The following is a 57,221-nucleotide window of genomic DNA, read 5'->3' as shown; positions in this document are numbered from 1 at the left end:
CAGAATCCGGGCGGGCGAAATAGACATATTCGAACAGGCACAGACGTTCCGGCTGCGGGTTTTCCGCCTTGATGGACTGGGTGGTGATCGAGCCGTCCTGCTGGATTTCGCAGACGATCACTTCGCCATTTTCAACGTCGCGAATGTATTTCGCGCCGATGATGTCGAGGGCGCAGGTTTCCGAGCAGAAGATCGGCTTGCCATCCAGTTCGCCCATGACGAGCGGACGAATGCCGATGCTATCGCGCGCGGCGATCAGCTTGGTGCGGGTCAGTGCCAGCATGGCGTAGCCGCCTTCGACCTGACGGATCGCATCCACGAAACGGTCGGAAGACGAGGCAAAACGCGAACGGGCGATCATATGCAAAACGACTTCCGTGTCGGAAGTCGCCTGGAAGATCGCGCCTGAGGCGATGAGCTGTTTGCGCAGCGAGATGCCGTTGGTGAAATTGCCGTTATGGGCAATCGCAATGCCGCCGACTTCCAGTTCTGCGAAAAGCGGCTGCACATTGCGCAGGATCGTTTCGCCGGTCGTGGAATAGCGCACATGGCCGATGGCGCGGTCGCCGGGCAGGCGGTTCAGCGTGGCGGCGTCGGTGAAATGGTCCCCGACGAGGCCCATATGGCGTTCGGAATGGAAGCGGCGATTGTGGTACGAGACGATACCGGCGGCTTCCTGCCCGCGATGCTGAAGGGCGTGCAGACCCAGCGCTGTCAGCGCTGCGGCGTCCTCATGACCCAAAATGCCGAATACACCACACTCTTCATGCAGGGTGTCGTCATCCAGCATAAAGGAAGTCTCATCATGCGATTGTTGGAACATTGTCCGCAAGACCTTTCGATTGCGGGTTGTTAAAAACAACATTTACATGAAAGGACGCTGTTTTGAAAGCGATCCCTTGAACCCGCGTCAGTTAAGCCGATCATATAGGCCTTTATTGGGGCCAAAAACAGATGAAACCGGCACGAGCCGGTTTCAATTTTTTAAATCAGGTGCTGATTATTGCTGCGCTGGCGCGTCATCCGGAACAGGCGCTTCTTCCTGTTCGCCAGTGGCTGGTGCATTGCGCTGCGGCTTGAACTTGTCGACCATCGATTCCGGGTCGGCAGGCAGAAGATTGCGCAGCTGTTCGCCGAAGGAATCGAGCATCGGCTTCGATTTCGCATTGGTGATCCAGGCAGGCTGGTTATCCGGCACCGCCCAGTTGAAGAACAGCATGGCGACGACCATCAGCAGAACACCGCGTGCCGCGCCGAACAGGAAGCCCAGCGTGCGATCGAGCGCGCCGATGCGGCTGTCGATGATGAAATCCGCGATCTTCATGGTGATCAGCGAAACGATGATCAGCACCACGAGGAAAACCGCAGCCATGGCGGCGATCATCGCAAGGGTTTCGTTGTTGATATAGGGCTTTATGTAGGGCAGCACCGGCTTATAGAATAGGAAAGCGGCAGCTGCTGCCGCAGCCCAGGATACGAGCGACAGTACTTCGCGGGAAAAACCGCGCACCATCGCCAGAACCGCTGATACCAGCGTTATCCCGAGTAGAATTCCATCAAGCATGGTTATGGGCATTCTGGCCTGTCCTTAGTTTTTCGCGCAAGCGTTCCGGTGCGCAGGGCAGTCAAAGACGCGGAAGCTTACCACTGGAAGGTTGACAGAATCTTCCAGCTTCACATTCCCGATTTCTACTTCTTTCCGGCACCCGCCGCGGCAATGCGTGCAACGAGGTCGGGCAGGGCGGCTGTTTCCATAAGACGGAAGCTGCGATCTTTCCAGAGTTCGCCGCTACCGCTTGGCACTTCCGCCTGCCGGAAGCCGAGTTTCTCTGCTTCCTTCAATCTCTGTACTGCATGCGTCACCGCACGAACAGCACCGGAAAGGCTGATTTCGCCGAAATAAACACAATCTGGCGGAAGGGCAATACCGGCCATCGAGGAAACAAGCGCCGATGCAACGGCAATATCGGCCGCCGGTTCGCTGATCCGATAGCCGCCCGCAACATTCAGATAGACGTCATGCTGGCCGAAACGCACCCCGCAATGCGATTCCAGCACGGCGAGGATCATGGCGAGACGCCCGCCATCCCAGCCCACGACGGCACGGCGCGGCGTGCCGAGAGAGGAGGGGGCAACAAGGGCCTGAATTTCCACCAGAACCGGGCGCGTGCCTTCCATACCGGCGAAAACCGCAGCTCCGGGCGCTTTTTCGTTGCGTTCGCCGAGAAAAAGCTCGGACGGATTGGACACTTCGCGCAAGCCGCCATCGGACATTTCGAAAACGCCGATTTCATCGGTGGGGCCGAAGCGGTTCTTCACCGTGCGCAGGATGCGGTAATGATGCCCGCCTTCGCCTTCGAAATAGAGAACGCCATCGACCATATGCTCGACCACGCGCGGGCCGGCAATCTGGCCGTCCTTGGTGACATGGCCGACCAGCACCACCGCAGCGCCTGTCTGCTTGGCATAACGGATCATCGCCTGCGCCGAGGAACGCACCTGCGTAACCGTGCCGGGGGCCGAATCCGCCATATCGGTCCACAAGGTCTGGATCGAATCGATAATCACCAGATCAGGGCGTTTGCCATCGGAGATGGTGGCGATGATGTCTTCGACATTGGTTTCGGCGGCAAGTTCCACCGGCGACGTGGCGACGCCGAGACGCTGCGCACGCAGGCGGATCTGCGCGACGGCTTCTTCGCCCGAAACATAGACGATGCGGTGGCCGCGATTGGCAAGGGCTGCTGCGGCCTGCGTCAGAAGCGTGGATTTGCCGATGCCGGGATCGCCGCCGATCAGCAGTGCAGACCCACGCACGAAACCGCCGCCGGTTACCCGGTCGAGTTCGCTGATGCCGGAAATGATGCGCGGGGCATCTTCTATATCGCCGGAAAGCGAGGTCAGCGCCACGGCGCGACCCTTGCGCTTCGACAACATGGCGCCTGGACCGGAACCGATGCCGCTATTGGTGCCTTCCTCGACGAGCGTGTTCCACTCGCCACAGGAATCGCACTTGCCCGCCCAGCGCGTATGCACTGTGCCGCAATTCTGGCAGATGAACTGAATGCGCGCCTTGGCCATCAGAGACGCGCCTTTTTCGAAGAAATACTATTCATACTGCTCCGGGAGATAGGAACCCTCGGCCAGATCTGCAAATCGCGTGAATTCGGACTGGAAGGCGAGCTTGACCGTTCCGGTCGGTCCGTGACGCTGCTTGGCGATGATGACATCGGCAGTGCCGCGCACTTTTTCGAAATGCTGCTTCCATTCTTCGTATTTCGGGTCGAATTCGTCGCGCGGCTCAAGGTTCTTGACGTAATATTCCTCGCGGAACACGAACAGCACCACGTCGGCGTCCTGCTCGATCGAGCCTGATTCACGAAGATCGGAGAGCTGCGGGCGCTTGTCGTCGCGGCTTTCCACCTGACGCGAGAGCTGGGAAAGCGCGATGATCGGAACGTTCAGTTCCTTGCCGAGCGCCTTCAGGCCGGTGGTGATTTCGGTGATTTCCTGCACGCGGTTCTGTGCCGAGGCCTTCGACGAGCCGGTCATCAGCTGAACGTAGTCGATCACCAGAACATCAAGGCCGCGCTGGCGCTTGAGACGACGGGCGCGGGCGGCAAGCTGCGCGATGGAAATACCACCGGTCTGGTCGATATAAAGCGGGATTTTCTGCATCACCTGCGAGCAGGCGACCAGCTTTTCGAAATCGGTCTCGGTGATATCGCCACGGCGGATTTTCGAGGACGACACTTCCGTCTGCTCGGAAATGATACGGGTTGCAAGCTGTTCCGCCGACATTTCGAGCGAGAAAAAGCCGACGACGCCGCCATTCTTGGCTTTCACCGTTCCATCGGCCTGCTGGTCCGGCTCATAGGAATTGGCGATGTTGAAGGCGATGTTGGTGGCGAGCGAGGTCTTGCCCATGCCCGGACGTCCGGCGAGAATGATCAAGTCGGAAGGCTGCAAGCCGCCCATCTTGCCGTCCAGCGTATGAATGCCGGTCGAAACACCGGACAGGTGGCCATCGCGCATGAAAGCGGCATTGGCCATGTCCACGGCGGTGGTCACGGCATCCTTGAACGGCAGGAAGCCGCCATCGTAACGGCCGGTTTCGGCCAGTTCGAACAGGCGGCGCTCGGCGTCCTCGATCTGTTCCTGTGGCGCGTTGTCGACCGGCGCATCATAGGCGACATTGACCATGTCCTCGCCGATCCCGATCAGCGCACGGCGGGTCGCCAGATCATAGATCGCGCGGCCATAATCCGCAGCATTGATGATGGTCACGGCCTCGGTGGCAAGGCGCGTGACATATTGGAATATCGAAAGATCGCCCACCTTGCCGTCAGGCAGGAAGGTCTTCATGGTGACCGGATTGGCCATCTTGCCGACGCGGATGAGATCGGTGGTGATCTCATAGATACGGCGGTGTAGCGGTTCGAAGAAATGGGTCGGCTTCAGAAAGTCCGATATGCGGTAAAAGGCGTCGTTGTTGATCAGGATTGCGCCCAGCAATGCCTGTTCCGCTTCGATATTGTGTGGTGCTTCCCGATAGAGTGCGTCTTTCTGATCGCGCACATCCTCGAGTTTGCGTACCGCCGCTTCCGCCATGATTCTTGATCCTGTCCCTGATACTGCCAGCTAACCGTCATGTGATGCCAAACGCAACGCGGCTTCGGATGATTCCTGCTGGAAGGGATAAGCTATACCATGATTCACACTGATTCACAGTTTGCGCCTGCGCATGGACGCTATGTTCTTGACGGGCGTTGCCGTGATTAACGGTGGATATTACTCTGCCTTTATCTCCGAAATTCGTCTGCCCCGGATCATGCGTGATTCCGGCGACAGGCTCTTCATGCAAAGGTTCATTCATGCGGCATCGACTGATCGCAGCCGGGCTTTTTTCCTGCCTGGCTTATCTCGCTTCGTTTACGGCACAGGCTGCTGCTGCCGAACCGATCAAGGTCAAGGTTTTCATCGCGGCCATGTTCGAGATCGGGCAGAACAGCGGCGATCGCGCTGGCGAGTTTCAATGGTGGTATGAGCGCTATTGGAAAGACGCCAAGCCCATCGAAGTGAAAGGCGCGCTGAAGCCGGTCTATTGCAATGATGACGGTGTCTGCGGTTCGGTGCTGGGCATGGGCAAGGTCAATTCGTCGGCCAGTATGCAGGCCATTCTGCTCGATCCGGCCTTCGATTTCTCGAAGAGCTATTACATTCTGTCGGGCGTGGCCGGTACGCCGCCATCACGCGGCACCATCGGTGATGTGAGCTGGGCGACCTGGCTGGTCGATTACGATCTCGGCCATCGCTGGGCCCCGGAAGAAGGCAAACCCGGCGAGCCGGTTTTCATGCCGCGCAAGGGCTATGAGGATTATCGCGTCTTTAAGCTCAATCCCGATCTGGTCGCGGCTGCCATGCACCTTGGCTCGAAGGTGGAGCTGCGCGATTCGCAGGAAGCCCAGAACTATCGCATGCGGTATCCCGACAAGGCCGCACAGGCCAAGCCATCCCTGAAGACCGGCACGCATATGACCGGCGATACGTTCTTCCATGGCCCTGGCCTGTCGAAAGAGGCGCAGTACATTGCGCATCTTTACGGCGCCGATGATTATCTCGTGACTGAAATGGAAGCGGCAGCGATCACGCTGGTCATCAAGCGCCAGTTCGGCACGGATCGTATTGCCAGCCTGCGTGGCGCGGTGAATTTCGATCAGGGCAACCCGAATGAAACCACCTTGCAGCACCTAGATCCGGCTCCGGGTCAGACGGCAGGCGGTTTCGCCGAGACGGTGCAGAACATCTATCTCGTTGGTTCACCGCTGGTCGATGATATTGTCGCCCATTGGGACAAGTGGGAGGCCGGAGTGCCGAAGGCCGACTAAAACATAGACTCGTGCCGAAGGCCGAGGAAGACATAGTCTAGTGCCGAAGGTCGAGTAGGACACGGACTCGTGCTGAAGGCCGAATAACGTAAAAAAGGGCTGCCGGAGACGGCAGCCCTTCTTTGATCGTGTGAACCGGCGCTTGCCGGATCAGGCATTCATGCTTTTCTTGACGGCGCGGGCCTCGCTATTGGCCCCCTTTGGTGCACTGTCGAGCCGCTTCAGGCGCTTTTCTTCCGCTTCGATATAGTTGCGCGTCAGCGGAACGGATTCCTGCCGGTGCGCAATCTGGATGTGGAACACCATCATGTTCTGCCAGCGGAAGGCGCTTTCCGATGCGGCGAGATAAAACTCCCACATGCGGCAGAAGCGTTCGTCATAAAGCGCCTTGGCCCGCTCGCGATTGGCCATGAAGGCCTCACGCCAGGCCTTGAGCGTTTCCGCATAATGCAGCCGCAGAATTTCGATGTCTGTGACATAAAGCCCGGCCTTTTCGATATGCGGCAGCACCTCCGACAGGGCAGGGATATAGCCGCCCGGAAAGATGTATTTGCGGATGAACGGATTGGTCGCGCCCGGTCCGTCGGAACGCCCGATGGCATGCAGCAGGAACACGCCATCCGGCTTCATCAGCCGTGCCACATGCTGGAAATATTCCGCAAAATGGCCGACACCGACATGCTCGAACATGCCGACCGAAACCAGACGGTCGAACTTGTCGTCAATGTTGCGATAGTCGGTCAGCTCGAACTTGGCGCGGTCCGAAAGTCCTTCATCAAGGGCGCGCTGATTGGCGATGCCGTGCTGTTCTTCCGACAAGGTCACGCCGGTCACATTGGCCTTGAGGTGGCGGGCGAGATACAGGCCCATGCCGCCCCAGCCGCAGCCGATATCCAGCACGTTGTCGCCTTCCTTCACCAGCAGTTTCGCCGCGATATGGCGCTTCTTGGCGAGTTGCGCCTCGGCGAGCGTTGCATTTGGTGTTTCGAAATAGGCGCAGGAATACTGCTTGTCCGGATCGAGAAACAGGTCGTAAAGCTCACCGGACAGGTCGTAATGGCTTTTTATATTGTCGGACGAACGCGCAATCGTGTTCATCTGCTGGAAGCGGCGGAACAGAATGCGCAGCTTTGCAAGCGCCTTCATCCAAGGCTCAGTCGCGGCGGTTGGCCCGGTATTTTCGAATACGATCTGGAGCAACGTGTAAATATCACCGTCCAGAAAATCGATCTCGCCGTCCATGAAGCATTCGGCGAGTTTCAGTTCGGGGTCGAGCGCTACGGCGCGCTCGGCGTGCTTCGTCTTGAAGTGTATATGAACCGGCACACCGGTCTTGTCGCCATACTGCGAACGCGCACCACTAGAATCGGTGACCGTCAGGTCTCCGGTTTTAATCATATGCGAAAGAACAGTACGCATCATTCCATACATCGGCCCCATCTCCTTTTATGGATGAGGCAGGCGTAGCATCCATGCGGTTGCACGGCAGGCGGCTTGTGTATCCTCTTGTCGAGCCACACTGTCATTAGATTTTCAGGCAGTGATCCATAAGGTCTACCGGCCTTGGGAACGCTGTCTTAAGCAACGCGGACGTTTCCGTCTGCACCCTCTCCAATACATTACCAAGGAGAAGAATAGGCAGTTTTCCCGTTCTGGAAAGAGAAAATGCCCGGCGGAGGCCGCCGGGCATGATCATTTAAAGTTTACCACCATTGGAATGCCTATTACGAAAACAGGCTTTCTGGAGATAATAGGTGGCTAATTAAGCCTGGTCTTCAGCTTCTTCGTCTTCGTCGAAGACTTCTTCCGAAAGCGGGGCTTCTTCGATGCCGTAGATGGCTTCGATCGAGGTGAGGTCTTCACCCTTTGCCTGACGTTCAGCTTCTTCGTTCGAACGAGCGATGTTGACGGTCACTTCAACCTGAACTTCCGGATGCAGCGAAATCGAAACTTCGTGCAGGCCGATCGTCTTGATCGGATGGTTCAGTTCAACCTGGTTGCGGTGCAGGGTGAAGCCGTTTGCGGTGATGATGTCGGCGATGTCGCGGGTCGAAACCGAACCGTAGAGCTGACCGGTTTCACCAGCCGAACGCACAACGATGAAGCTCTGGCCGCTGAGCTTTTCAGCAACGGCGCTTGCTTCGTTCTTGCGTTCCAGGTTCTGGGCTTCGAGCTGAGCGCGCTGGCCTTCGAACTTCTTCTTGTTGGCTTCGTTGGCACGAAGAGCCTTGCCCTGCGGGAGCAGGAAGTTACGGGCATAGCCGTCCTTGACCTTGACGGTTTCGCCCATCTGGCCGAGGCGGCCAATGCGTTCCAGAAGAATGACTTCCATTGGAGTTTCCTTTCGAGTGTTTGATTCGGGTTACTGTTGTTTATCGGTGCTCTTGTCGCTGCCCGGAATTTTCGAGATCGGCGCGCCACGCGACGTATCGAAAAGGCCGACAACCATGAAGACGAAGAGCAGGAATGCGAAGAGAATGATCGCAAAATAGGCAAACCACAGCGCCACCGGGCGCCATACCTTGCCGCGTGTGCGCATATGCATGATGGCAAGACCCGCCATCATGAAGCCTGCGCCGAGTGCGCCCACCACCACGGTTGCCACCAGACCGGCGGCGCCCGAGAAGAAGGCGACAGCAAGCGCGATTGCGAAGACGATCAGCGCCGGGCGCGGCATGCGCAGCGTTGCGGGCCAATCGTCACGCGGACGGCGCAGACGGCCCGACATGGCGGTCAGGCGCAGCGCCAGATAGAGATTACCGACCAGAATGGCGAGGCAGGTGGCGGGCTGGATCGCCGGAAGGGCGAACATCAACAGCGCCGACATTGTGTCGCGCATTTCATCGCTGGCGGTGAATTGTGGGTCAGCTTCCGCAACGCGGTCGATAACCGCATTGGCCAGTTCCCGCGCCATATCCGGGCCGAAGCCGAGAATTGCGCCGATGACGATGAAGGAGACCGCCACCATCAAGGCGAGGCGGAACACGATATCCGACAGCGGATACCAGACCATCACGTCCTTCGGTCCGCCCAGTTCTTCGGCAGGACGCGCAAGGCCGGACAGATATGCGCCGATGGCGGCAGGGACATAGCTCGTCAGCGCCATCAGGAGGGCAGCCATCGGAACGGCAAAAACGCCGACTGCGATGGTTGCGACGGCTGCTGCAACGATACCGGCGGTGGAACCCCAGCCGAGTGCTGCGACGAAAATGGGAAGCGGCGTCAGGAAATACAGAACCATCGCCATGCCCGACTGGACAATGACGCCGGACGACATCAATGCCGAGGCAAGCCCCGCCAATATGCCGACACCAATAATGGTTCCATTGAATTTCATCAGTCTCGCTGTCCTGCTCCGGCTATTCCGGTTTTGCAGTTAGAGACGGCACGAGGGCTGCGTCTCAACTTGGGTTTTTAATACACTCCGTCGCGCCCATCGCAATGGAGGAAAAGGGGATCGGGAGGCAAACTCTGATGAGAATGCCTCCCGAAAATGTCTTACTTCACTCGATCTTACTTCACAACGTAAGGCAGCAGGCCGAGGAAACGAGCGCGCTTGATCGCCTTGGCGAGTTCACGCTGCTTCTTCTGGCTGACAGCCGTAATACGGGAAGGAACGATCTTGCCGCGTTCGGAAATGTAACGCTGCAGAAGCTTGATGTCCTTGTAGTCGATCTTCGGTGCGTTTGCGCCGGAGAACGGGCACGTCTTGCGACGGCGATGGAAAGGACGGCGGGTCGGGATCTGATTGATATCAACCATGATTATGCTCCTTCACCAGCTTCGTTGTCGCGTGGGCGACGTGGGCCGCGATCACCGCGATCGCCACGATCACCGCGGTCGAAACCACCTTCACGGCGGCGCGGACGGTCATCACCATCACGCTCGCGACGGTCGTCACGGCGGGTCAGCATAGCCGACTGGCCTTCTTCGTGTTCTTCAACGCGAATGGTCATGAAGCGCAGGACGTCTTCATTGATACGCATCTGACGTTCCATTTCAGCAACGGCAGCAGCCGGAGCGTCGATGTTCAGAAGCGTATAATACGCCTTACGGTTCTTGTTGATACGGTAGGTGAGGGGACGCAGACCCCAAGCTTCAACCTTACCGACCTTGCCGCCATTAGCTTCGAGGACACCCTTGTACTGTTCGACGAGAGCGTCGACCTGCTGCTGGGAAATGTCCTGGCGGGCAAGAAGCACATGTTCATAAAGAGCCATTGGCTTTGCCTTTCTTCGTTATATCACGCCGACACCAGCGGCTAAGCCCCTGCGACTTCTCTTTTGCCGGAAAACCGGTGAAGAAAGGACGCGTACTTGAGACGGTCGAGAGCGGAGACACGGGAGGCCGAAGCGCTTATGACTTCCAACGTATTTCTAACTAAATCATTAGTTAGGGACACGGCCCTCCGTTCAGCCCCCAGCTGGTGCCGAGCAATGAACGGGCGGCTATTACGTGTTTTTCCCCTTGTTTGCAAGCGCGATATCCCCGAAAAACCGACAAATGCTTGACTTTTCGCCCAAGGCTAAGGCACATCGCGCCAAATTGTGCATTAATTGCAGGGCATGTCGGCGAAAACGGATACCGGTTTCGACATCGTCATATGTATAAAACCAGAATGAGGCATCAATGGCGGTAGCATTTACCTTTCCCGGACAGGGCAGCCAGGCGGTAGGCATGGGCAAGGCCCTGGCCGAACAGTTCGCGGAAGCGCGCGCCGTCTTTGACGAAGTGGACGCAGCGCTCGGCGAAAAGCTGTCTGCCACCATGTTCGAAGGCCCGGAAGACGTTCTGACGCTCACTGCCAATGCGCAGCCTGCGCTGATGGCCGTGTCGATGGCCGTCCTGCGCGTCATGGAAGCGCGTGGCTTCTCGCTGAAGGAAAAGGTTTCCTACGTGGCCGGTCACTCGTTGGGCGAATATTCGGCGCTTTGTGCTGCTGGTACGTTCTCGCTTGCCGACACGGCGCGTCTCCTGCGCATTCGCGGCAACGCGATGCAGAAGGCCGTTCCGGTTGGTGAAGGCGCGATGGCGGCCATCATCGGTCTGGAACATGGCGACGTTGAAGCGATCTGCACGGAAGCCAAGGCTTCCGGTTCTGTTCAGATCGCCAATGACAATGGCGGCGGCCAGCTGGTGATTTCGGGTTCCAAGGCTGCGGTCGAGCTGGCGGCTTCGCTTGCGTCCGAGAAGGGCGCGAAGCGCGCCATCATGCTGCCGGTGTCCGCACCTTTCCATTCGACCCTGATGGCGCCTGCCGCCGAAGCAATGCGCGAAGCGCTGGCCAGCGTCGAAAAGCACAATCCGGTTGTGCCGCTCATCGCCAATGTGCGTGCAGCGCCGGTGACGGACGCCAACGAAATTGCCGATCTGCTGGTCGAACAGGTGACGGGTCAGGTGCGCTGGCGCGAAACCGTGGAATGGTTTGCCGCCAATGGCGTGACTTCGCTTTATGAAGTAGGTTCGGGCAAGGTTCTGACCGGTCTGGCGCGTCGCATCTCCAAGGATGTGTCGGGCGCTGCCGTTGGTTCGGCTGAAGAAATCGAAGCAGCGATAGCTGCTCTCAACGCTTAAAAGGGATTTCGCATGTTTGATCTGACTGGCCGCAAGGCTCTCGTAACCGGTGCGACCGGCGGTCTGGGTGAAGCGATTGCTCGCGCTCTCCATGCACAGGGCGCTATTGTCGGCCTGCATGGCACGCGCGAAGAAAAGCTGAAGGAACTGGCTGCCGAACTCGGCGACCGTACTTTCATCTTCCCGGCCAATCTGTCGGATCGCGAAGCCGTCAAGGCGCTCGGCCAGAAGGCGGAAGAAGAGCTGGGCGGCGTTGATATTCTCGTCAACAATGCCGGTATCACCCGCGACGGTCTATTCGTGCGCATGAGCGACGAAGACTGGGATGCTGTTCTGAACGTCAATCTCACCTCGGTCTTCAATCTGACGCGTGAGCTGACCCATCCGATGATGCGCCGCCGCAATGGCCGCATTATCAACATCACCTCCATCGTTGGCGTGACCGGCAATCCGGGTCAGGCGAATTATTGCGCATCGAAGGCGGGCCTTATCGGCTTCTCCAAGTCGCTGGCGCAGGAAATCGCAAGCCGCAATGTGACGGTGAATTGCATTGCGCCGGGCTTCATCGAATCGGCCATGACCGACAAGCTGAACGACAAGCAGAAAGAAGCGATCATGGCCAATATTCCCATGAAGCGCATGGGCGTGGGCGCCGATATCGCTGCTGCCGTGGTCTATCTGGCCAGCGAGCAGGCCGGTTACGTGACGGGCCAGACGCTGCATATCAATGGCGGCATGGCCATGATCTGATCCCCTTCACCCCCCTGAATTATGGTATAAAATACCTTAATAGCGGGGGCGTGACAGGAAAAGGCGCTTTGCCTCGCCCAAGAAGCGTGGTAATGCGCCCATCGAGAGTTGCGGTGTTTCTAATGGAAATGTCGCGATCCTGTTCCGAAAGGAATATCCACAGGATGGCTGTCCGGGCGACATCGCTTGAAGCTGACAGGCATCTTATAACTTGATTACAATCCTGCATGCCGCTAACCAAGGCAGAGCAACAAACACACAGGTCGAGGTTCCGACATGAGCGATACCGCAGAGCGCGTCAAGAAAATCGTTGTTGAACATCTGGGCGTAGATGCCGACAAGGTCACGGAAGGCGCAAGCTTCATTGATGATCTCGGCGCAGACAGCCTCGACACCGTCGAGCTGGTCATGGCTTTCGAAGAAGAATTCGGCGTTGAAATTCCTGACGACGCTGCAGAAACGATCCTCACGGTCGGCGACGCCGTGAAGTTCATCGACAAGGCTTCTGCCTAATCAGAACAGAGTTGAGGGCTGGGCTCTTCGGATCCCGGCCCTGCCTGTATTCTGAGCTATAGTCTGACATTGCCGGATGCGGCGCCTTTGAAAAGAGGCCGCTCGCGTCCGGGAATGCCAGCAGCTACAACGCACAGAACAGTCTTATGGATGTCTGTGCGTGCCGTTTTCGGCATTCAAGTGAATTTGCCGGGATGCCAAGCGTCGTCCAAGTTTCGACTGGCTCCTGCGGCAGACTCCGATTTAACGATTGGAGCATCATCCCTTATATCAGGCCCGGACGTTGCATCTGCCGGTGAAAGCCTGCGGGTTGATGCTCGTGACATAACAGTTTTAAGGGGTGGATATGAGGCGTGTCGTCATCACCGGTCTCGGTCTGGTGTCACCGCTTGCAAGCGGTGTGGAAGAGTCCTGGAAGCGGCTTCTGGCTGGCGAAAGCGGGGCTCGCCGCATCACGGAATTCGAGGTTGACGATCTGGCCTGCCAGATTGCCTGCCGCATTCCGGTAGGCGACGGTACCAACGGCACGTTCAATGCCGACCTCCATATGGAGCCCAAGGAACAGCGTAAGGTCGATCCGTTCATCGTCTATGCCGTCGGCGCTGCCGATCAGGCGCTGGATGACGCGAACTGGCATCCCGAGAGCGACGAAGATCAGGTGCGCACCGGCGTTCTGATCGGTTCCGGCATTGGCGGCATCGAAGGCATCGTCGAAGCAGGCTACACGCTGCGCGACAAGGGCCCACGCCGCATTTCCCCGTTCTTCATTCCCGGACGTCTGATCAACCTGGCTTCCGGCCATGTGTCGATCAAGCACAATCTGCGCGGCCCGAACCATTCGGTCGTCACCGCTTGTGCAACGGGCACGCACGCCATTGGCGATGCCGCACGCCTGATCGCTTTCGGCGATGCTGACGTGATGGTTGCCGGTGGTACGGAATCGCCGGTCAGCCGCATTTCGCTGGCGGGCTTTGCAGCCTGCAAGGCGCTTTCCACCAAGCGCAACGATGACCCGACCGCCGCGTCGCGTCCTTATGACGACGACCGCGACGGCTTCGTCATGGGCGAAGGTGCGGGCGTTGTGGTTCTGGAAGAACTTGAACACGCGCTGGCGCGTGGCGCGAAGATCTATGCCGAAGTGATCGGTTACGGCCTGTCGGGCGATGCCTATCACATCACGGCTCCGACCGAGAGCGGCGAAGGCGCCGAGCGCTGCATGGTTGCGGCTCTCAAGCGCGCTGAAATCACGCCGGACCAGATCGATTACATCAACGCCCATGGCACATCGACCATGGCTGATACGATCGAGCTGGGCGCTGTCGAGCGCGTGGTCGGCGATGCGGCTTCGAAGATTTCCATGTCCTCGACCAAGTCGTCCATCGGCCATCTTCTGGGTGCTGCCGGTGCTGCCGAAGCGATTTTCTCGACGCTGGCCATTCGCGACAATGTTGCGCCTGCGACGCTCAATCTCGACAATCCGGCGGTCCAGACCAAGATCGATCTGGTGCCGCATAAGGCGCGCGAACGCAAGATCGACGTGGCCCTGTCGAACTCCTTCGGATTCGGCGGAACCAACGCTTCGCTGGTGCTGCGTCGCTATTCCTGACCGGCTTTTCCAGTCGGAAAGTCAAAATCTAATAGGAATAAATAAAAACGCGGGGATTTCTCCGCGTTTTTGCCAAAATATAACCGGAAGCGATATTTAAAATCTGCAACAGCGGTTAGGGTAAGCCTGCTTTCGGTGCTTCGAAGGCATGATCTGCGGAAAGCCGCTCGGGACAGACGAGTCACGCATCGTCGTGGCGCTGTCTGTCAAGGCTACAGGACCGAGGTGATGGAGTGAATTCAGAGGTAAAGCCCGGGGAACAACCCGGAAACAACTCTGCCGAAGAGCAAGCGAAGGCTGCAAAGCCTGAAACGCCGTCGGAAACGACAGCGGCGGCAAAGCCGTTTGTTCCCAAATCCGCGTCCGAAGCCCTGCGTCCGGAACCCGGCACGCCGCCGCCGCGCAAGCGTTCGCGCCATGCGCGCAGCCAGATCGTCGTGTTCATGAATTTCATGCTGTCGCTCGTCGTGCTGGCTTTGCTCGGCGCATCGGCGCTGTTCTATTTCGGCAAGATGCAGTTCGACGGTCCGGGGCCGCTGCCAGACGCCACCACTTTTCTGGTCAAGCGCGGCGCTGGCATTTCCGAAGTGACGAACAGCCTCGAAGCCCGCGAAATCATCAGCGATGGACGTATTTTCCGGTTCGGCATGCGCGCCTATGGTCACGAAAACGACCTCAAGGCCGGTGAATATGCCATTCCGGCTGGCGCAACCATGCGCGACGTGATGAATATCCTGATCAGCGGCAAGTCGATCATGTATCCGCTGACGGTTCCTGAAGGGCTGACCGTCAAGCAGATTTTCGACCGCATTTCCGCCGACCCGATCCTTGTGGGCGATATGCCAAAGGATTTTCCGCCGGAAGGTTCGCTGTTCACCGACACGCTGCATTTCACGCGCGGCACCTCGCGCACGGAAATCATCGACCGCATGGTTGCTTCGCAAAAGAAGCTGGTTGACGATATCTGGGCGAAGCGCGGCCCGGACCTGCCGGTCAAGGATCGCAATCAATTCGTAACGCTGGCTTCCATCGTCGAGAAGGAAACGGGCATCGCATCCGAGCGTCCGCATGTTGCTTCGGTCTTCGTCAATCGTCTGAACAAGAATATGCGCCTGCAATCGGATCCGACGATCATCTACGGCCTGTTCGGCGGCGCGGGCAAACCGTCCGACCGTCCGATTTTCAAGTCGGATATCGAAAAGCCAACGCCTTACAACACCTATGTCATCAATGGCTTGCCGCCGACGCCGATTGCCAATCCGGGCAAGGCGGCACTTGAGGCGGTCGCCAATCCGCTCGACACGGAAGATCTGTATTTCGTGGCGGATGGCACCGGTGGGCACGTCTTCTCGAAGACTTTGCAGGAACACAACGCCAATGTTCGCAAGTGGCGCAATGTGGAACAGCAGAACAGTACTGGCGGTGCCGCTGGTGGCCAGAATACAAATCAGAGCAACGGCCAGAGTGCGGGGCAGTAAAAAGCTGCTGAAACGTATCTGTGCGAATTTTTCAGAGCCGGTTGCTGAATAGCGCCGGCTCTGTATGTTTGATTGAATACAGTGTTTTCGCGTGGTGAGGCGAGGCGCTTTGAGTGAGTTTCGATGCACAGGCAGGCCAGTCGCCCCTGTGCACAGTTGAGGGGAACGGACGCATGGCGCTCCAGAGCATGACCGGATTTGCGCGTTACGCCGTGCAGCATGACGGTGCCAATGGCGAGGCGCGCATCGTTTGGGAAGTGCGCTCGGTCAATGGCAAGGGGCTTGATCTGCGTCTGCGTCTGCCACAGGGGCTTGAAGCCGCCGAACATCCGGTGCGGTCCATGCTGGCGCGCCATTTCTCCCGCGGTAATTTTCAGGCGAGCCTGAGTGTCGAGCGTGCCGACGAGCAGGCCAATTTCGTCATCAACCACGCCATGCTGGCGGAGGTGCTGAAACTTGGCGCGGAATTGCAGGAAAAGCACGGTCTGGCGCCTGCGAGCGTCGATGGTGTTCTGTCGCTGCGCGGCATGATCGATCAGGCACAGGTCGCGGAAGATGACGATGCCCGCACGGGGCTGGAAGCGGCCATCGTGGCAGCCTTCGAAGGCGCGCTGAAAGCCATTGCCGAGGCGCGGGCGCAGGAAGGCAAGGCGCTTTTCACGATCCTGTCCGGCCATGTCGATACGATCGGCCGTCTGACGGAAGCGGCGCGTCAGGACCCGTCGAGGAGCACGGACGCCATCAAGGCGCGGCTGGCCGCGCAGGTTGCGCTGTTGCTCGACGGCCCGCGCGATCTGGACGAAGCCCGGCTTTATCAGGAAGCGGCCTTTCTTGCGACCAAGGCGGATATTCAGGAAGAGCTGGACCGGCTCGACACCCATGTCGCCTCCGCACACAAATTGCTCGCCGATGGCGGGCCGGTCGGGCGCAAGCTCGATTTTCTTTCACAGGAATTTAATCGTGAAGCGAATACACTGTGTTCCAAATCGAACGCGGCGTCGATCACGGCCATCGGGCTGGAACTGAAGGCGGTCGTCGATCAGTTTCGCGAACAAGTACAGAATCTGGAGTAACAGTACATGGCCATCTCTTCAGTTGAAAATGGCGTCGCGCGCAGAGGCTTGATGGTGGTGATCTCGTCGCCGTCGGGCGCTGGAAAATCCACCATTGCCCGGCTGTTGCTGGAAGACAAGAAGATGGACCTTTCGCTGTCGATCAGCGTAACGACGCGCCAGCGCCGTCCAAGCGAGATCGAAGGGGTGCATTATCACTTCAAGACTATTCGCGAGTTCGAGCGCCTGCGCGACAATGACGAACTGATCGAATGGGCGGAAGTGCACGGCAATTTCTACGGCACCTTGCGCGAAACCGCCGAGATTGCGCTGGCTGACGGGCAGGACATGCTGTTCGACATCGACTGGCAGGGGGCTGATCAGCTTCAGGCGAAGATGCCTGCCGATGTGGTGTCGATCTTCATCCTGCCGCCGACGATGCGCGAATTGCAGCAGCGCCTCAACCGCCGTGCGGAAGACACGCCGGAAGTGATCGAGACGCGCTTGCAGAACGCCCGTTTTGAAATCCAGAAATGGGTGAAATACGATTATATCGTCATCAATGAGGACCTCGACCGTTCTTTTGCGGCGATCAAGTCGATCATCGAGGCCGAGCGCCTGCGTCGTGACCGCCGCCCCGGCCTTTTCGATTTCGTGACCGGACTGCTCGAAGAAGAGCCAGGCATCTGAGTCAGAGCATTAGAGCATTTCCAGCAAAAGTGCGTAGCGCCTACGCAGGGAAATCAGTCCACTGGACTGATTTCTGATCCTGCTTCGATGCGTAGGATAATGCGTAAAAACAAATAGATAGAGCGGCTTCACGATTCCGTTTTAACCGGAACCGCTCTAGCAATAAAACCGCCCTTGAGGCGGTTTTATTTTATGCGATTGCAGGCTGCATCAGGCGAGGCTGGCTATGGCGTCCAGACGGGCCTTGTGTGCGGGGCTGATCGTCAAGGCTGCTGCGGCGATATTCTGGCGCAGATGGGTTCTGCGCGATGTGCCGGGGATCAGCAGAATATTCGGGCTGCGTTGCAGCAGCCAGGCAAGAGCCACGCTTTGCGGGCTTTCACCCATTTCTTCCGCGACCCTGTTCAGTTCATCTGTCTGCAACGGGTTGAAGCCGCCCAGCGGGAAGAAGGGGACGTAAGGGATGCCGTCTTCAGCCAGATGGTCGATCATGGCCTCATCGGTCCGGTTCACCAGATTATAGAGGTTCTGCACGCAGACAATCGGGGCAATGTCGCGCGCTGTCTGCAATTGCGCAGCGTCGATATTGCTGATGCCGATATGGCCGAGCAGGCCTTCATCCTGCATCTGCCGCATGGCCCGCATGGGCGTGGCAACGTCATCGGCAGGTCCGCCCATCCGCAGATTGACAATGGCGATCTGGTCAAGACCGAGGCGTTCGAGATTGTCTTCGACAGAACGGCGCAGGAAATCCGCATCGCGCTGCAAGATCCAGTTGCCCTGTTCGTCGCGCCGTGCACCAATCTTGGTCACCAGCGTCAGTTCGGCGGGGTAGGGGTAAAGCGCCTCGCGAATGAGCCGGTTGGTTACATAAGGACCGTAGAAGTCGCTGGTGTCGATATGGTCGATGCCGAGCGCCAAGGCTTCACGCAGCACGGCGCGGGCTTCATCGGGGTCGCGCGGTTCTCCAAAGGCATGCGACCCGGCAAGCTGCATGGCGCCATAGCCCATCCTGTTGACGGAAATCGAGGTGCCGGGAAAGGTGAAGCGACCGGCTGCGGCTGCCGGGCTGCTTTGAATGTCCGTCACAGGGGCGGCGGAAGAATGATTGCTCATCTGAAATCTCCTTTTCCCGAACTATGACTGATCGCATAAGCATTGATAATCGGGCTTGAAGCGGATAGCTTGTTTGCTATGGCGAACAATAGGCAGCTTCTTCCCCTTGATGACGTATCGGTCTTTCTGGCGGTGGCCCGTTCCGGCGGCTTTCGCAATGCAGCGCGGTGGCTCGGCGTTTCGGCCTCCATGGTCAGCGAGACGGTCTCGCGACTGGAGGCGCGGCTGGGCGTACCGCTGCTGATCCGCACCACGCGCAGCGTTCACCTGACAGAGGCGGGCAGCGCCCTCGTGGAACGGCTTGGCCCGGTGATGGCCGAAGCGCGCGCCGCCCTTGATGAAGCTGCCAGTTCGCAGAACGAGGTGCGGGGCAGGCTGAAACTGAATGTGCCCGGCGCAGTGATGTATGACATTCTGCCACCGCTGATCGACGGCTTTCTTGCCAAACATCCGGATGTGCAGATCGAGGTCATGGTGGATGATCGGTTCGTCGATTTCATTGCCATTGGCTGCGACGCTGGTATCCGCTATGGCGAGCATCTGGCGCAGGATATGATCGCGGTGCCCATCGGGCCGCGTCGGCAATGGGGTGCGCTGATGGCCGCGCCAAGCTACATAGAGAAACGCGGGATGCCGCAGCATCCAGCCGATGTGCTGGAGCATGATTGTATCCGCATGCGTTTTATCAGCGGCGCACTAACCGATTGGGAATTCGAGAAGGACGGCGAGATTGTCACGGTCGATCCGCCGGGGCGGCTGATCATCGGCACGACTGGCGTATGGGGCGCTTTCAATCTGGCAGTGGCAGGACATGGCCTGATCTACAGTTTCCGCAACTGGCTGGAACCCTATCAGCAGCGTGGCGAACTGGTGCCTGTGCTGTCCGACTGGTGGCCAGCTTTCGGCGGGCCGCATCTCTATTTTTCGAGCCGGGTCATGCCGAAGCCATTGCGTGCCTTTATCGATTATGTGCGGGCTTTGCCTGAAAAATAGTCCCTTATCGCGCCCGCATTTCGCGAGGCGGGGTGCCGTAGGCGCGGCGATAATCGCGGCTGAACTGCGTCGGGCTTTCATAGCCGACAGCAAAAGCAACCGAGGAAACCGGCACGGCGGTCTCGCTCAACTGGCGGCGCGCTTCCAGAAGCCGCAGCGCCTTTTGATATTGCAGCGGCGTGGTGGCCATGACGGATTTGAAATGCTCGTGGAAGCTGGAAGGGCTCATTCCGGCAATATCCGCCAGTTCTTCCGTGCGGATCGGGTCGTTCCAGTGCTGCTTGATATGGGTGATCGCTTTTGCGATGCGGCTTGCCGGACTGCCCGGCTGGGCAAGCTGGCGCAGCATCGCGCCATTACGGGTCAGAAGCACACGGAAATGCAGTTCCTTGCGGATCATCGGTTCGAGAACGCGGCGTTCGAGCGGCTTGTCGCGCAGATCGAGCAGCCGCGTCATGGCATCTGTCACGCCCGCATCGGCCCTGCCGGTGGCCACGGCTTCGCTGCGCGCCGCTGCAATCATATCCGGCTCAATCTCGCCCTGAAGCGCGCGCAAAATTTCCAGATCAATCCGGCAGGCAAGAGCCACATAGGGATTATCGGGGCTGGCATCGACAATTCGCGCGCCTGTAATCAATTCGTGCGAGACTATCGCCGTCATGCCCGCATCGAAGCGAACGGCGCGTTCGCCATGCAATATTTCTTTGGCACCCTGGAGGACCAGGCAAATCATCGGCTGATACATATCGGGCCGGATCTCCGATACGGCCGTTGAGCATACCACTGTCACGCCTTCGATGCCTGTCGGCGCAGGATAAGGCCCCGCCGCAGTTTCCTGGGCGATTTCGATGCAGCGGGCTGCGAGATTTGAAGCGTGTTCGGACATGGCAAAAGCATAGCAAGCCTTTATTTCCGGCGACACAGAAATCGGAGCCTTCGGAGGATTGGGCATGTTTCGCGGAGGATGAGGCAGGCCGAGCGAACGGGAAAGCGCCAATATAGGAACCAGAGTTCGTTGAACGAAAGGAAACTGACATGACGATTGCACTCATCACGGGCGGTAGCCGGGGGCTTGGCCGCAACGCAGCACTTCATCTGGCCAAGCAGGGCGTCGGCATCGTTCTGACCTATCAGAGCAATGCGAAAGCAGCAGAAGAGACAGTTTCCGAAATCGCAGCCGAGGGCGGCACCGCCATCGCCTTGCCGCTGGATACGGCGAAGGTTGCCAGTTTTGCGGATTTTGCAGAGAAGCTGCGGCAGGCGCTTCAGGATAAATGGCAGCGGACGCGCTTCGACTATCTGGTGAACAATGCCGGTTATGGCGTTCACAAGCCATTTGCCGAAACCACGGAAGAAGATTTCGACGGTCTGGTCAATGTGCATCTGAAAGGCGTTTTCTTCCTGACGCAGACCCTGCTGCCGCTGATCGAGGATGGCGGCAAAATCCTCAACGTCTCGACCGGGCTCGCCCGTTTTGCACTGCCGGGCTATTCGGCCTATGCGACCATGAAGGGTGGGATCGAGGTTCTGACGCGCTATCTGGCCCGCGAGCTTGGCCCGCGCGGCATTGCGGTGAACGCGATTGCGCCGGGCGCCATCGAAACGGATTTCGGCGGTGGCTTGGTACGCGACATGCCGGAAGTCAACAAGATGATTGCCAGCACCACTGCCATGGGTCGCGTCGGTCGTCCGGACGACATTGGCGGTGCAGTGGCTGCCATTTTGTCGGGCGGTACGGGCTGGATCACCGGCCAGCGCATCGAAGTGTCGGGTGGCCAGAATATCTAACGATCTAACACTACAGTCGCATTCTTCGTGATGCCGGTCTGCAACGAGCAATTTCCTGTGCTCCGGTGCTCGAAAATCACTCGTTTCGCCGCGGCCTGACGAATTTGCAACTGTAGTGCTAAGCTAGCCTTATCGAAATGCGGCTGGTGTCATGCACCAGCCGCCTGAAGGCTTCCAGAAAAGGCTTGCCTCCGCGCGTGCGCAATTCGCTCAACGCTTCTGTGTTTTTGAACACAAGCTCGCATTCGCCGGGCCAGCCCGGCCCCTGCCATTGCACCGCATCCCAGAAAGAATCGAGCGTATAGCCGAAGGATTGCGCATCCTGCGCCGGGACCACGGCAAGATAGCGTCGCCAGAGTTCGTCCGGCGTTGTTACACCTGCACAGTCGATTTCGTAAACGGGCACCATTAACCGAGCAGGATCAAAAGCCCGTCCACAAGCCCCAACAGCAGAATGAGCGCTCCCATCGTGATCGCCGTGATGATGAGCATGCGCTTCTGCCGGTTGCGCTTGTCGGGCTGCTTTCCCGTCCAGTCGTATGAAGAACCAGGCATATGCATCTCCAGATCAGCCTATATTGTCTATAAGCCTTCGGAGATACTTATAAACGCCTTCGGTGCAGATTTTCAAATGCGCTGAACTTTCGTTGCGAAACGGCGATCTATCAGACCGCCGTGCCGCCCACAGTGACCTGATCCATGCGCAGATGCGGCTGGCCAACCCCGACGGGAACCCACTGGCCGCCCTTGCCGCAATTGCCGCTGCCGGTATCGAGTTTCATGTCGTTGCCGATCATCGAAATGCGCTGCATGGCATCGGGACCATTGCCGATCAGCATGGCGCCCTTGATCGGCGCGGCAACCTTGCCGTCCTCGATCATATAGGCTTCCGTGCAGCCGAACACGAACTTGCCGGAGGTGATGTCCACCTGTCCGCCGCCGAACGAAACGGCATAAATGCCTTTCTTCATGGAGGCGATGATCTCTTCCGGCGTCTTGTCGCCCGAGAGCATGTAGGTGTTGGTCATGCGCGGCATCGGCGCATGGGCATAGGATTCGCGGCGTCCGTTGCCGGTTGCCTCCATGCCCATCAGGCGCGCATTCTGGCGGTCCTGCATGTAATTGACCAGCTTGCCGTCATCGATCAGCACCGTGCGATTGGTCGGCGTGCCTTCATCGTCGATGGTCAGCGAACCGCGACGCTCGGCAATCGTGCCGTCATCCACGACCGTGACACCCTTGGACGCCACTTGCTGGCCGAGCAGTCCGGCAAAGGCCGAGGTTTTCTTGCGGTTGAAATCGCCTTCGAGGCCATGGCCGACCGCTTCATGCAGCATGACGCCCGGCCATCCATTGGCGAGAACAATGTCGAATGTGCCTGCCGGGGCAGGGATCGCTTCCAGATTGACCAGCGCCTGCCGCAGAGCTTCGTCGGCGGCATGCTGCCAGCTTTCAACGGTGATGAATTCGCCAAAACCCTTGCGCCCGCCCAGCGTATGCGAGCCGGATTCCTGACGGTCGCCGCTGCCTGCCACGACCGATACGGTAAGACGCACCATGGGGCGGATATCGCGCACGAAATGTCCGTCAGCGCGCAGGATTTCAACCTGCTGCCACGAACCGGCGAGCGAGACGGACACCTGACGGACCTTCGGGTCTTTGGCGCGCAGATAGCCATCGATCTGCTGCAAAAGCTGCACTTTCGCATCGAAGGTCGGAGAGCCAATCGGGTTTTCGTCGGTATAGAGGTGGCGATTGGTTCCCGCAGGTGCTGCGGCGTAGGTGCCGCCATAGCCCTTGATGGTTGCAGAAACCGCATCGGAGGCGCGTTTCAGCGCGGCCATCGAAAGATCGCCCGCATGGGCGTAGCCAATGGCTTCTCCGGCAACCGAGCGCAGGCCGAAACCTTGATCCTGATTGAAGGAACCGGTCTTGAGGCGGCCATTGTCGAAAACGAGCGCTTCAGCTTCGCGATATTCGATGAAGAGTTCGCCGTCGTCGCTGCCCTTGAGGCTCGCGGCAACGAGGCGTTCGATATCGTCACGTCCGGTATCGAAACTGTCGATCAGGCTTTTCATAAAACAAATCCCGCAGCATGTGTCTGCTGCAGGATGTAAGCCTTAAAACGGTTGAGAACAACCACAAGTCAGCGGTGGGCTGGGAGATTCAGGCTATAGTGAGCCGAAAATGGTGGGTTTCGAGAACCTGAGCGAAGCGTACTTAAAGGTACGTGAGCACCGGAAGCGCAGAAAAACGCCATTTGCAGGCCACTAGAGCGTGAATCAAGGGAGGGCGTCGAAGCCTTCACCAAATCCCTTCAGATCCACCGGAATGCCGACGCCTTCTTCCGGGGTCTGGAAGACGATGAAGGTTGCGGCTTTGCCGGAACGCAGCGTCTTCAGAAGTTCGTCTTCGAGAATGACTTCTGCATAGCAGCCGTCTTCGAAGCAGCGCACGAAATAGGCGCGACCAATATCCTTGCCGTCGACATTGAGACCGAGGCCGTTTGGCAGCAGAACGCCGAGCGGGGCCAGCACGCGAAGAATGCGCGCCTTGTTATCGGCGGTCTTCAGAACCACGACCGAAAGGCCAAGTTCCGGGCGCTTGGCGGCAACCACGTTCTGGATCAGCGCGCATTGCTCGGTCTTGGCGCCGGCAGGCGTATCGCAGAGCACAGCCCATGCGCCGTGCTGCGACTTCAGCTTGCCGCTCTGCTGCGGGTTGGTCGGGGCGGCCTGCGACTGCGCAGCCGGGGCCTGATCCGGTGTCTGCAACGGCGCGGGCGTGTCCTGCGCGGCAGACGGCAAGGTCGCGGCGGCAAGCGACAGGCTAACACCAGCGGCAAGAGCCATCAGGCGCTGAAGAATCGGGCGGTTGGCAAGCATGCGGACAGTCATGAAATCTCCAGATCGAATCCCTGATCGAATCAGTGGGACGTTAACGCGCAGCATCAGCCATGAAAAGCAATCAGAGACGCGATTATCAGTCATCGTCAATTAAAGCCGTCATCGCAACGGTGATATCGCCTGTTGGATCGATTGTCACGTAGCACGTGCGGCAGAACCTCTTTTCAAATCATGGCTTCATTATGGGATTTGTAGGTTTTTCCCAAGTTTTTGCCGGTTTACGGATGCGCTGTCATACGGTTAGAAATCCGGGCGGAATTGGGAGCGGTTCTGTCGGCGGGCAAAAGCTGCGCGCAAAAATGCCGCACAGGAACATATTCGCCTTCCTTGCGGTGTGCGTTAAGGTGTGATTTGAACGCCGACGGGGGATGCGGCCGTCATTTGCGTCCGGCGTCCAGCCTGAAAGGGCGAAAAGGGAGAGAGTTCTGGTGGATAAGATTGTTGCCACAACGAAGGGCGCCGTCGTTGGTGCTCTTGCAGTGCTGTGGATGACCGGTGCCGCTTTGGCGGATCAGCCGCGTCCATGGGAATGGAGATTTCAGGACGCTGCAACGGGTATTGCCGAGCAGATTCATTGGTTTGAGCGCTACACGCTCTGGTTCATTATTCCGGTTACGTTGCTGGTTCTGGCGTTGCTGGTGATCGTTGTGCTTCGCTTCCGGGCGAGCGTTAATCCGGAACCGTCGAAGACCAGCCACAATACGATGATCGAAGTGATCTGGACCGTCGGTCCTGTGATCATTCTTTTGTTCCTGGCTGTGCCGTCGTTCCAGCTTCTGACCGCGCAATATTCGCCGGAAGACCCGTCCCTGACGATCAAGGCGACCGGCTACCAGTGGTACTGGGGCTATGAATATCAGGTCGACAATCCGGTCAGCTTCGATGCCCTTCTGTTGAAGGATGGCGATCGCGCCGCTGCGGGCAAAGAGGATAAGTCCCGCTATCCGCGCCTTCTGGCCGTCGACAATGAAGTGGTTGTTCCGGTCGGTGAAAGCGTTCGCCTTCTGGTGACTGCCGCCGACGTGATCCATTCCTGGACCATTCCTGCCTTCGGCGTAAAGATGGACGCCGTTCCTGGCCGTATCAACGAAATCTGGTTCAAGGCTGAAAAAGAAGGCCTCTATTACGGTCAGTGCTCCGAGCTTTGCGGCAAGGATCACGGGTTCATGCCAATCGCCGTGCGCGTTGTCTCGAAAGACCAGTATCAGACCTGGCTCGCCGCTGCGGGTTCGGATCTGAACGGTGCGAACAAGGCGCTGCAAGCTGCCGTCGAAGGTGGTGAAAACAATAAAGTGGCTGCGGCGGGTCTCTGATCCCGAACGCCAAACTGTTGAAAAACGGGAGCGAATTCCATGGCTGGCACAGCAGCTCACGAGCATGGTGCCCACGACGACCACAAGCCGCACGGCTGGGTTCGTTGGGTATACTCGACCAATCATAAAGACATCGGTACCCTGTACCTGATCTTCGCAATCATCGCCGGTATCATCGGCGGCGCACTGTCTATTGCGATGCGCGCCGAGCTTCAGGAACCGGGCATTCAGATTTTCCATGGCCTTGCGTCCATGGTCTACGGTGTTGAGGGCGATGCCGCGCTTGATGCCGGCAAGCAGATGTTCAACGTGTTCACCTCGGCGCACGCACTGGTCATGATCTTCTTCATGGTTATGCCTGCGCTGATCGGTGGTTTCGCCAACTGGATGGTGCCGCTGATGATCGGCGCGCCGGACATGGCGTTCCCGCGCATGAACAACATTTCGTTCTGGCTTCTGCCGCCTGCGCTGACGCTGCTTCTGATCTCGCTGTTCATGCCTTCGGCACCTGGCGGCTGGGGTCCTGGTGGCGGCTGGACGCTGTATCCGCCGCTTTCGACGAGCGGTCAGCCTGGCCCGGCAATCGATTTCGCCATTCTGGCGCTGCACATTTCCGGTGCGTCGTCGATCCTCGGTGCGATCAACTTCATCACCACGATCCTGAACATGCGCGCTCCGGGCATGACGCTGCACAAGATGCCGCTTTTCGCCTGGGCTGTTCTCGTGACGGCGTTCCTGCTTCTGCTTTCGCTGCCGGTTCTGGCAGGCGGCATCACCATGCTGCTCACCGACCGCAACTTCGGCACGACCTTCTTCGCGCCGGATGGCGGTGGTGATCCGATCCTCTACCAGCATCTGTTCTGGTTCTTCGGTCACCCGGAAGTGTACATCCTGATTTTGCCGGGCTTCGGTATCGTCAGCCACATCGTGTCGACCTTCTCGCGCAAGCCGATCTTCGGTTATCTCGGCATGGCCTACGCCATGGTCGCGATTGGTGTCGTCGGCTTCGTGGTTTGGGCGCACCATATGTACACGGTCGGCCTGTCGCTCGACACGCAGCGCTATTTCGTGTTCGCCACGATGGTCATCGCGGTTCCCACAGGTATCAAGATCTTCTCATGGATCGCGACCATGTGGGGCGGTTCGATCACCTTCCGCGCACCGATGCTGTGGGCTATCGGCTTCATCTTCCTGTTCACGGTCGGTGGTGTGACGGGCGTTCAGCTCGCCAATGCCGGTCTCGACCGTGCACTGCACGACACCTATTACGTTGTGGCGCACTTCCATTACGTTCTGTCGCTCGGCGCTGTCTTCGCGATCTTTGCGGGCTGGTACTACTGGTTCCCGAAGATGAGCGGTTACATGTATAACGAGTTCACCGCGAAGCTGCATTTCTGGGTCACCTTCATTGGCGTGAACCTGATTTTCTTCCCGCAGCATTTCCTCGGTCTCGCTGGCATGCCGCGCCGTTACATCGACTATCCGGATGCCTATGCGGGCTGGAACATGGTGTCGTCCTACGGTTCCTATATTTCGGGCTTTGCCGTGCTGATCTTCCTCTACAATGTCTTCGAGGCATTCGCGAAGAAGCGTGAAGCAGGTGCAAACCCATGGGGCGAAGGCGCAACCACGCTGGAATGGCAGCTTCCTTCTCCGCCGCCGTACCACCAGTGGGAACAGCTGCCGCGCATCAAGTAATCGTGCGAAGGGCGAGGTCTGCAAAAGACTTCGCCCTTTCCAACAAATTGTGCTAAAGGCGGGCGACATTCTGTTCCGCCCATCGCGTTATGACCGTACTGGCAGGTTTGGCCTGCCGACAATTGCACGGCATTTCCGGCAGGAACGAATGTTCTCCGGGAGGGACAGGTTGTGTTGGTTGTCGAACTGCATCGAACAAGATGCGGTGGTCGGACCGGTGAATTTGAGGTTATTGAAGTCTAATGTCGCTGGTGGAAAAAAACGTAAGCGTTTCAGGCCCGAATGACGCAGCCGCGTTCTCGGAGGCAACGGCGCGGGACTATCTGGTTCTGCTGAAGCCGCGCGTGATGTCCCTTGTGGTGTTCACGGGCCTGGTCGGGCTTGTCCTTGCGCCGGGCACGATGAACCCTGTTCTGGCTGCCATCAGCATTCTGTGCATCGCAGTCGGCGCTGGCGCGTCCGGTGCGCTGAACATGTGGTATGACGCTGATATCGACGCGGTGATGAAGCGTACCCGTAACCGCCCGATTCCGGCCGGTGTGATTGCGCCCAATCAGGTTCTGGCTTTCGGCCTGACGTTGTCGGTCTTCTCGGTCCTGACGCTCGGCCTGATGGTCAACTGGCTGTCGGCAGCGCTTCTGGCCTTCACCATCTTCTTCTATGCCGTCATCTATACGATGTGGCTCAAGCGTTCGACGCCGCAGAATATCGTCATTGGCGGTGCGGCAGGCGCGTTCCCGCCCATGATCGGCTGGGCTGCGGCAACGGGCGAGATCACCTGGGACAGCGTCGTGCTGTTCATGATCATTTTCCTATGGACGCCGCCGCATTTCTGGGCGCTGTCGCTGTTCTCGACCAATGATTACGAAGCTGCGCGCATTCCGATGATGCCGAATGTGAAGGGCGAGCTTTCGACGCGCCGTCAGGCGATGTTCTATACGCTGCTCATGGCGCCGGTGGGCGTATTGCCATGGGTGATGGGTTTTGCAGGCCCGGTCTACGGCGCTGTATCGGTGCTGCTGGGCGGAGCCTTTGTTTACTATGCCTGGCGCATGTGGATGGCCGCATCGCAGCCCGCCATGCTGGTGGCCGCGCGCAAGCTGTTTCGCTTTTCGCTGGTGTATCTGTCGGGCCTGTTCGCGGTTATGCTGGTTGAGGCACTGACGTTTAAGGCGCTTCATGCCTTTGGAGTGTTGTAATGGATAAGACGGTAGAAAAGCCGGTTCATGAGAAGCTGGAACTGGTCGTACCGACCGAACAGCAGAAGAAAGCCCAGCGCAACCGGTCCTGGGGACTGGCAATTGCCTTGGCGCTGTTCGTGCTGCTCGTCTATGTCGGTACGATAGCGAAACTGGGTGCCAATGTTCTGGTACGGCCGCTCTGACAAACAGTTGGGGTTAGGCTGTTTCGGGAGGGAAACTGGGAGGAGACCATGGCAGATCAGCAGGATAAAGACGAAAAGCTCAAGCGGCAGCAGCGTTCCAACCGGACCATTGCGATTGCCTGCGTGTCTTTCTTCGTTTGCATGATCGGCGCAGCCTATGCGTCTGTTCCGCTTTACACGCTCTTCTGTCAAGTCACGGGTTATGGCGGCACCACCCAGCGTGTCGAACAATATTCTGATACGATCCTCGACAGGACGATCAAGGTGCGTTTCGACGCCAATACGGCCAATGGCCTGCCTTGGGATTTCAAGCCGGTGCAGCGCGAAGTGACGGTGCGTATCGGCGAAACCTCCATGATCAAATATGAAGGGCGCAACCTGTTCGACCAGACGACGTTTGGCCGGGCGAGCTTCAATGTTTCGCCGGGCCGCGCAGGCGCTTATTTCAACAAGGTCCAGTGCTTCTGCTTCACGGATACCACGCTGAAGCCGGGCGAAGACATGGAAATGCCGGTGGTTTTCTTCGTCGATCCGGAGATCGTCAACGATCCCGATCTGAAGGATGTGAAGACCATCACGCTTTCATACACCTTTTTCCCGATCGAAAAGCCGAAGCCGGTTGCTGACGCGAAGCCGGCGACGAAGACCGAAGCTGCGACGAGCAGCGGGGGATAAAGGGACACGAGTTTCGATGCGGCACATAATGCCGCAAAGACAAATACGACGACTGGTTTTATTGTCGGATTCGGACCGTCGATAAAACCGCTTGATGATTGACGGTATGCGGCATCTGGTCAGGGAGCCATCTGACGCAAAACATAGTCGCGCTTGCGTGTGTCCCTTGACGGATTTCAGCAGGCAGGCACGAGAGAGGAGCCCCTCAGGGGATTACGGGGAGAGACATGGCGGACGTACACGAGAAGAACCACGATTATCACATTATAGCGCCCAGCCCTTGGCCGTTCCTGAGCTCGATGGGCGCTTTTGTGCTCGCAATCGGCGGCATCGCCTGGATGCGTTACATCAATTCGAGTGAGCTGCCATTCTTCGGGCACAACCTCGTAACGCCGTGGCTTTTCTTCATCGGCCTCGCAATCGTGCTGTATTGCATGTTCGGCTGGTGGTCGGACACGATCAAGGAAGCGCATGAGGGTCATCACACCCGTGTCGTGTCGCTGCATCTGCGCTATGGCATGATCATGTTCATCGCCTCGGAAGTCATGTTCTTCGTGGCATGGTTCTGGGCGTTTTTCGATGCAAGCCTTTTCCCGAACGAAGTGCATCAGGTAGCACGCGCCACATTTACGGGCGGTGTCTGGCCTCCGAAGGGCATTGAGGTTCTCGATCCGCTTCACCTGCCGCTCTACAACACCGTGATCCTGCTTCTGTCGGGCACGACCCTGACCTGGTCGCACCATGCGCTGCTGCATAACGACCGCAAGGGCATGATCACCGGCCTCGCAATCACCGTGGTGCTCGGCATTCTGTTCTCGTTCGTGCAGGCCTATGAATACATGCACGCTCCGTTCGCGTTCAAGGACTCGATCTACGGCGCGACCTTCTTCATGGCCACCGGCTTCCACGGTTTCCACGTGATCGTGGGCACGATCTTTTTGCTGGTCTGCCTGTTCCGCGCAATCGGTGGCGATTTCACGCCTAAGCAGCATTTCGGTTTCGAAGCTGCTGCCTGGTATTGGCACTTCGTTGACGTGGTCTGGCTGTTCCTGTTCTTCGCCATCTATGTCTGGGGTGGCTGGGGCGCGCCGATGCATGGCGGCTAATTGGCCGTAATCTGAATTTCGAGGCGGCCTTGGCAACATGGCCGCCTTTTGCTTGTCTGGAGCAGTATTGAAATGAAGGAGCGCGCTATGCCTGATGCCAATCTCTATCCGCCGGTTGATCCCATCAAAAGCGGTATTGCCGGGCGCTGCCCGCGTTGCGGCGAGGGCAAGCTCTTCAATGGTTTCCTGACGGTCGCGCCGCGCTGCAATTCCTGCGGGCTGGATTATTCCTTCGCGGATTCCGGCGACGGTCCAGCGGCCTTCGTGATCCTGATTATCGGCTTCATTGTTGTCGGACTGGCGCTATGGATGGAAGTCAATGTCGGCCCGCCGCTCTGGGTGCATTTCATCCTGTGGGTGCCGCTGGCGATCATCCTCAGCCTTGTCGCCATGCGATGGATGAAGGGTATTCTGATCAATATGCAATATCGTAATAAGGCTGCCCCCGGCACGATACAAACAAAGGCCGACAACCAGCCGGATACGAAAGAATGACAGAGCGTCAGGTTTCCCGCCGTTTTCCGTGGGGCGTTGTCATCGCGTCCGGCATCGCGCTGATCATCCTTCTGGCCCTTGGCACCTGGCAGGTAGAGCGGCTGTTCTGGAAGGAGGCGCTGATTGCTTCCACCAATGAGCGCATCAAGGAACCGCCCTTGTCGCTGGCGGATATGGAAAAGCTCTACAAGGAAAAGGGCACGGTCGAATATCTGCCGGTTACGGTGTCGGGCACTTTCATGCATCAGGGGGAGCGGCATTTTCTGTCCACCTATGAAGGCGCTGCGGGCTACAATGTCTATACGCCGCTGATGCTGGAAGATGGCCGCTTCGTGCTGGTCAATCGCGGCTTCGTTCCCTATGAGAAGAAGGATCCGGCCACCCGTGCGGATGGGCAGCTCGACGGGCCGGTGAGCATCACCGGGCTGGCGCGTGATCCGCTGTCGGCGAAACCGGGTTTCTTCCTGCCGAATAACGATATCGCCAAGAATATCTTCTTCTGGAAGGACTGGGCGGCAATGGCGGAAAGCGCCGATCTGCCGGATATCAATCAGGTCGTGCCGTTTTTTATCGACGCGGACAACAAGCCCAATCCGGGCGGCCTGCCCATTGGCGGTGTGACGATCATCGAATTTCCCAACAATCATCTGCAATATGCCGTGACCTGGTATGGTCTCGCACTGGCGCTGCTAGGGGTTGTTGGAACGTGGCTATGGCGCTATCGAAAGACCAGTAGGGGTTGACTTTCGCCGCGTTGCGGCCCAACTCCGTGTCTACAGACCTTAGATTTTAGTCACGCCGAACCCGCGAGCTTCTTCATGACCGATCAGCGCCCCCCACTGGAAATCCGCCTTTGCGGTCCGCGCGGCTTTTGCGCCGGTGTCGACCGGGCGATCCAGATCGTCGTGCTGGCGCTGAAGAAATATGGTGCACCGGTCTATGTCCGCCATGAGATCGTGCATAACCGCTATGTGGTCGAAGGGCTGCAATCGCGCGGCGCAATCTTTGTCGAAGAGCTTGATGAAATCCCGGCGGAGCATCGCGATCAGCCAGTGGTTTTCTCGGCCCATGGCGTGCCGAAATCGGTGCCTGCCGATGCGGAATCGAAGAACCTCTTCTATCTGGATGCGACCTGCCCGCTGGTTTCCAAGGTGCACAAGCAGGCCATGCGCCATCAGCGGCTTGGACGCCATGTGATTTTGATCGGTCATTCCGGCCATCCGGAAGTCATCGGCACGATGGGCCAGTTGCCGGAGGGCGCGGTTACGCTGATCGAGACGGTCGAGGATGCCCGCAGCTGCCATTTTGCCGATGAGGATAATCTCGGCTTCGTCACGCAGACGACGCTCTCGGTGGATGATACGGCAGGCATTATCGAGGAATTGCAGGCGCGATTCCCCAATCTTTCGGCCCCGGCTGCGGAATCGATCTGCTATGCCACCACCAACCGTCAGGATGCGGTGCGCGCGGCAGCACCGGGCTGCGACCTGTTCCTGATCGTCGGTGCACCGAATTCGTCCAATTCGAAACGTCTGGTCGAAGTGGCGGAGAAGGCGGGCGCACGCATGTCCATGCTGGTGCAGCGCGCCGCCGATATCGAGTGGGACAAGATCGGCGATATTTCCGTTGTCGGTCTTTCGGCAGGTGCCTCCGCACCGGAAATCATCGTCGATGAAATCATCGCATCGTTCCGCGACCGTTTCGATGTGCGCATCGAACTGGCGGAAACGGCAGTGGAAACCGAGAACTTCCTTGTGAATCGTGAAATTCGCGATGTGGAACTGACGGTGCAGGATATGGCATTCGTCAATGGCGAGAACAGGGTTGCCGGCATTCCGAAGCTGGCACCGCAGATCATGCCTAAGATAATGCCCAAGGTCATATAGGGGAAATAAGCGGCATGGCCGTCTATACTGATATCAATGAGATCGAACTTGGCGCATTCCTGCAGCAATACGATATCGGCACGCTGACTTCCTATAAGGGCATTGCCGAGGGTGTCGAGAATTCCAACTATCTCCTGCACACGACATCCGGCTCCTTCATTCTGACGCTTTATGAAAAGCGCACCAACCGCGAAGACCTGCCGTTCTTTCTGGGCCTGATGCAGCATCTGGCCCGGCATGGCGTGGATTGCCCGCAGCCGGTGGTGCGCAGCGACGGCGAGACGATTGGCGAGCTTGCCGGGCGTCCGGCGGCCATTGTCACATTCCTCGAAGGCATGTGGATGCGCAAGCCAACCGTCGCCCATTGCGAGGCTGTGGGTGAGGGGCTGGCGCGCATGCATCTTGCTGGCGAGGATTTCGCCATGCGCCGCCGCAACGGGCTTACGCTGTCCGACTGGCGTCCGCTTTGGGACCTGTCGCGCGAGCGCGCAGACACGGTCGAGCCGGGTCTGGTCGAGGAGGCGGAAGCCGACCTCGATTTTCTGGAAAAGAACTGGCCTGCCGATCTGCCGCAAGGCGTGATCCATGCCGATCTGTTCCCGGACAATGTGTTTTTCCTCGGCGACAAGCTGTCGGGCTTCATCGATTTCTATTTCGCCTGCACGGATATTCTGGCCTATGACGTCGCCATCTGCCTGAATGCATGGTGCTTCGAAAAGGACTTTTCCTACAATCGCACCAAGGGCGCTGCCCTTTTGCGTGGTTACACGTCGATCCGTCCGCTTTCGACGGCGGAAGCCGATGCGCTGCCTGTTCTCTCGCGCGGCGCTGCAATGCGCTTCATGCTGACGCGGCTTTATGACTGGCTGACCGTTCCCGATGGCAGCTTCGTCATGAAGAAAGACCCGATGGAATATGTGCGCAAGATGCGCTTCCATCGCCAGATTGTCTCGGCTGCTGAATATGGGCTGGAACCGCAGGGAGCGGATGCGTGAAGCAGATCGAGGCTTACACCGATGGCGCCTGCTCAGGTAATCCCGGCCCCGGCGGCTGGGGCGTGGTGCTGCGCTGGAACGGCAACGAGAAAGAGCTGAAGGGCGGCGAGGCCGACACCACCAACAACCGTATGGAGTTGATGGCGGCGATTTCTGCGCTATCTGCGCTCAAAGAACCTTGCGAAGTCGATCTCTATACGGACTCGGTCTATGTCCGCGACGGTATTTCCGGCTGGATTGAAGGCTGGAAGCGCAATGGCTGGAAAACGGCAGCCAAGAAGCCGGTGAAGAATGCCGAGCTATGGCAGTTGCTGGATGAGGCGCGCAAGCCGCACAAGGTCAATTGGCATTGGGTCAAGGGCCATGCCGGTCATCCGGAAAACGAACGGGCCGACGAGTTGGCTCGCGCCGGTATGGAGCCGTTCAAATATGGCGGTCGCAAATCGCTGAAGGTGCAATAAGCGCCGGGTAAAACGATGTTTTGGGTATGAGAAAAGGGCGGTTTTCACCGCCCTTTTTGAATTTGATCAAAGCTGTTCGAGAATTCCGGCAGCAGCCGAAGTGACGGCCTGACCGGCCTGTTCTTCGATATTGAGCGTCTTGACCACACCGTCTTCGACAATGGCCGAATAGCGCTTGGAGCGAATGCCAAGACCGCCGGCGGTTGCGTCGAGTTCAAGGCCTGCTGCCTTGGTGAAGGTAGCCGAACCGTCAGCGAGATAGAGGATCTTGCCTTCGCCGCCGGTGCTCTGCGCCCATGCGCCCATCACGAAGGCGTCGTTGACGGCGATCACGGCGATCTGGTCCACACCCTTGGCGAGGATGGCATCGCGATTGTCGAGATAGCCCGGCAGATGGTTGAGGCTGCAGGTCGGCGTGAAAGCGCCCGGAACGGCAAAGAGAACGACCTTCTTGCCCTTGAAGACTTCGTCGGTCGTCACTTCCTTGACGCCGTCCGCAGTCTTGACCTTGAAGGTTGCTGCGGGAAGCGTGTCGCCAACTTTGATCGTCATCTGTTTTCTCCTGAGGGCAGGGGACAAATTGCCGTCTGGTCCGCTGCCTGATTTTAAAACTGTCGTTGCCGCGCCGCGAAGCGCGAGCCGCGACAGTTAAACCGATAACGGGGCGCTCGACAATTTCAAAACGCTGATGTCGCCATCAAAATAGGGGAGGATGGGCAGCCGCTTCAGGCGAAGCAGAAATCGCCGGGATCAGTCGAGTGTGACCTGTCCTGACACTGCCTTGCCATTCTGCACGATGGTGTAGTCGACGGTTGCATACCGCGCATCACCCTTGACTTTTATAGTGAAGTTGTGGCCATCGGAGGCGACCGGATCGGAGAGGCGAAGCTTGTCGCTGGCGACAAAAAGCTCGGCAGGCGCTTTCGGGTCCGGCACGGCCAATGTGAAGATTGCGGTTTCCTCATCACGCTTCACGGCACTGACACCGAAAGTGGGAGAAGCGGTTGCAGGAAGACGCCCGAAGGCTGTTTCCACGATGGTGCGCGCAGCAATAGCCTGCGGCTCGGCGGATTCAGCGCTTTCACTCACGGGGAAGTCGAACTCTGCCTGCACGGGAATGCAGATATGTTCGCAAACGCCGAGAAAGGCATGGCCCTTGAGGCGGGTGTCATTGGGCTGCAGCTTGAAGATGATGGGCAGAGAAACCGGCTTCTTATAGCCGATGCCATCGTCGTCACCACCGAACCGCACCGGCGCGGGATAATCGATCTGGGCGTTGGCGTTTCCATCGAGATTGATCTGTGGCGGCACACCAGCATCGCCCGGATTGCGCCAGTAGGTTTTCCATCCCGGCTGCAACTCGATCTGCAACGCGCCGCGTATCTCGCGCCCAGGCCCGGCTTCAGCCGAAACCGTACCATCCTCAATGATGACGCGCACACGCCCGCCGGGGGTTTCCGTCCAGGCGGAGGTCGAAGCGTACGCTGGCAAAGCCGAGGCTGCCAGCAAGCCGAGAGCGAGAATGTTCAAGCGTGTTTTCATGACTTAAAAATGAAATGAAATCATGGTTGCTTCAAGTCCAACATTGTTGGGAGCAATTATATTTTTGCGTCCTTTGAAGACAAATTTGCGACGCCCATTGTTATTTTCTACAGGCTTGCTACCTTCATCAACATGACCACGATGCGTAAGCCAAACCAGGAGCAGGGGTTCTTGAACGGGCAATTCCTGCTTGCCATGCCCGGCATGAGTGACGAGCGTTTTGCCCGGTCGGTGGTCTATATCTGCGCCCATTCCGATGAGGGCGCGATGGGCTTCATCATCAACCAGCTTCAGCCGATCGGGTTCCCGGATATTCTGCGCCAGATTGGCGTGATTGACGAGGATGAGCTGATTATACTGCCCGAGCGCACACAGCATATGATGGTGCGCAACGGCGGGCCGGTGGATCGCACGCGCGGCTTTGTGCTGCATTCCGACGATTACATGGTCGATTCCACCATGCCGGTTTCTGAAGAGGTCTGCCTGACCGCAACGGTCGATATTCTGCGCGCTATTTATGGCGGCAAGGGTCCGGCGCAGGTTTTGATGGCGCTGGGTTATTCCGGCTGGGCGCCGGGGCAGCTTGAAGCCGAGCTGGCCGACAATGGCTGGCTATGCTGCGATGCGCCGCTCGACATGCTTTTCGACAGCGACATCGAAGGCAAATATTCGCGCCTCATGATGCATATGGGCATCGACATGTCGCGGCTGGTTTCCGATGCGGGACATGCGTGAGGTAAGGGAGTAGGGGAATAGGGCAGTAAGGGAGTAGGTCAAAAGGACTTGCTTCAGCTCATCTGATTCGGTTTTTATTCCCCTATTCCCCTATTCCCCTATTCCCCTATTCCCCTATTCCCCTATTCCCCTATTCCCCTATTCCCCTATTCCCCTATTCCCCTATTCCCCTAACTTCACGCCGCCGCTGCTTCCAGCTGTTCCTTGATCATGCGGGTGCCTCTTCGCGGTTGGTCACCCTTCACGAAGGAGTGGTCGATCTTGATGATGTCGAACGGGAAGCGCGCCAGATTGGCGAGCGACGAATAGCCGGTGCCGAAATCATCCAGCGACGAGCGCTTTCTCGGGTCGGCGGTCTCTATTTTCTCCCCTCCGATAAGAGTGGCTTGGGCTTCAACAGCTTCAGCCCATCATCTTCTTGTGAGATAGAATATTGCTGCAAAAAGTGCCAGTTTTAAAGTATTTACATTATTAATATAGTATCAATGTTATTTAAACAATATTATGGAGATTTTAATGAGTGATTTCCCATGGGATATGTATGGTGGTAATGTATTTGACGATACATATGCTGGTCAGACATTTGTCGATTGTTCGGATTTCCCGTTCGAATTAGATCAGGGATCATTAACTGTTAATATGGATGGTGAATTGAATCTTCTTGCGCAAGGAAATATGAGTACCATAAGTTGGGAAAAACCGTCAGTTGAAATATTACATGGAACACTGTGCTTACGTTATGGCGATGAAGTTGCAAAAACTAACTTTCAACAATTTAATGGATGGATAAATACTCATAATGATGGCATCCTAAAAATATTTATTGGTTTTTTTATTTTAGAATCTGGTGATATTGAAGCAAAATCAATTAGCTATATAGAAATAAATACAAATCAGAAATTGTATTTATGTGGATCTATTAGGTTAAAAGATAATTCAAAATTGAAAATGAATGTTTATGGAAACATAAATGATAGTTATACTATGGAGCTTCTGAATACAGATATATCTGTCATGAACAATTCAAAAATTGAAATTACTTCACCAAATATGTCATTTTCTACAGTAGTGATTAATGAAAAACCACCCATTTTTAAGTTTTATATAGGCCAGTCTCTGGATGATAAAGAAGAGATTTATGATAGCAATGTATATGATGCGTCATTAAAAATATCTGCTTATGACAATAGGTTTCCAATAGACTTTACCAGCGGGCCGCCTGTTAATGTGAAATTTATATTCAGAGTGACCGATAATCAACGAAATCCGATCGAGAACAAAGGAAAGCTGATAATGGTTGGGCTTGCAGGATTTGGAGCGGCTTTCTTTCAAGAAGGTGGTTACCTGTATATTGATGACAGGCAAATCGTCGGAGATGAGGTGGCCGAAAGATTCGATATACGTATAATCAATGGAACTATGACCGTAAAACTTAAGTAAAATTTCGTGTCGAGATTATACGAGACCTTTGATCTGAAATGTCGTCGTCAGAAAGCAGTTTCTTAAACCGCGGGTATACCAAATCCGGGCGCGATCATTGCCGCGAAAGAAGGCCGTGATCTGATCCTTCAAAAGGTGGATTTGCCTTGTAGGCGTATCACGCCGCCGCTGCTTCCAGCTGTTCCTTGATCATGCGGGTGGCATCTTCGCGGCTGGTCGGCTGGCCGAACATGAAGCTCTGCACATATTCGCAGCCCATCTGGCGAAGCTGGAGCGCATCGCTTTCGCTCTCCACACCTTCCGTCACCACCGCCAGACCCAGATCATGCGCCATGCTGACGATGGAACGCAGCAGAGTGGTCTTCTGTGGTTGGTCACCCTTCACGAAGGAGCGGTCGATCTTGATGATGTCGAACGGGAAGCGCGTCAGATAGGCGAGCGACGAATAGCCGGTGCCGAAATCATCCAGCGACAGGCCAATCCCCATGGTCTTGAGGCGGGCCAGCACATGGGCTGACTGCTCTGGATTTTCCATGAGGACGGATTCGGTCAGTTCCAGCTTCAGGCTGCCCGGATTGAGGTGAATACGCGACAGCACGGAGCGGACATCGTTGATGAGATCCTGCCGGATCAGTTGCGTGGAAGACAGGTTGACCGAGACGAACAGGTCGAGCTTCGGGAACTGTTCCTGCCAGGCGAACAGGTCTTCGGCGGCGCGCTGTATCGCAAAAAGGCCAAGCTGCACGATCAGGCCGGAATTCTCGGCAATCGGAATGAATTCCGACGGAGAGATTGCGCCACGGCGCGGATGTTCCCAGCGCATCAGCGCTTCGAAACCGGCGATGGTGCCTTCGTCGAGCTTGACGATTGGCTGGTAGGCCATGCTGATTTCATCACGTTCAAGTGCGCGGCGCAGATCGGATTCAAGCTGCAGCTTGTCGCTGCCGATGGCGCGGAAAGCCGGGCGGAACGGCTCAATCCGGTCGCCGCCAAAGCGCTTGGCCTGATACATGGCCAGTTCCGCATCCTTCACGAAATCTTCCGCCGTGGTTGCGGTTTTCGTCCAGGTGATGAGGCCGACAGAGGCAGTCAGAACGATCTCGCGCTTGGCATAGGCAATCGGCGCGCGGGTGGCCTGACGCAGCGCTTCCGCAAAGGCTGCGATGCGACCCGGATCGCTTTCGGAGGCAAGCAGCAAACCGAACTGGTCGGAAGACAGACGCGACAGCGTGTCCTGTGGCTTCATCAGGCGGGCCAGCCGGCGCGAAATGGTCAGAAGGATCGTGTCGCCCGCCGACATGCCCAGACTATCATTGACCTGCTTGAAGCGGTCGATATCGATCATGAACACGGTCGGGTGCAGATTGTTCTCGCCGCGCGCCATGTTCATCACATTGCTCAGACGGTCGAGGAAAAGCTCGCGATTGGGCAGGCCGGTCAGATTGTCGTGTACGGCATCGTGCAGCAGACGCTCTTCGGCTTTCTTCTGTTCGGTCACGTTGACCAGCGTGCCGACGCAACGCACGACTTCGCCATCCGAACCGATCACCGGACGGGCACGCAGCGCATACCAATGGTAATGGCCGTCATTGGCGCGCAGGCGGAAGATCTGGCCGATGCGTCCGCGACGGTTTTCCAGAATGGCGTCGAGCGTCGAGCGGAAACGATCACGGTCGTCGGAATGCATGACCGGCAGCCAGTTGCGCACCGGACCCTGCAAACTGCTTGCCGTATTGCCGAGCTGGTTGGCGATGTCCGGCGTCGTGACCACGCGGTCGCGCGGCACATCCCAGTCCCAGACGATATCGCCCGCACCGATGACGGCGAGCGCCTGCCGTTCCATGTCGGACAGCAGCCCTTGCTGGAGCGCGCCGCCTGCAAAGGCGTGCTGCATGACGGTAAAGCCGATCAGAAGCACGATGAGAACGAGGCCGCCGCCAAGCGCCGGTTGGACAATGTCATTATCGAGGCGACCGGTGACGGCCATCCATGCGCCGAGCAGCCATATTAATGTGAGAAGCCAGGCGGGTATCAGCATGACCGCCCGGTCATATCCCTTCACCGCGAGATAGCCGATGATTGCGACGCCGGAAACGACGGTGAGTGCGAGCGAAATACGGGCAATGCCCGAAGCGATGGGTGGATCAAAAACCGCAACGCCAGCAAGCGCCAGCAAGCCCAGAACCCATGTCACCGCGCCATAGCTGAAATGGTCGTGCCAGCGGTTGAGGTTGAGATAGGCGAAGAGGAAAATCACCAGCGACGCGGCCAGCGCCACCTCTGTGCCCGCCCGCCATATCTGTTCGTTTCCGGGCGTGATTTCCATCAGCTTGTTCCAGAACCCGAAATCGACGCAGATATAGGCGAGAACCGCCCAGGCCAGCGCTGCCGTGGCGGGGAACAACGAGGTGCCCTTGACGACGAAAAGAATGGTCAGAAACAGCGCCAGCAGGCCTGAAATGCCAAGCAGGATGCCGCGATAGAGCGTGTAGGAATTGACGGTGTCCTTGTAGGCTTCCGGTTCCCACAGGTAGAGCTGCGGCAGATTATGCGAGGAAAGCTCGGCGACGAAGGTGACGACGCTGCCCGGATTGATCGTGATGCGGAACACATCCGCGTCGGCGCTTGGCTGGCGGTCGAGCGCAAAGCCTTCGCTGGGGGTGATCGACGCAATACGCGGCGAGCCGAGATCAGGCCAGATGATGCCGGAACCGACGAGACGGAAATGCGGCGCGACGATCAGGCGGTCGATCTGCTGGTCGGTCGGATTGGCGATGGAGAAAGCAGCCCAGTCGCCGGATGCATTGCTGTTCTGGTCGGCCTGCACTTCGATGCGGCGCACGATGCCATCGGGGCCGGGCGCGGTGGAAACCTGAACGCTTTCACCCTTGTTGCGGATAAGTTCAACGGCGCGCGACAGATCAAGGGCGGTGTCGTCCTTGGATATCTTGATCGGTTCGACGGCAGACGCATGGACGGTCGAAAAGGCCAGAAGGACGATCAGCGCGAGAAAACGCGCGGCGTTCTGGAAAAGCTTTTCAGAAAGACCCCTCACGAGCGTTCAACCTTGCCATTGATCATGCGGCTATCCAACATACGTTTGTCGCTTTCTATGAGGGCAAACAGCAGGTGGTCCTGCCAGAAGCCATTTATCTTGAGATAGGAGCGCAACAGTCCTTCTCTCTGAAATCCGGCTTTTTCGAGAAGCCGGACCGAACGTACATTATGGGGAATACAGGCAGCTTCAACCCTGTGCAACCGCAGTTGGTCGAATGCAAAGGGGATAACCAGAGACAGTGCCTCTGTCATATAGCCTTTGCCCGCGAAAGGAGCGCCGCTCCAATAGCCGATCATGCCGTTCTGTCCTACTCCGCGGCGGATATTGCCGAGCGTGATACCGCCGAGAATGCGGTTGTCGCTGTTGCGGAAAATGAAGAAAGGATAGCCGGTTCCGGCAGAAATTTCTTCCTGAAAACGCCGCATCCGGTAGCGGAAGGCGCTTTTCGTCAGATCGTCGTCGGGCCAGGTCGGCTCCCATGGAGACAGAAAGGCCCGGCTTTGCTCACGCAAATTGGACCAGCCCGCAAAATCGCCCATCATGGGCTCGCGCAGATAAATGCGCGGTCCACGCAGAATAGTCGGATTATTGCGCCGGAACGACAGGCCGATCATTGGAGTTAGGGGAGTAGGGGAATAGGTGAGTAGGGGAATAGGAAAAACGAAATCTTCACGGCCACATACTCCCCTATTCCCTTATTCCCCTACTGCCTTAAACAGCTATCTTCCTCTTATGCGCATTGGTTGAAAGCGCATCGGACAGATCGTCAAAGCTCATCAGGCGGCCAACCGGACCGACGCCTGCGATGGTCGGCTTGTTGTCGAGGAACAGGCGACCTGCGAGATCCGTCAGGCGTTCCGGCGTGATCAGGGAAAGACGTTCCATCAGCTCGTTATTGTCGACCGGGCGGCCATAAAGCAGGAACTGGCGGGCAAGCTGGCCTGCGCGGCTGGCCGCACTTTCCTGCGACATGAGAAGGCTGGCGCGATATTGCGCGCGGGCGCGATTGACTTCTTCGATGCTGATCGAATCCGCTGCCTTGTGCAGTTCGTCAATGATGACCGGAACCAGTTCGACCAGTTCGTCGCGACCCGTGGCGGCATGGATGCCGAACAGGCCCGTATCCGAAAAGCCCCAGTGGAACGCATAGACCGAATAGCACAGGCCGCGCTTTTCGCGCACTTCCTGGAACAGACGCGAGGACATGCCGCCGCCCAGTACCATGGACAGGAGCTGCGAGGCGTAGAAGTCACGCACATGATAGGCACGGCCTTCAAAGCCGATCAGAACCTGCGCATCCATCAATTCGCGGTTTTCGCGGAAATCGCCGCCGACATAGGTCGCAAGGTCAAGGGTCGGCGCCGTGTTATGGGCGCGGAAGCCGCCGAGACGCTTTTCAACTTCCTTGACGAAAGCATCGTGGTCCACGCCGCCGGCAGCCGTCACGACCATGCGGTCGGCGCTGTACTGCTCGTCCATATATTGGCGCAGGTCGGCAGAGGAAAAGGACATCACCGTGTCCGGCTCGCCGAGAATGGCGCGGCCGATGGGCTGGTGACGATAGGCGGTTTCGGTGAAACGGTCGAAGACGATATCGTCCGGCGTGTCATGCGCTGCGCCGATCTCCTGCATGATCACCTGCTTCTCGCGCTCAAGTTCGTCTTCGTCGAACTTCGATGCGGTCAGGATGTCGGAGAGAATATCGATGGCGAGCGGCATGTCATCGCGCATCACGCGGGCATAATAGGATGTGGTTTCGACGCTGGTAGCGGCATTGATCTCGCCGCCGACATCTTCGATATCCGATGCAATTTGCCAGGCAGTGCGGTTTTCCGTGCCCTTGAAGGCCATATGTTCGAGTAAGTGAGCTATACCGTGCCGGTCGGCGGCTTCGTTTCTCGCGCCAGCTTTAACCCAGATTCCCAGCGCCACGCTTTCCACATGTGACATGGTATCGGTGGCTATCGTCAACCCGTTGGGAAGACGCGTTACTTCAACACCCATAAGCGAACTGCTCCCTGCATTCCCCGCTCTGATCTTCCTGGGCCCGATCCCGAAAACAGGTTTCACCCTTCGGGGCCGGGCTCAAATTTCCTTTCCTGAGCCTCAGGCGTGAGCTCTGGAATGGCGGCTTACATATTCTTCCACGATTTTCAGGTCGTTGTGAAGAACTGTGAAGCTTTCTTTTCGTTGCATCAAATCCGACAACCATGCGGGAAGCTGCGGTTCGACACCACATGCAGCCTTTACGGCGTCGGGGAATTTGGCCGGATGCGCGGTGGCGAGCGCCACCATCGGGGCAGCGCCGGACACATTTTCGCGAGCCACTTTCACGCCGATGGCGGAATGCGGATCGAGAAGATAGCCGTCATCGGCCAGAACCGACTTGATGGTCTCCGCCGTTTCCGCAACCGTCGAGCGTCCAGCCGAGAACTCGGCGCGGATGGCCGAAAGCGGCTTTTCGGAAATGGTGAAGCCGCCGGATTGCTTCAGGCTTTGCATGAGGCCGCGCACGGCGGCAGCATCGCGGCCATGGACTTCGAACAGCAGACGTTCGAAGTTGGACGAAATCTGGATATCCATCGACGGCGAGGTGGTCTGGGCCACACCGCGCATTTCATAAGCGCCGGAGTCGAGCGTGCGCGAAAGAATATCGTTGTCGTTGGTGGCGACGATCAGGCGCTCGATGGGCAGACCCATGCGCTTGGCCACATAGCCCGCGAAAATATCGCCGAAATTGCCGGTCGGAACGGTGAAGGAAACCGCACGATCAGGCGCGCCGAGGCTCAAGGCGGCAGTGAAATAATAGACCACCTGCGGCATGATCCGCGCCCAGTTGATCGAATTGACGCCCGAAAGCGACAGCGCGTCGCGGAAGGCGAGGTCGTTGAACATGCCCTTCACGAGGTTCTGGCAATCGTCGAAATTACCTTCGATGGAGAGCGCATGAACATTGGCAAAGCCCGACGAGGTCATCTGGCGCTGCTGCACCGGCGAGACGCGGCCATTCGGGAACAGGATGAAGATATCGGTGTTGTCGCGACCGCCAAAGGCTTCAATTGCCGCGCCGCCAGTATCGCCCGAGGTCGCGCCGACAATGGTCGCGCGTTCGCCACGGCTGGCCAGAACATAATCCATCATGCGCGCCAGAAGCTGCATGGCGACGTCCTTGAAGGCGAGCGTCGGGCCGTGGAAGAGTTCGAGAACGAATTCATTTGCGCCGGTCTGGACCAGCGGGCAGACGGCGTCATGCCGGAAGCTGCCATAGGCCTCGCGCACCATGCGCTCGAAATCGGCTTGCGGAATTTCGCCGCCGGTGAAAGGCGTCAGCACGGCAAGCGCGATATCGACATAGGATTTTCCGCGCAGGCTGCGGATTTGTTCCGGAGAAAATTGCGGATATTCCTGTGGCAGATAGAGGCCGCCATCGCGGGCTAGTCCGGCGAGCAATGCATCGCTGAAACCCAGGACCGGGGCTTCGCCGCGGGTGCTTACATATTTCATTTCGTCAGGCCTTCATTCCAGATCGGCTGCGCAAGTCTCATTCGACGCGCATCTTATTGGGATGCGTTTCAAAGCTGTGCAAATGCAATAGGGCGTCCATAAAAAAGCCGCAAGAAATTAAAACATCCCGGAGGGGATGGGGTTGCTCTTCGCGGCAAAAAACGGGAAAACGTCATCGCGCACTGTTTTGTGCGCAGTGGTATAGAGCATTTCCAGCAAAAGTGCGAAGCGGTTTTGCGTCTGGACAATGCGACAGAGGAAGAGTTTGCATTTCCAGCAAAAGTGCGAAGCGGTTTTGCGTCTGGACAATGCGACAGAGGAAGAGTTTGCATTTCCAGCAAAGGTGCGCAGCGGCTTTGCTGGTTGGAAAATGTGGCGGCGGAACAAATTGGGGTGGTCCGGCGATTTCAATGAAATCGAGGCGCTCTCAAACAAACAGATTAGTGCAGGGAAGCCCGGTCTATGCAGAAAGCATCACAGAATCGTTCATCGTTGTTTCCAGTCTTTGCAACGGTTTTGCTCACGGCACTCGCTGGCTGCACGACCAGCGGCGGCGACAAGCCGGGGGCAACAGCCTCTGCGGATCAGCCGCGGGTCAAGGCATCCGAGCTTCGCGCTTATTGCCCCACGGTGACACTGCGTGACGGCACTGCCTTCTTCAGCACCTATGCCAAGGGCGGCGACAAGGATCCGGCGCAGGTCATCTATCAGGCTTCGCTGACCGATGTGACGCGTGCGTGCCAGTATGGCGACGGCACAATCACCATTGATGTTGCTGCCGCAGGCAAGGTTGTGCCGGGCCCGCAATATAAGAGCGGCACCATCACCATGCCGGTCCGCGTGGCTGTGCGTCAGGGCGATCAGGTGGTGTATTCCAAGCTGCACAAGCAGACTGTCACGATCACCAACAGCGATACCGCCACCCAGTTCGTTTTCAACGACAAGGGAATTTCGCTGCCGATGCCGGACAAGCAGAATATCCAGATTTTCGTCGGTTTCGATGAAGGCCCGAATGCCAAGTAATTTTTGCTGCGCCTGACAAGGCGAAGTATGGATAAGAGCTTAAATGCGCGGGAGAAATCTCGCGCATTGTTTATTTGAGAGCATTTCCAGTAAAAGTGCGTGGCGCCTACGCGGGGAAATCAGTTCACTGGACTGATTTCCGATCCCGCTTCGATGCGTAGGATAATGCGTAAAAAAAATAGTTAGAGCGGTTCCACGATTCCGCTTTTACCGGAGCCGCTCTAGCGTCTGCTAATATAGCCAAACTCGGATACTGTTATATTTGCATATACTAATAAAAGAATAAAAAACTGCCCCTTAATTAATATCGTTTCCAAAAGACGTTCTTCGTGTAATAATTGCTTTGTTTTTATATGTTTATAATTGATGCTGTAGGCCGGCGTTTATATTTGATGCCTCTGCTTATGCGGGATAAGCAGCAAGGTTTTATGCCACAGATCGTTTGCGAGGGTTCAAGGGCGGATGGTGCGCAGGCGGAACAATGGCAGCAGCCTTTTCAATCCAGTTCCGCTTATCTTTCTGTTGCTGCTCCTGTGCGGCGCTGTGGCAGGGCATTGGGTTGGCGAAAAACTACGAAAGATGGGCGATGAGCGACAGGTCGACGCCTATATGGAGGCGTTGCTGTCCTATGCGGGGCGGCTGATCGACTCGGCGCACAGCACGCTTGATCAGGCAGAACAATCACCCTACCCAATTTGCTCGGCGGAGGAGCGCATCTATCTGCGTCGGCTCCTGTTCACGGCCTATCAGATCAAGGATATCGGCCGGCTGGTCGATGGCCGGTTGAATTGTTCCACGCTGCTGCCCGATCTCGGGCGGCAAGAGCCCCGTTCGACGGCGGATTTGCTGCTGCCAGACGGCACTTACATCTATGGCGAACGCCCACTCTTCACGCCGGGAACCTCCGGTCCAGTCATGGGCAAGGGCAATTCCAATGTTGTGTTGAGCCCCTCAGCCTTCGACTTCATGCATACGCCGGGTTACTCCTTCGCGATGTTCATGAGCGACCCGACGCGGGAGAATTTTGCGCGCTTCTACGAATATCCGGCCAAGGCCGATCTGGAGCCGCTTTCGGACGGGCGCATGACGGAGCTTGTGGAAGACAAGGACCAGCTCCGGGCCTATGTCTGCGAGCCGAACAAGCTGATCTGCATTGCCCTGAAAACGCAGATCGACCGCACGAGCCTGCATGCGCGATTGCGATCATTTCTGTCGATCGTGCTCGGCATGCTGGTTGCTGGCTGTCTGGGCCTTGGCTGGAGGGCCTATAACAATCGCGACCGGTCGCTGATGACGCTCCTGTCCAAAGCCCTGACAAGAAAGGAACTGGACGTTGTCTACCAGCCGGTTGTCAATGTTGTCAGTGGCGAGATCGTCGGCTTTGAGGCTTTGATACGCTGGGAGATTCACAAGGGGGATTTCGTTCCGCCGGATGTCTTCATCACACGGGCGGAAAAGAGTGGCCTCATTCACCGAATAACGCTCTATGTGCTTGATGCTGTGATCAGTGAAATGGGCGATCTGTTGCGAGCCAAGCCCGGTCTGCGCATCAACATCAATATAAGCGCGCGCGACTTGCATGATGCGGACTTCGCGAGCCAGTTGGAAAAGCGTCTGGTGAAGGCCGCGATTGATCCGCAGCAGATTGGTCTGGAGCTGACCGAGCGTACCGCGGTCGATTTCGTAAAAGCTTCTGCCGCTATCCAGCTTCTGCGTGAGAAGGGGCACTGCATCTATATCGACGACTTTGGCACGGGCTATTCCAGTCTGGCCTATCTGGGTGCGTTGAATGTGGATGCGATCAAGATCGACAAGACATTCACCCGCACGGTCGATAATGGCAGCACGGTTTCGATTGTCCCGCAAATTCTGGCCATGGCGCAGCAGCATTGTCTGGACGTGGTCGTGGAAGGTGTGGAAACCGAGGCGCAGGCAGCCTATTTTGCCGAGGAAAGTGCGGGCGATGCTGTGCCGATCAAAGCGCAGGGCTGGCATTTCGGCAAACCCGTTTCCGCAATAATTGCGCGTACGCTGGTGATCGCCAAACCGGCAAAGCGCCGGAAGACGACCCGAAAGGGATCATTCCTCGGCATCGGCAGTGAGCCGCCGGTCTAGAGCGTAGAGGCATATTTCGCTGTAAAATCAATAATTTGAACGGATTATCGGTCCGTTTTGGATGAAATAAGACATGCGTGCGGTCAAGGACTTAAACGCATTCTGTGCATATCCTAAAAGTGCAGCACGCTTTAGCTAAAATTCGAATTAAATTTAGCAGTGAAGTTCAAACGAAAAGCAACGAGTCTGCGCTAGTCTGCACCCATGAAACAGAAATTTGAACGTATTCTCGAACCGACGGACACCTGGGCGATCTTCGATACGTCCACGGGTGAACCCTTCATGATGGGGACCCGGCTGCTGATCGGTCTTGATGAGCACGAAGCCGAAGAGCTGCTCGCCATCCTCAACGCGCCGCCGAAGGGGCGCAACAAGCGCTCTGCCGCCTGAGGCAGCGGGGTCGATAGCCCGAATGCTCGGGCTATCGCGATAATCAGATCAGACCGGGCGGTCTTGTCGGCACCTGTGCGTCAGGCGTCGGTCCAGATCGAAAGGGCTTCGATCACGCTGGGCAAGTCCTTGTGGCGGTGAATCACCGTCTCGGCGCCTGCGTCGGTCAGCCGGTCGGCATGGCCGGGATAGGTGTGCGCTCCGCCCGTAAAGCCGATGACGCGCATACCGGCAGCTCGCGCGCCCTGAATGCCGTGCACGGAATCCTCAATCACGATCACATTGCGCGGATCCACGCCGAAATGCTTGGCGGCATAGAGGAACACATCCGGGGCAGGCTTGGTCTTCTTGGTGCCGACTTCCTTGGCCGAAAAGATGTTGGGCGCGAAAAGGTCATAAAGCTCGACGCGCTTCAGCATCATTTCCAGCCGTGCGCTGGTCGAGTTGGAGCAGATGCACTTTGGCAGCTTCAGCGCTGAAACCACGTCCACGATATCGTCGACAGCCTGCACCTCATTTTTGAGGCGCTCGTCGAGAATGCTCTCCGATTTGTCGATCAGCGATGCGGAAAGCGCTATGCCTGCCTCGCGCTCGACCGTGAGCAGAATATCCTGCCAGGTGAGACCGGCGAAACGTTCGGCCAGTTCGTCGGCGGAAATCTGGAAACCGGCTTCGGTGAGAAGCACGGATTCGACTTCCGCAGCGATGATTTCGGAATCCACCAAAACGCCATCGCAATCGAAAATGATGAGGGACGGAGCCGCCATGTGGGTAGCCTTCTTATCGGGAGGGGGACGCATTCACACTCGCGGGAACGCATCGGGAATATTGAAGGATCAGCTACAACTTTATCGCCCGAGCGTCAAACCTCGCCGGAGACTTCGCGCCGTCTGCGGTCCAGCTCTTCGCTATAGCGGCGCAGCGTATGGGCTTCACTCAACAGCCCCATGACTTTGCGTTCCTGCGCATTGTTGACCACGGCGAGCGCTTCGCTTTCGGAACGGTCAAACCGCACGACAGCTTCCTTGGCGTTCATCTGTGGTAACAGGAATTCATCCTGATACTTCAAAAGCTCGCTGATGCTGTGGTTTTCTGAACTGTCGAAACTGTCGGCATAGACTTCCGGTACCGGGATCATGCCGACATAGCGCCCCTGCCCATCCACCGCGATAACGCGCTGGGTAGAACCGAGCGGGAAATCGTGACGGAAGGTTTCGATATCCGTGTCGATCAGAACAGTGCGCACATCATGACGCATCATGCGGCTGACGGTCAGATTGCGTATCCAGCCGATATCATGCGCCGAGCGGATGGCTTCGCCACGCAGATGGAAGCGCCAGGTGGCAAACGAGTAGCCGAAGGTCTTGCGGACCATCAGCGAGGAAGACACGACGGCTCCGAGCACCAGCATGGAAATCGGAAAGTCGCCGGTCAGTTCCAGCGCCAGAAAGGTCATGGTCATAGGGCCGCCGACAATCGCGACGGCAAGCGAGGACATGCCGATCACGGCATAGACTTCCGGCGCAAGCGTCAGGCTGGTCGGTAGCACCACGCCTGCCACGGCTGCGAAAAGCTTGCCGGTTAAAGCGCCCAGAAACAGCGATGCAAAGAACAGGCCGCCGCGAAAGCCTGAGCCGATGGAGATCGCCGATGCCAGCGATTTCGTCAGGATCAGCAGCAACAGCGCCGAGATGGTGATATTCGCATTGAGGTCGAGATGCAGCGCGCCGTGGCCGGATGCCAGAACCTGCGGCGAGAAGAAGGCGATCAGCCCGACGATCGCACCGCCAATGGCCGGGGTGAGAACATTGGGCAGAAAGCTGCGTCGGGTGATTGTTTCGACGAAGGTCACGCCGCGCATGATCAGGATTGCAATGCCTGCCGAGACGAAGCCGAGCAGCAAAGCGGGCACATAATCGCGGGGCGTGATGGCGTCGATATGGCCGATATCGATCAGGAAAGGCGCGCCGCCAATGGCTTGCGTCACCAATGTGCCGACAATTGCCGCAACCACAACCGGGGCCAGCGTGGCGATGGAGTAAACGCCGATGATCAGTTCGAATGCATAAAATGCGCCGGTGAGGGGGGCGTTGAACGCGCTGGCAATGGCCGCCGCAGCACCGCAACCGACCAGCGTGCGCAAATCGGCCCGGCGCAGCTTGAGCGCGCGCCCGATGCGTGAGGCGAAGCCGCTTGCCAGCTGCGTATAGGCCGCTTCCAGCCCGACCGAAGCGCCAAAGCCGTTGGAAATCAGGTTCTGCCCGACGAGGATAAAACTGTCGGTCAACGACAGGCGTCCGCCGTGCAGCGCATTGGCTTCGATGGGGTCGACGATGGGACGCTTGCGCCAGCGCGCCAGAACCCAGATGACGACCCCCATGAGAATGCCGCCTGCCAGCGGGGCGATAAAGGCGCTTGGATAGAGCTGCGCCGCAGAACTGAGCTTTTCGCCGGGTTCGAGCGCGAAAAGCGCCTGATGCATCCACTGCGATATGCCGCCAATGGCGGCAACGGCCAAACCGGAAATGATGCCGATCACGACACCGGCGATGACGAGGCCTATTTCGCTGCCGCGCACAACGGCGCGCATGCGGAAGGGAACGAAAAAGACTCTCAGATAACGATTGTGGCGCAGTTCTGCGAAATTCATATGCAAAGACCTGACAGGCACCGGTTCGGTCGGCTCAGTTACTCCGAAGGCTGGATTGTTCGCAAATCATATAGGCAAATGAATAACCGAGCCTTATTGGACACGACGCATTACCGGTCGGCCTTTGCATTTCGATGACGGCGTTAAGATGGCAGCCGCGAAAATGTTGCTGATTGTTTGAAACGAAAAAGCCCGGAAAGCCGGGACTTTGCCGCCTTTTTAAGAAAAGGTTTACGATTTCAATCACTTGGCGTTAACGCCATATTTACCCTGTCCGGTAACCATAAGGACAAGTTTTCGCGTCCACAGGTAATCGAGTATCCCATGTCCCTAGTACGTCTTGCCCATGAGTTGCCCATCGAGGCCCCGCGTACCGCCTGGCTCGACTCCATCATCAAGGGTGATTGCGTTTCCGCGCTGGAGCGCCTGCCGGATAATTCCGTCGATGTCATCTTTGCCGATCCGCCCTATAATCTCCAGCTTGGCGGCGATTTGCATCGTCCGGATCAGTCGATGGTCAGTGCTGTTGACGATCATTGGGATCAGTTCGAGAGCTTTCAGGCCTATGACGCGTTTACCCGCGCCTGGCTTTTGGCCTGCCGCCGCGTTCTGAAGCCGAATGGTACGATCTGGGTTATCGGCTCCTATCACAATATTTTCCGCGTCGGCACACAGTTGCAGGATCTGGGCTTCTGGCTCCTCAATGATGTCATCTGGCGCAAGACCAATCCGATGCCGAATTTCCGTGGCCGTCGTTTCCAGAACGCGCATGAGACGCTGATCTGGGCATCACGCGACCAGAAGGGCAAAGGTTACACCTTCAATTATGAAGCCATGAAGGCTGCCAATGACGATGTGCAAATGCGCTCGGACTGGCTGTTCCCGATCTGCACGGGTTCCGAACGTCTGAAAGACGAGAACGGCGACAAGGTTCATCCGACACAAAAGCCGGAAGCGCTTCTGGCCCGCATCATGATGGCGTCGAGCAAGCCCGGCGACGTCATTCTCGACCCGTTTTTCGGCTCCGGCACGACCGGCGCGGTGGCCAAGCGCCTCGGACGCCATTTTGTCGGCATCGAACGCGAACAGGCATATATCGACGCTGCAACCGCCCGTATCGATGCGGTCGAACCGCTGGGCAAGGCTGAACTGACGGTCATGACCGGCAAGCGCGCTGAACCGCGTGTGGCTTTCACCAGCGTATTGGAAGCAGGTCTCCTGCGTCCGGGAACGGTTCTTTGCGATGCACGCCGTCGCTTTGCCGCGATCATTCGTGCCGATGGCACGCTGGCCGCCAATGGCGACGCGGGTTCGATCCATCGCATCGGCGCCAAGGTGCAAGGCTTCGACGCCTGCAACGGCTGGACCTTCTGGCACTATGAAGTCGATGGTGTTCTGAAACCTATCGACGATCTGCGTCAGGTTATCCGCGACGAGATGGCAGTCGCCGGCGCATAACAAGCATTATCATCGGACGGCCTCCAGCAGAGTCTGATCATGGAGCGCCCGAAGCGAAAGCTTCGGGCGCTTTCGTATTTTAAAAGCTGAGGCCCAGAGTTTTCAGATCGGCAGCGAGTTTGGGGGCGCCGGTAAAATGCACGGCCTGCCAGCCCGCGTTTTTGGCGCCATCGACATTATGCAGAGAGTCATCGATGAAAAGCGTCGAGGCGGGGTCGAGGTCGAATGCCGCGACATGCGTATCGTAGATTTCGCGGTCGGGCTTCAGCATCCTGACGTCGCCTGAAACGGTGACGCCACGGCTTTCCGTCAGAAATGGAAACCGCACCTGCGCCTCGCGGAATGTGTCGGAAGCGAAATTGGTGAGCATGGTGACGTCGTTCCCCGAAGCGATCAGCCCGCGCAGAATGGCGACGCTCTCATCATAGGCATGCGGCACCATGCGGGACCAGTTCTGCCTGAAAGCGAGAATCTGGTCGCGCCATTCCGGGTGAGTGGTGATCAGCAGCGCTTCGGCATCCTGCCAGCTGCGCCCGCGATCCTGCTCCACATTCCACGCTCCGGTGCAGACGGTTTCCAGAAACCATTGCCGCCGTTCGGCTTCGGGAATGATGTCGAGATAGGCAAGTTCTGGATCGTAATGGATGAGAACCTTGCCGATATCGAAAACCACATGTTTGACGGGACTGGTCACGGTTTTTTCCTTTTGGGTTTGCCTGTCTGCTTGAATGCTTCTGGCACAGCTGCCGCAATGGCTTTCTTCATCACGGTGGGCAGGGCCTCTCCGGCCAGCTCGTCCGGGGCCGACCACCAGCCATTGCCGGATGTTAGCTGGCTGACGCCTGTGCTCACATTGTCGGCACGATAGACCGACAGCCGCAATTCGAAATGGGTGAAGACATGGGTAATGCTGCCGGACGGGGTCCATGACGCCGGAAAGGGGGCGGCGTTGACGGTGGCATCTCCATCGATACGCGCAGTCCATGGGCTGCCCGGCACTTCCGTCATGCCTGCAAGCAGGCCTTCGCCTTTTCGTTTTTGCAGGAAAATCGCCCCGTCTCCGGTAATCGCGATGAAGGCCGCACCGATGCGGATCGGCTTTTCCGCCTTTGGCGCCTTGACCGGAAATTCTTCCGGGTCGCGGGTGGCGAGTGCAATGCAATTATCATTGGCCGGGCAAATCGCGCAGGCCGGTCGGCGCGGCGTGCAAATCGTTGCGCCGAGATCCATCATGGCCTGTGCAAAGTCGCCGGGGCGGTCTGACGGCGTCATCTCGGCCATCAGGGCACGGATTTGCGGCTTGGCGGCAGGCAAGGGCGTGTCGATGGCATAGAGCCGCGAAATGACGCGCTCGACATTGCCGTCCACCACGGCGGCATTTTCGCCAAAGGCAATCGCGGCGATGGCTGCCGATGTGTAGTCACCGATGCCGGGCAGTTCTTTCAATGCTGCCGCATTGTCCGGAAATTTGCCGCCATATTGCGTGGCAACGAGATCAGCGCATTTCTTGAGATTGCGGGCGCGTGAATAATAGCCGAGCCCGGCCCAGGCCCGAAGGATGTCGTCTTCGGTGGCGCTTGCCATTGCGCGCACGCTCGGCCAGCGCTCGACAAAAGCCGTGAAATAGGATTTCACGGCCTCGACAGTCGTCTGCTGCAGCATGATCTCCGACAGCCAGACCCGATAAGGATCGGGACGCATGCCGCGCGCCTGTTCGGACGGCGTGACGCGCCAGGGCAGAACACGGTGGTGACGATCATACCAGGCCAGAAGCTGGCTGCTGCGTTTGGAACCGCTGTTTGGCTTATGCGAAGCAGTGATCGGGCGGGCGGTATTGTTCAACGGCAAGGCAGCTTTCCCGGCAAGGTCTGTTTTCTGTAGTTGATAGGAAAAACATCGATAGTGTAAAGCCAAACATGGTCAGCACTTGGCAAATGGGTCTGGCAGGTTACAAATCCTCCCATCGCGCTTTTGCCGTGGAAAGAGAATCAGTGATTAATTCCGTACCGGTTTATGTCATCAATCTCGCGCGTTCGCGAGACCGATGGGAGCGCCTGCAGAAAAGCGCCGACGCGTTTTCTCTCGATTTGCGGCGTGTCGAAGCTGTGGAAGGCAAGCTTTTGCAGCCGGATGAGCTGGGCAATTTCGATGAGGCCGGTTTCCGCCGCTATCACGGCAAGATCGCGATGCCTGCCGAGATTGGTTGCTATTTCAGCCATATTCGCGCGCTCGAAGTCATCGCCGCCGCCCCGGAACCTTTTGCCGTTCTGGTCGAAGACGATGTGATATTCACGCCCGCTTTTCAGCCTTTCGTTGAAAAGGCTACGAAAATCAGCGGTTGGGATGTGATCAAGCTGGTCAATCATCGCACGGCGGCATTTCGATCTTTTCGTCAGGTCGATGAAGAGTTTGCAATCGGGCGTTGCCTGCACGGTCCGCTCGGAAGTTCAGCGGCCTATGTCGTGACGCGTAAAGGAGCTGCAAAATTGCTGGCTGGCATACGCCCCATGCAGGTGCCTTACGATGTCGCACTCGAACGGGGATGGGCTGGCAATTACGAGATTTTCACCACGGACAAACCGGTGGTGGAATTCTCCGATGTTGCGGTCTCGACAATTGCGCAGGGACGATCAGCCTACGCTAAAAAACGATTGCCGCCATACAAAAGGCTAACTACGCTTTTTTTCAGAGCTGCCGATTATGTCAGGCGAATCGTTTATGCACTTGCGAAGAGGAATCTCAAAGAGGCGGTCGATTGAGCTATTTTAAGAAATCCTTTTTATTTCGCCGTAGGGTTGACCCTTGGGTCGTTGGCGTGGCTTCGGCGACGATGCCAATTCGGGTCGGACTCGGCCCTCTGATTTTATTCGTATTTTCCTGCATCGGCATTTACATGGCTTGTGGGCGCCATGCGGTTGCCCGGTTACATTGCAAGAAGTTCTATATTTTCATTCTGCTCTATGCGGCCTGGTCGCTTGGGTTAATCCTGTTTCGCGGCGAACCGTTCAACGATAACCGCCAGATCGGTTATACGCTGCTGATCGCTGTTTTCGCATTCGCCGGTTCCGGCATGGCTTTGATCCGCGATCCTCTGCGCGCCTATGTGCTCGGTGCGCGCGTAGGCGTGGTTATGGCGACCATCACAGCGCTATATCTTGCAGTCACGGCTGGTGGGCGTATCGGCATCGGCGGCAATCAGGCGGTTTTCGCCTTCGTGGTCGGCGTTGCGGCCATCTCGGCTGCGATACCGTTGCGCAAGGCATCGCACTATTTGCCCAACGGGCCGCATTGGCTCGTGCTGGGTCTGGCTGCGGTCCTGACTTCCGAAACCCGGGCGGTCATAGTGGTTCTGCCGTTCTTTGCGGCCATCGAAATTATTTTCTTCCTGAAGCGTTTCAGCATCCGCCAGCAGGGAAGCGTTTACGCCGCGCTGGCTGTCGCTTTGGCGGCGCTGATTGTTGTCGGACCGGTCGGGGATGTCATCTCGAAGCGCTTTTCGGGCATGATCGAATATTACGACACTGGTGATAGCAAGCAGTGGGAGGACAAGATTTCCGCCGATATTCGCGAGGTGCTTTGGAAGAGCGCGAGCAAGATCATCGCGCAGCATCCGATTGCGGGCGTCGGTTCCTATTCGAAAATGAATGACGTACGGGCCGAGGCAGGCGAACAGGCGCCTATGCTGGTCGGGTTCCGTCATGTGCACAATACGGTTCTCGATGAATTGCTGAATGACGGTATCGTCGGTCTGATCTTCATGACCGGCGCATTCCTGTCCATTTTCATCTATTTGTGGCGCACGGCTGATAGTTGGGCGATGCGCAGGGCGCTGATCTATTTCGCCGTGATCAGCGGCAGCTATGGCATGCTGCACAATCCGCTGCTGCACGAGGTCACGATTTCGTCGACCATGTTCTTCCTTGCGGCGCTGAATGCAGCCGCGTCCCGTCGCGTCATGGCCGCACGCCGTGCCGGTCTTGAAATGTGCATATTCGGAAAGAAGTCGACCGCATGAAAGCGATAGTAACGGGGGCAGCCGGTTTCATCGGATACCACACGGCGCAACGCCTGCTGGACGAGGGCTGGCAGGTTGTCGGTATTGATAACGTCAACGACTACTATCAGGTCGAGCTGAAGGACACGCGGTTGGCGAAGCTGACTGCCCGTGACGGCTTTCGTTTTGCCAAAGCCGACATTGCAGATGCGGAAGCAATCAAGGCTGCAATCGGCGCGGACAGGGATGTCGATGTAATCGTGCATCTGGCCGCGCAGGCAGGGGTGCGCTATTCCATCGAAAACCCGGCTGCCTATGTTTCGGCCAATGTCATGGGCCAGGTCAATATTTTCGAAACCGCGCTGAAGCTCGAGAAGCGTCCGCCTGTGGTCTATGCCAGCTCATCGTCGGTTTATGGCGCCAACGAGAAAATTCCTTTCTCCGAAAGCGATCCGGTCAATCACCCGGTTTCGGTCTATGCGGCGACGAAACGCTCTGGCGAATTGCTGGCTTTTTCCTATAGCCATGTGCATAAGCTGCATTCGACGGGGCTGCGCTTTTTCACGGTTTATGGTCCCTTTGGGCGACCGGATATGGCACCATGGCTGTTCACTTCGGCTATTTTGAAAGGCGAGCCCATCCGCGTTTTCAACAATGGCGAAATGCAGCGCGATTTCACTTTCGTGGAAGATATCGTCAGCGGCGTCGTTGGAGCCGTGAAGCGTATTCTGGACAAACCGGCGGAAACCGCGCCGGTTTATAATCTTGGCAACAACCGCCCCGTCATGCTGAATGACTTCATTGCGGCCATCGAAAAAGCCACCGGCAAGGAAGCAATCCGCAAGCTGGAGCCGATGCCTGCCGCAGACGTTCCGCGCACTTACGCAGATATCACGCTTGCCGCCCGTGATCTGGGATTCAGCCCCAAGACCACGCTCGATGAAG

The 57,221-nt window shown here is 57.5% G+C and carries 55 protein-coding genes and 1 pseudogene (2 of these 56 cut by a window edge); 30 read left to right on the top strand and 26 right to left on the bottom strand.

What is annotated here, in order from left to right; translation table 11 throughout:
- The 4 genes from purF to FGI60_RS19475 all read right to left on the bottom strand — a co-directional run.
- Nucleotides 1-823, bottom strand: the 5' portion of a protein-coding gene (gene purF / locus FGI60_RS19490; protein WP_138786585.1) for an amidophosphoribosyltransferase. It extends 668 nt beyond the left edge of the window; the window shows 823 of its 1,491 coding nt (coding positions 1-823); the start codon lies at nt 821-823; its stop codon lies off the left edge, out of view.
- Between the two features lie 177 nt (nt 824-1,000).
- On the bottom strand, nt 1,001-1,576 hold the full coding sequence (locus FGI60_RS19485; protein ID WP_138786584.1) for a CvpA family protein: 576 nt from the start codon (nt 1,574-1,576) through the stop codon (nt 1,001-1,003).
- Between the two features lie 113 nt (nt 1,577-1,689).
- A complete protein-coding gene (gene radA, locus FGI60_RS19480; protein WP_138786583.1) occupies nt 1,690-3,081 on the bottom strand; it encodes a DNA repair protein RadA in 1,392 nt (463 codons plus the stop codon).
- 27 nt (nt 3,082-3,108) lie between these two features.
- Nucleotides 3,109-4,611, bottom strand: a complete 1,503-nt coding sequence (locus tag FGI60_RS19475) for a replicative DNA helicase (RefSeq protein WP_138786582.1) — start codon at nt 4,609-4,611, stop codon at nt 3,109-3,111.
- 263 nt (nt 4,612-4,874) lie between these two features.
- Between FGI60_RS19475 and FGI60_RS19470 the strand changes: the two genes are divergently transcribed.
- Nucleotides 4,875-5,888 carry a purine-nucleoside phosphorylase gene (locus FGI60_RS19470; protein WP_138786581.1) on the top strand — a complete coding sequence of 338 codons (1,014 nt, stop codon included), beginning with the start codon at nt 4,875-4,877 and terminating at the stop codon, nt 5,886-5,888.
- Between the two features lie 150 nt (nt 5,889-6,038).
- Here FGI60_RS19470 and FGI60_RS19465 read toward each other — a convergent pair whose 3' ends face one another.
- The 5 genes from FGI60_RS19465 to rpsF form a co-directional block, all read right to left on the bottom strand.
- A complete protein-coding gene (locus FGI60_RS19465) occupies nt 6,039-7,319 on the bottom strand; it encodes an SAM-dependent methyltransferase (protein ID WP_138786580.1) in 1,281 nt (426 codons plus the stop codon).
- Nucleotides 7,320-7,650: 331 nt separating this feature from the next.
- Complete coding sequence (gene rplI / locus FGI60_RS19460; RefSeq protein WP_078338055.1) at nt 7,651-8,220, bottom strand: 50S ribosomal protein L9; 570 nt, start codon at nt 8,218-8,220, stop codon at nt 7,651-7,653.
- A 30-nt stretch (nt 8,221-8,250) separates the two neighbouring features.
- Nucleotides 8,251-9,225 (bottom strand): DUF2232 domain-containing protein, encoded by a 975-nt coding sequence (locus tag FGI60_RS19455; protein WP_138786579.1) that lies wholly within the window; start codon nt 9,223-9,225, stop codon nt 8,251-8,253.
- Nucleotides 9,226-9,401: 176 nt separating this feature from the next.
- Nucleotides 9,402-9,650 (bottom strand): 30S ribosomal protein S18, encoded by a 249-nt coding sequence (rpsR, locus tag FGI60_RS19450; RefSeq protein ID WP_006466219.1) that lies wholly within the window; start codon nt 9,648-9,650, stop codon nt 9,402-9,404.
- Between the two features lie 2 nt (nt 9,651-9,652).
- On the bottom strand, nt 9,653-10,108 hold the full coding sequence (rpsF, locus tag FGI60_RS19445) for a 30S ribosomal protein S6 (protein ID WP_121537353.1): 456 nt from the start codon (nt 10,106-10,108) through the stop codon (nt 9,653-9,655).
- 409 nt (nt 10,109-10,517) lie between these two features.
- Between rpsF and fabD the strand changes: the two genes are divergently transcribed.
- The 7 genes from fabD (at nt 10,518) to gmk (ending at nt 17,551) form a co-directional block, all read left to right on the top strand.
- Nucleotides 10,518-11,462: an ACP S-malonyltransferase gene (fabD, locus tag FGI60_RS19435; protein WP_138786578.1), complete on the top strand. Its 945-nt coding sequence runs from the start codon at nt 10,518-10,520 to the stop codon at nt 11,460-11,462.
- A 12-nt stretch (nt 11,463-11,474) separates the two neighbouring features.
- Nucleotides 11,475-12,212, top strand: a complete 738-nt coding sequence (fabG, locus tag FGI60_RS19430; protein ID WP_138786577.1) for a 3-oxoacyl-[acyl-carrier-protein] reductase — start codon at nt 11,475-11,477, stop codon at nt 12,210-12,212.
- A gap of 276 nt (nt 12,213-12,488) precedes the next feature.
- The gene (locus FGI60_RS19420; RefSeq protein ID WP_002963616.1) at nt 12,489-12,725 is read left to right on the top strand and encodes an acyl carrier protein; all 237 of its coding nucleotides are present in this window, start codon (nt 12,489-12,491) and stop codon (nt 12,723-12,725) included.
- A 346-nt stretch (nt 12,726-13,071) separates the two neighbouring features.
- Complete coding sequence (fabF, locus tag FGI60_RS19415) at nt 13,072-14,331, top strand: beta-ketoacyl-ACP synthase II (RefSeq protein ID WP_138786576.1); 1,260 nt, start codon at nt 13,072-13,074, stop codon at nt 14,329-14,331.
- 233 nt (nt 14,332-14,564) lie between these two features.
- Nucleotides 14,565-15,809 (top strand): endolytic transglycosylase MltG, encoded by a 1,245-nt coding sequence (gene mltG / locus FGI60_RS19410; RefSeq protein ID WP_235889862.1) that lies wholly within the window; start codon nt 14,565-14,567, stop codon nt 15,807-15,809.
- 173 nt (nt 15,810-15,982) lie between these two features.
- Complete coding sequence (locus FGI60_RS19405) at nt 15,983-16,882, top strand: YicC/YloC family endoribonuclease (RefSeq protein WP_138786640.1); 900 nt, start codon at nt 15,983-15,985, stop codon at nt 16,880-16,882.
- 6 nt (nt 16,883-16,888) lie between these two features.
- Nucleotides 16,889-17,551 (top strand): guanylate kinase, encoded by a 663-nt coding sequence (gmk, locus tag FGI60_RS19400; RefSeq protein ID WP_078338062.1) that lies wholly within the window; start codon nt 16,889-16,891, stop codon nt 17,549-17,551.
- A gap of 210 nt (nt 17,552-17,761) precedes the next feature.
- On the opposite strand, the gene FGI60_RS19395 is transcribed toward gmk, so the two are convergent.
- The gene (locus FGI60_RS19395) at nt 17,762-18,667 is read right to left on the bottom strand and encodes an oxidoreductase (RefSeq protein WP_138786574.1); all 906 of its coding nucleotides are present in this window, start codon (nt 18,665-18,667) and stop codon (nt 17,762-17,764) included.
- 78 nt (nt 18,668-18,745) lie between these two features.
- Between FGI60_RS19395 and FGI60_RS19390 the strand changes: the two genes are divergently transcribed.
- Nucleotides 18,746-19,660 (top strand): LysR family transcriptional regulator, encoded by a 915-nt coding sequence (locus FGI60_RS19390; RefSeq protein ID WP_138786573.1) that lies wholly within the window; start codon nt 18,746-18,748, stop codon nt 19,658-19,660.
- 4 nt (nt 19,661-19,664) lie between these two features.
- Here FGI60_RS19390 and FGI60_RS19385 read toward each other — a convergent pair whose 3' ends face one another.
- Nucleotides 19,665-20,546 carry an AraC family transcriptional regulator gene (locus tag FGI60_RS19385; protein WP_171058812.1) on the bottom strand — a complete coding sequence of 294 codons (882 nt, stop codon included), beginning with the start codon at nt 20,544-20,546 and terminating at the stop codon, nt 19,665-19,667.
- Nucleotides 20,547-20,695: 149 nt separating this feature from the next.
- Here FGI60_RS19385 and FGI60_RS19380 point away from each other — a divergent pair, with 149 nt between their 5' ends.
- Nucleotides 20,696-21,448: an SDR family NAD(P)-dependent oxidoreductase gene (locus tag FGI60_RS19380; protein WP_078338066.1), complete on the top strand. Its 753-nt coding sequence runs from the start codon at nt 20,696-20,698 to the stop codon at nt 21,446-21,448.
- A 118-nt stretch (nt 21,449-21,566) separates the two neighbouring features.
- On the opposite strand, the gene FGI60_RS19375 is transcribed toward FGI60_RS19380, so the two are convergent.
- The 4 genes from FGI60_RS19375 to FGI60_RS19365 all read right to left on the bottom strand — a co-directional run bounded on the left by FGI60_RS19375 (nt 21,567) and on the right by FGI60_RS19365 (nt 24,345).
- Nucleotides 21,567-21,857, bottom strand: coding sequence for a hypothetical protein (locus tag FGI60_RS19375; protein ID WP_138786571.1), 291 nt, complete (start codon nt 21,855-21,857; stop codon nt 21,567-21,569).
- Nucleotides 21,857-22,003, bottom strand: a complete 147-nt coding sequence (locus tag FGI60_RS26330) for a hypothetical protein (RefSeq protein WP_162762698.1) — start codon at nt 22,001-22,003, stop codon at nt 21,857-21,859. Before FGI60_RS26330 ends, FGI60_RS19375 begins: the two co-directional genes overlap by 1 nt.
- 110 nt (nt 22,004-22,113) lie before the next feature.
- Entirely contained in the window at nt 22,114-23,526 is a 1,413-nt protein-coding gene (tldD, locus tag FGI60_RS19370) for a metalloprotease TldD (protein WP_078338068.1), read from the bottom strand.
- Between the two features lie 204 nt (nt 23,527-23,730).
- Nucleotides 23,731-24,345 (bottom strand): invasion associated locus B family protein, encoded by a 615-nt coding sequence (locus FGI60_RS19365; RefSeq protein ID WP_078338069.1) that lies wholly within the window; start codon nt 24,343-24,345, stop codon nt 23,731-23,733.
- A 437-nt stretch (nt 24,346-24,782) separates the two neighbouring features.
- Here FGI60_RS19365 and coxB point away from each other — a divergent pair, with 437 nt between their 5' ends.
- From coxB to rnhA, 11 genes are all read left to right on the top strand, one after another.
- Nucleotides 24,783-25,667, top strand: a complete 885-nt coding sequence (coxB, locus tag FGI60_RS19360; protein WP_138786570.1) for a cytochrome c oxidase subunit II — start codon at nt 24,783-24,785, stop codon at nt 25,665-25,667.
- A gap of 39 nt (nt 25,668-25,706) precedes the next feature.
- On the top strand, nt 25,707-27,365 hold the full coding sequence (gene ctaD / locus FGI60_RS19355) for a cytochrome c oxidase subunit I (protein WP_078338071.1): 1,659 nt from the start codon (nt 25,707-25,709) through the stop codon (nt 27,363-27,365).
- Between the two features lie 242 nt (nt 27,366-27,607).
- Nucleotides 27,608-28,564, top strand: a complete 957-nt coding sequence (locus FGI60_RS19350) for a heme o synthase (protein ID WP_138786569.1) — start codon at nt 27,608-27,610, stop codon at nt 28,562-28,564.
- Nucleotides 28,564-28,749, top strand: a complete 186-nt coding sequence (locus tag FGI60_RS19345; protein WP_138786568.1) for a hypothetical protein — start codon at nt 28,564-28,566, stop codon at nt 28,747-28,749. The genes FGI60_RS19350 and FGI60_RS19345 overlap by 1 nt, the downstream gene beginning before the upstream one ends.
- Nucleotides 28,750-28,797: 48 nt before the next feature.
- The gene (locus tag FGI60_RS19340) at nt 28,798-29,424 is read left to right on the top strand and encodes a cytochrome c oxidase assembly protein (protein WP_138786567.1); all 627 of its coding nucleotides are present in this window, start codon (nt 28,798-28,800) and stop codon (nt 29,422-29,424) included.
- Between the two features lie 227 nt (nt 29,425-29,651).
- Nucleotides 29,652-30,530, top strand: coding sequence for a cytochrome c oxidase subunit 3 (locus FGI60_RS19335; protein WP_138786566.1), 879 nt, complete (start codon nt 29,652-29,654; stop codon nt 30,528-30,530).
- 87 nt (nt 30,531-30,617) lie between these two features.
- A complete protein-coding gene (locus tag FGI60_RS19330) occupies nt 30,618-31,025 on the top strand; it encodes a DUF983 domain-containing protein (RefSeq protein WP_138786639.1) in 408 nt (135 codons plus the stop codon).
- Nucleotides 31,022-31,768 (top strand): SURF1 family protein, encoded by a 747-nt coding sequence (locus FGI60_RS19325; RefSeq protein ID WP_138786565.1) that lies wholly within the window; start codon nt 31,022-31,024, stop codon nt 31,766-31,768. Before FGI60_RS19330 ends, FGI60_RS19325 begins: the two co-directional genes overlap by 4 nt.
- Before the next feature lie 75 nt (nt 31,769-31,843).
- Entirely contained in the window at nt 31,844-32,911 is a 1,068-nt protein-coding gene (ispH, locus tag FGI60_RS19320) for a 4-hydroxy-3-methylbut-2-enyl diphosphate reductase (RefSeq protein ID WP_078338077.1), read from the top strand.
- Nucleotides 32,912-32,925: 14 nt separating this feature from the next.
- On the top strand, nt 32,926-33,906 hold the full coding sequence (locus FGI60_RS19315; protein WP_138786564.1) for a homoserine kinase: 981 nt from the start codon (nt 32,926-32,928) through the stop codon (nt 33,904-33,906).
- Nucleotides 33,903-34,367 carry a ribonuclease HI gene (gene rnhA / locus FGI60_RS19310; RefSeq protein WP_078338079.1) on the top strand — a complete coding sequence of 155 codons (465 nt, stop codon included), beginning with the start codon at nt 33,903-33,905 and terminating at the stop codon, nt 34,365-34,367. The genes FGI60_RS19315 and rnhA overlap by 4 nt, the downstream gene beginning before the upstream one ends.
- Nucleotides 34,368-34,433: 66 nt before the next feature.
- Here rnhA and FGI60_RS19305 read toward each other — a convergent pair whose 3' ends face one another.
- Complete coding sequence (locus tag FGI60_RS19305) at nt 34,434-34,919, bottom strand: peroxiredoxin (RefSeq protein ID WP_078338080.1); 486 nt, start codon at nt 34,917-34,919, stop codon at nt 34,434-34,436.
- 198 nt (nt 34,920-35,117) lie between these two features.
- On the bottom strand, nt 35,118-35,909 hold the full coding sequence (locus FGI60_RS19300) for a protein-disulfide reductase DsbD domain-containing protein (protein WP_138786563.1): 792 nt from the start codon (nt 35,907-35,909) through the stop codon (nt 35,118-35,120).
- Nucleotides 35,910-36,041: 132 nt separating this feature from the next.
- Here FGI60_RS19300 and FGI60_RS19295 point away from each other — a divergent pair, with 132 nt between their 5' ends.
- Nucleotides 36,042-36,644 (top strand): YqgE/AlgH family protein, encoded by a 603-nt coding sequence (locus tag FGI60_RS19295; RefSeq protein ID WP_138786562.1) that lies wholly within the window; start codon nt 36,042-36,044, stop codon nt 36,642-36,644.
- A gap of 215 nt (nt 36,645-36,859) precedes the next feature.
- Here the strand turns inward: FGI60_RS19295 and FGI60_RS26685 are convergent.
- Nucleotides 36,860-36,976 (bottom strand): annotated as a pseudogene (locus tag FGI60_RS26685) (EAL domain-containing protein); the annotation flags it as partial.
- 184 nt (nt 36,977-37,160) lie between these two features.
- On the opposite strand from FGI60_RS26685, the gene FGI60_RS19280 reads away from it, so the two are divergent.
- Nucleotides 37,161-38,084, top strand: coding sequence for a hypothetical protein (locus tag FGI60_RS19280; protein ID WP_138786561.1), 924 nt, complete (start codon nt 37,161-37,163; stop codon nt 38,082-38,084).
- Between the two features lie 157 nt (nt 38,085-38,241).
- Here FGI60_RS19280 and FGI60_RS19275 read toward each other — a convergent pair whose 3' ends face one another.
- The 4 genes from FGI60_RS19275 to thrC form a co-directional block, all read right to left on the bottom strand.
- Nucleotides 38,242-41,139, bottom strand: a complete 2,898-nt coding sequence (locus FGI60_RS19275) for a sensor domain-containing phosphodiesterase (protein WP_138786560.1) — start codon at nt 41,137-41,139, stop codon at nt 38,242-38,244.
- Complete coding sequence (locus tag FGI60_RS19270; protein ID WP_078338083.1) at nt 41,136-41,756, bottom strand: GNAT family N-acetyltransferase; 621 nt, start codon at nt 41,754-41,756, stop codon at nt 41,136-41,138. The genes FGI60_RS19275 and FGI60_RS19270 overlap by 4 nt, the downstream gene beginning before the upstream one ends.
- A gap of 97 nt (nt 41,757-41,853) precedes the next feature.
- Nucleotides 41,854-43,146, bottom strand: a complete 1,293-nt coding sequence (locus FGI60_RS19265; protein ID WP_138786559.1) for a M16 family metallopeptidase — start codon at nt 43,144-43,146, stop codon at nt 41,854-41,856.
- 102 nt (nt 43,147-43,248) lie between these two features.
- Nucleotides 43,249-44,646: a threonine synthase gene (gene thrC, locus FGI60_RS19260; RefSeq protein WP_138786558.1), complete on the bottom strand. Its 1,398-nt coding sequence runs from the start codon at nt 44,644-44,646 to the stop codon at nt 43,249-43,251.
- Nucleotides 44,647-45,108: 462 nt separating this feature from the next.
- On the opposite strand from thrC, the gene FGI60_RS19255 reads away from it, so the two are divergent.
- From FGI60_RS19255 to FGI60_RS19245, 3 genes are all read left to right on the top strand, one after another.
- A complete protein-coding gene (locus tag FGI60_RS19255; RefSeq protein ID WP_138786557.1) occupies nt 45,109-45,669 on the top strand; it encodes a hypothetical protein in 561 nt (186 codons plus the stop codon).
- Between the two features lie 465 nt (nt 45,670-46,134).
- The gene (locus FGI60_RS19250; protein ID WP_374843839.1) at nt 46,135-47,784 is read left to right on the top strand and encodes an EAL domain-containing protein; all 1,650 of its coding nucleotides are present in this window, start codon (nt 46,135-46,137) and stop codon (nt 47,782-47,784) included.
- A 204-nt stretch (nt 47,785-47,988) separates the two neighbouring features.
- Nucleotides 47,989-48,174: a hypothetical protein gene (locus tag FGI60_RS19245; protein WP_138786555.1), complete on the top strand. Its 186-nt coding sequence runs from the start codon at nt 47,989-47,991 to the stop codon at nt 48,172-48,174.
- Between the two features lie 80 nt (nt 48,175-48,254).
- Here the strand turns inward: FGI60_RS19245 and FGI60_RS19240 are convergent, their stop codons facing one another.
- Together FGI60_RS19240 and FGI60_RS19235 are read right to left on the bottom strand one after the other, a co-directional pair.
- The gene (locus FGI60_RS19240) at nt 48,255-48,941 is read right to left on the bottom strand and encodes an HAD family hydrolase (RefSeq protein WP_138786554.1); all 687 of its coding nucleotides are present in this window, start codon (nt 48,939-48,941) and stop codon (nt 48,255-48,257) included.
- Between the two features lie 95 nt (nt 48,942-49,036).
- Nucleotides 49,037-50,824 (bottom strand): chloride channel protein, encoded by a 1,788-nt coding sequence (locus FGI60_RS19235; RefSeq protein WP_138786553.1) that lies wholly within the window; start codon nt 50,822-50,824, stop codon nt 49,037-49,039.
- A 324-nt stretch (nt 50,825-51,148) separates the two neighbouring features.
- Here FGI60_RS19235 and FGI60_RS19230 point away from each other — a divergent pair, with 324 nt between their 5' ends.
- Entirely contained in the window at nt 51,149-52,282 is a 1,134-nt protein-coding gene (locus FGI60_RS19230; RefSeq protein WP_138786552.1) for a site-specific DNA-methyltransferase, read from the top strand.
- 79 nt (nt 52,283-52,361) lie between these two features.
- Here FGI60_RS19230 and FGI60_RS19225 read toward each other — a convergent pair whose 3' ends face one another.
- Nucleotides 52,362-52,976, bottom strand: a complete 615-nt coding sequence (locus FGI60_RS19225; protein ID WP_138786551.1) for an HAD family hydrolase — start codon at nt 52,974-52,976, stop codon at nt 52,362-52,364.
- Entirely contained in the window at nt 52,973-54,103 is a 1,131-nt protein-coding gene (gene mutY, locus FGI60_RS19220) for an A/G-specific adenine glycosylase (protein ID WP_138786637.1), read from the bottom strand. The genes FGI60_RS19225 and mutY overlap by 4 nt, the downstream gene beginning before the upstream one ends.
- A gap of 170 nt (nt 54,104-54,273) precedes the next feature.
- Between mutY and FGI60_RS19215 the strand changes: the two genes are divergently transcribed.
- The 3 genes from FGI60_RS19215 to FGI60_RS19205 all read left to right on the top strand — a co-directional run.
- The gene (locus tag FGI60_RS19215; protein ID WP_138786550.1) at nt 54,274-55,041 is read left to right on the top strand and encodes a glycosyltransferase family 25 protein; all 768 of its coding nucleotides are present in this window, start codon (nt 54,274-54,276) and stop codon (nt 55,039-55,041) included.
- Nucleotides 55,042-55,175: 134 nt separating this feature from the next.
- A complete protein-coding gene (locus tag FGI60_RS19210; RefSeq protein ID WP_235889861.1) occupies nt 55,176-56,297 on the top strand; it encodes an O-antigen ligase family protein in 1,122 nt (373 codons plus the stop codon).
- Nucleotides 56,294-57,221, top strand: the 5' portion of a protein-coding gene (locus FGI60_RS19205) for an SDR family NAD(P)-dependent oxidoreductase (protein ID WP_138786548.1). 50 nt of this gene lie beyond the right edge of the window; the window shows 928 of its 978 coding nt (coding positions 1-928); its start codon is at nt 56,294-56,296; the stop codon falls past the right edge of the window. Before FGI60_RS19210 ends, FGI60_RS19205 begins: the two co-directional genes overlap by 4 nt.

It is taken from the genome of Brucella haematophila (assembly GCF_005938105.1).
Lineage (GTDB): Bacteria > Pseudomonadota > Alphaproteobacteria > Rhizobiales > Rhizobiaceae > Brucella > Brucella haematophila.
The sequence above is the reverse complement of the archived record's forward strand: the minus strand, read 5'-3'. Positions and strand labels throughout refer to the sequence as shown.

Bases quoted from the DNA above. Each gene is read 5' to 3' on its own strand.
- FGI60_RS19240 (WP_138786554.1), bottom strand. From the start codon at position 48,941: ATGGCGGCTCCGTCCCTCATCATTTTCGATTGCGATGGCGTTTTGGTG.
- FGI60_RS19385 (WP_171058812.1), bottom strand. From the start codon at position 20,546: ATGTCCGAACACGCTTCAAATCTCGCAGCCCGCTGCATCGAAATCGCC.
- FGI60_RS26330 (WP_162762698.1), bottom strand. From the start codon at position 22,003: ATGCCTGGTTCTTCATACGACTGGACGGGAAAGCAGCCCGACAAGCGC.
- tldD (WP_078338068.1), bottom strand. From the start codon at position 23,526: ATGAAAAGCCTGATCGACAGTTTCGATACCGGACGTGACGATATCGAA.
- rpsR (WP_006466219.1), bottom strand. From the start codon at position 9,650: ATGGTTGATATCAATCAGATCCCGACCCGCCGTCCTTTCCATCGCCGT.
- FGI60_RS19390 (WP_138786573.1), top strand. From the start codon at position 18,746: ATGGCGAACAATAGGCAGCTTCTTCCCCTTGATGACGTATCGGTCTTT.
- fabD (WP_138786578.1), top strand. From the start codon at position 10,518: ATGGCGGTAGCATTTACCTTTCCCGGACAGGGCAGCCAGGCGGTAGGC.
- FGI60_RS19395 (WP_138786574.1), bottom strand. From the start codon at position 18,667: ATGAGCAATCATTCTTCCGCCGCCCCTGTGACGGACATTCAAAGCAGC.
- rpsF (WP_121537353.1), bottom strand. From the start codon at position 10,108: ATGGCTCTTTATGAACATGTGCTTCTTGCCCGCCAGGACATTTCCCAG.
- FGI60_RS19330 (WP_138786639.1), top strand. From the start codon at position 30,618: ATGCCTGATGCCAATCTCTATCCGCCGGTTGATCCCATCAAAAGCGGT.
- fabF (WP_138786576.1), top strand. From the start codon at position 13,072: ATGAGGCGTGTCGTCATCACCGGTCTCGGTCTGGTGTCACCGCTTGCA.
- FGI60_RS19305 (WP_078338080.1), bottom strand. From the start codon at position 34,919: ATGACGATCAAAGTTGGCGACACGCTTCCCGCAGCAACCTTCAAGGTC.
- FGI60_RS19380 (WP_078338066.1), top strand. From the start codon at position 20,696: ATGACGATTGCACTCATCACGGGCGGTAGCCGGGGGCTTGGCCGCAAC.
- FGI60_RS19345 (WP_138786568.1), top strand. From the start codon at position 28,564: ATGGATAAGACGGTAGAAAAGCCGGTTCATGAGAAGCTGGAACTGGTC.
- FGI60_RS19485 (WP_138786584.1), bottom strand. From the start codon at position 1,576: ATGCCCATAACCATGCTTGATGGAATTCTACTCGGGATAACGCTGGTA.
- ispH (WP_078338077.1), top strand. From the start codon at position 31,844: ATGACCGATCAGCGCCCCCCACTGGAAATCCGCCTTTGCGGTCCGCGC.
- gmk (WP_078338062.1), top strand. From the start codon at position 16,889: ATGGCCATCTCTTCAGTTGAAAATGGCGTCGCGCGCAGAGGCTTGATG.
- FGI60_RS19295 (WP_138786562.1), top strand. From the start codon at position 36,042: ATGACCACGATGCGTAAGCCAAACCAGGAGCAGGGGTTCTTGAACGGG.
- FGI60_RS19210 (WP_235889861.1), top strand. From the start codon at position 55,176: ATGGCTTGTGGGCGCCATGCGGTTGCCCGGTTACATTGCAAGAAGTTC.
- FGI60_RS19315 (WP_138786564.1), top strand. From the start codon at position 32,926: ATGGCCGTCTATACTGATATCAATGAGATCGAACTTGGCGCATTCCTG.
- FGI60_RS19265 (WP_138786559.1), bottom strand. From the start codon at position 43,146: ATGGGTGTTGAAGTAACGCGTCTTCCCAACGGGTTGACGATAGCCACC.
- FGI60_RS19340 (WP_138786567.1), top strand. From the start codon at position 28,798: ATGGCAGATCAGCAGGATAAAGACGAAAAGCTCAAGCGGCAGCAGCGT.
- FGI60_RS19270 (WP_078338083.1), bottom strand. From the start codon at position 41,756: ATGATCGGCCTGTCGTTCCGGCGCAATAATCCGACTATTCTGCGTGGA.
- FGI60_RS19245 (WP_138786555.1), top strand. From the start codon at position 47,989: ATGAAACAGAAATTTGAACGTATTCTCGAACCGACGGACACCTGGGCG.
- FGI60_RS19455 (WP_138786579.1), bottom strand. From the start codon at position 9,225: ATGAAATTCAATGGAACCATTATTGGTGTCGGCATATTGGCGGGGCTT.
- ctaD (WP_078338071.1), top strand. From the start codon at position 25,707: ATGGCTGGCACAGCAGCTCACGAGCATGGTGCCCACGACGACCACAAG.
- FGI60_RS19230 (WP_138786552.1), top strand. From the start codon at position 51,149: ATGTCCCTAGTACGTCTTGCCCATGAGTTGCCCATCGAGGCCCCGCGT.
- radA (WP_138786583.1), bottom strand. From the start codon at position 3,081: ATGGCCAAGGCGCGCATTCAGTTCATCTGCCAGAATTGCGGCACAGTG.
- FGI60_RS19405 (WP_138786640.1), top strand. From the start codon at position 15,983: ATGGCGCTCCAGAGCATGACCGGATTTGCGCGTTACGCCGTGCAGCAT.
- rplI (WP_078338055.1), bottom strand. From the start codon at position 8,220: ATGGAAGTCATTCTTCTGGAACGCATTGGCCGCCTCGGCCAGATGGGC.
- FGI60_RS19475 (WP_138786582.1), bottom strand. From the start codon at position 4,611: ATGGCGGAAGCGGCGGTACGCAAACTCGAGGATGTGCGCGATCAGAAA.
- FGI60_RS19235 (WP_138786553.1), bottom strand. From the start codon at position 50,824: ATGAATTTCGCAGAACTGCGCCACAATCGTTATCTGAGAGTCTTTTTC.
- FGI60_RS19465 (WP_138786580.1), bottom strand. From the start codon at position 7,319: ATGTATGGAATGATGCGTACTGTTCTTTCGCATATGATTAAAACCGGA.
- fabG (WP_138786577.1), top strand. From the start codon at position 11,475: ATGTTTGATCTGACTGGCCGCAAGGCTCTCGTAACCGGTGCGACCGGC.
- FGI60_RS19280 (WP_138786561.1), top strand. From the start codon at position 37,161: ATGAGTGATTTCCCATGGGATATGTATGGTGGTAATGTATTTGACGAT.
- FGI60_RS19255 (WP_138786557.1), top strand. From the start codon at position 45,109: ATGCAGAAAGCATCACAGAATCGTTCATCGTTGTTTCCAGTCTTTGCA.
- FGI60_RS19375 (WP_138786571.1), bottom strand. From the start codon at position 21,857: ATGGTGCCCGTTTACGAAATCGACTGTGCAGGTGTAACAACGCCGGAC.
- thrC (WP_138786558.1), bottom strand. From the start codon at position 44,646: ATGAAATATGTAAGCACCCGCGGCGAAGCCCCGGTCCTGGGTTTCAGC.
- FGI60_RS19470 (WP_138786581.1), top strand. From the start codon at position 4,875: ATGCGGCATCGACTGATCGCAGCCGGGCTTTTTTCCTGCCTGGCTTAT.
- FGI60_RS19300 (WP_138786563.1), bottom strand. From the start codon at position 35,909: ATGAAAACACGCTTGAACATTCTCGCTCTCGGCTTGCTGGCAGCCTCG.
- FGI60_RS19365 (WP_078338069.1), bottom strand. From the start codon at position 24,345: ATGACTGTCCGCATGCTTGCCAACCGCCCGATTCTTCAGCGCCTGATG.
- FGI60_RS19350 (WP_138786569.1), top strand. From the start codon at position 27,608: ATGTCGCTGGTGGAAAAAAACGTAAGCGTTTCAGGCCCGAATGACGCA.
- FGI60_RS19325 (WP_138786565.1), top strand. From the start codon at position 31,022: ATGACAGAGCGTCAGGTTTCCCGCCGTTTTCCGTGGGGCGTTGTCATC.
- FGI60_RS19335 (WP_138786566.1), top strand. From the start codon at position 29,652: ATGGCGGACGTACACGAGAAGAACCACGATTATCACATTATAGCGCCC.
- FGI60_RS19420 (WP_002963616.1), top strand. From the start codon at position 12,489: ATGAGCGATACCGCAGAGCGCGTCAAGAAAATCGTTGTTGAACATCTG.